This window comes from Bacteroides caecimuris, assembly GCF_001688725.2.
GTDB classification, from domain to species: domain Bacteria; phylum Bacteroidota; class Bacteroidia; order Bacteroidales; family Bacteroidaceae; genus Bacteroides; species Bacteroides caecimuris.
Map to the genome: position 1 here is coordinate 230,686 of NZ_CP015401.2, position 57,671 is coordinate 288,356.

The following is a 57,671-nucleotide window of genomic DNA, read 5'->3' on the forward strand; positions in this document are numbered from 1 at the left end:
GCCGGGCTACCGCACAGGCAGTACCCGAGAAACGCGGACAAGTGGTGCGTTGCATCTTTGAAAGTTTGGCTTTGCGTTATCGCCAGGTGTTGGAGAACTTACGTTCGCTTTCTCCTCGTCCGATTGAGACCCTACACGTGATTGGCGGCGGCAGCCGTAATGACTTGCTGAATCAGTTTACAGCCAATGCGACAGGAATCCCCGTAGTCGCCGGCCCGTCCGAAGCTACCGCTATCGGCAATGTGATGATTCAGGCGATGGCGGCAGGCGAAGCGACGGACGTTGCCGGCATGCGACAGCTGATCAACCGCTCCATCCCCTTGAAAACCTACCGGCCGCAAGATACGGAAGCCTGGGACGCGGCTTATATCCATTTCAAGAATTGCGTCCGATAATGCATCGGACAACCGACAGAATAATCATTCATTCATTTAAACTAATATAGAATATCATGAAAAAGGAAGAACTGATTCAGAAAGCGTATGAGATTGCTGCCGAACGCTATGCGGCAGTAGGTGTAGACACCGAACAAGTGTTGAAAACGATGCAGGATTTTCATCTGTCACTCCACTGCTGGCAGGCCGACGACGTTGCGGGATTCGAAGTACAGGCCGGCTCGCTGACCGGAGGTATCCAAGCTACCGGCAACTATCCGGGCAAGGCCCGCAACATCGACGAACTGCGTGCCGACATCTTGAAAGCCGCCTCTTATATCCCGGGCACTCACCGCCTCAACCTGCACGAAATCTATGGAGATTTCCAGGGCAAGGTGGTAGACCGCGACCAGGTGGAACCGGAACACTTCAAGAGCTGGATTGAATGGGGTAAAGAACACAACATGAAGCTCGACTTCAACTCTACCTCTTTCTCGCATCCGAAATCGGGCGACTTGTCTCTTTCTAACCCCGATGAAGGCATCCGTCAGTTCTGGATTGAACATACCAAACGTTGCCGTGCCGTTGCAGAAGCGATGGGCGAGGCACAGGGAGACCCGTGTATCATGAATCTTTGGGTGCACGACGGAAGCAAGGATATCACGGTGAACCGCATGAAATATCGTGCATTGCTGAAAGATTCTCTGGACCAAATCTTCGCCACCGAATATAAGAATATGAAGGATTGCATCGAATCTAAAGTGTTCGGTATCGGTCTGGAAAGCTATACAGTGGGGTCCAACGACTTCTATATCGGTTATGGCGCTTCTCGCAACAAGATGATTACGCTGGATACCGGTCATTTCCACCCCACGGAAAGTGTGGCCGACAAAGTCTCCTCACTGTTGCTTTATGTGCCCGAATTGATGTTGCACGTAAGCCGCCCCGTCCGTTGGGATTCGGACCACGTTACTATCATGGACGACCCGACCATGGAACTCTTCCAGGAAATCGTCCGCTGCGGTGCTCTGGACCGTGTACATTATGGTCTCGACTACTTCGACGCATCTATCAACCGTATCGGCGCATACGTAATCGGTAGCCGTGCCGCACAGAAATGTATGACCCGTGCTCTGCTCGAACCCATCGCCAAGTTGCGCGAATACGAAGCCAACGGACAGGGATTCCAGCGTCTGGCGCTGCTCGAAGAAGCAAAAGCGCTGCCTTGGAATGCAGTTTGGGATATGTTCTGCTTGAAGAACAACGTTCCGGTAGGTGAAGATTTCATCGCGGAAATCGAAAAGTACGAAGCCGAAGTAACTTCTAAACGATAAGGTATGGAAATCTTAATCGGCTTGTTGATTATAGCCATCGGTAGCTTTTGCCAGTCCAGCTCTTATGTACCTATCAAGAAGGTAAAAGAATGGAGCTGGGAAAGCTTCTGGTTGATACAAGGTGTGTTTGCCTGGCTGGTGTTCCCGTTCCTGGGCTCACTGCTGGGCGTACCCCAAGGGGGCAGTCTGCCCGGCTTGTGGGGAGCGGGAGGTGTCGGAATGAGCATCTTTTATGGTATATTGTGGGGAGTAGGAGGGTTGACTTTCGGACTTTCCATGCGCTATCTGGGTGTTGCGCTCGGACAGAGTATCTCATTGGGCACTTGTGCCGGTTTCGGAACCCTTCTTCCGGCGCTCTTTGCCGGTACAAACCTGTTCGCAGGCAACGGACTGATTCTTTTGCTGGGTGTTTGCATCACGTTGGCTGGTATTGCTATTATCGGGTATGCCGGCAGCCTGCGTGCACAAAACATGAGCGAAGAGGAAAAACGCGCTGCCGTAAAAGACTTTGCATTGACAAAAGGCTTGCTGGTAGCACTCCTGGCTGGTGTCATGAGTGCCTGCTTTGCTTTGGGGCTGGATGCGGGAACACCTATCAAGGAAGCCGCCTTGGCTGGGGGAGTGGAAGGACTTTATGCCGGTCTGCCGGTTATCTTCCTGGTTACGCTTGGAGGCTTCCTGACAAATGCAGCTTATTGTCTGCAACAGAATGTGGCTAACAAAACGATGGGCGACTATGCCAAAGGAAAAGTGTGGGGCAATAATCTGGTGTTCTGTGCGTTGGCAGGCGTACTATGGTATATGCAGTTCTTCGGATTGGAGATGGGCAAGAGCTTCCTCACCGAAAGCCCGGTGTTGCTGGCTTTCTCCTGGTGTATCCTGATGGCATTGAATGTAACCTTCAGTAATGTTTGGGGAATAATTCTGAAAGAATGGAAAGGGGTGTCCACCAAGACTATCACTGTGCTGATAGCTGGTCTGATTGTCCTTGTCTTCTCTTTGGTGTTCCCAAATTTGTTCTAAAAAAATCAAGAACGGATTACACGGGTTACGCAGTTTTTTTATAACTTGCGGCAAAACCCGTGTAATCCGTGCCTAATTTAAAAAAATATATATATAATGAAATCAATTTTAGAGAATCGTCCGGCACTTGCCAAGGAAGTAAACAAGGTAGCGGAAGTTGCCGGATACTTGTGGCAGAAAGGATGGGCCGAACGTAATGGTGGCAATATCACTGTCAATATCACAGAGTTTGTAGACGATGAAATCCGTCAGATGGAGCCGATCAGCGAAGTAAAGCCTATCGGTGTGACGCTTCCTTATCTGAAAGGCTGCTATTTCTACTGCAAGGGAACTAATAAACGCATGCGTGATTTGGCCCGCCGGCCGATGGAAAACGGTTCGGTAATCCGTATTCTGGATGACTGTGCCAGCTATGTGATTATTGCGGATGAAGCCGTAGCCCCGACATCGGAATTGCCTTCCCACTTGAGCGTACACAATGACCTGTTGAGAAAAAACTCTCCTTATAAAGCATCTGTACACACACACCCGATTGAGCTGATTGCCATGACACATTGTCCGAAGTTCCTGGAAAAAGATGTGGCCACCAATCTGTTGTGGAGTATGATTCCCGAAACAAAGGCATTCTGCCCGCGTGGTCTGGGTATCATTCCTTATAAGTTGCCCAGTTCGGTAGAACTGGCGGAAGCTACCATCAAGGAATTGCAGGACTATGATGTCGTGATGTGGGAGAAACATGGCGTATTTGCAGTGGATTGTGATGCTATGCAGGCATTCGACCAGATTGATGTACTCAATAAGTCGGCTCTGATTTATATTGCAGCCAAGAATATGGGCTTCGAACCGGATGGCATGAGTCAGGAACAGATGAAAGAAATGTCAGTAGCTTTCAATCTTCCTAAATAATATTTGTACGCCAGTCGTCGAATTTGGGAGTGGACACTGCCGGAATGAGTGAAGCGGAAGGTGTGAAGGCGGCTATTGAAGCAGTAAAAGCCCTTTCCCTTAGCATCGGCATCCCTCAGAAACTGCATGAAATCAATGTGAAGGAGGAGGATATTCCTGCATTGGCAGTGGCGGCTTTCAATGATGTTTGTACGGGTGGTAATCCTCGTCCTACTTCGGTAGCAGATATCGAAGCTATATATCGCAAAGCTTTCTAAAAGCTGGTTCTTGCGGAAGCTCTTTTCACCACAGATTGCACAGGTTTATACAGGTTTACACAGATTTAATTCTTAAATTATTGATTCTTCTATATCAAGATTCCGCATTAATCCGTGCAGTCTGTGGTGTTTCCTTACTATAACCGGATGTTTTTTGGTATCCTTGCGTGTGTTTTCTGAAAATAATTCCTATTTTTGTCCAACTCAATTGCATGAAAACACACTGGTATGATCGAGGATAATAGTTTAGGACTTGAATTCAAATATCTGATTGTAAATGACATGGACCGCAAATTCGGTCTGTGGGTAAATACTGTCGGCTATCAATCCATTCCTCCCGATTCGCCTTACCCGTTGAAAGAGCATCCTTCCGGCTACTTCTTTAATGCGGAAAAAGGGCGGGTGCTTCGTGAGTATCAATTGGTATATATCACCAAGGGTCGCGGTTTGTTTTCGTCCGATTCTACCTCTGAAAAGCAAGTTTGTAAAGGCAGGCTGATGGTCTTGTTTCCCGGCCAGTGGCATACATATCGTCCGTTGCGGCAGACTGGTTGGACGGAATATTATATCGGTTTCGAGGGACCTATGATAGACGCCATTGTTGATGATGCTTTTTTGTCGCAGGAACAGCAAATACTGGAGATAGGCCTTAATGAAGAGTTGGTCTCATTGTTTTCCCGTGCTCTTGCCGTAGCCGAAGCGGATAAGATTTCCGCGCAACAATATCTTTCCGGGATTGTGCTCCACATGATAGGGATGATTCTTTCCGTCTCCAAGAATAAAGTTTTTGAGATGAGTGATGTGGACCAGAAGATCGAACAGGCAAAGATTATTATGAACGAGAATGTATCCGGCAATGTGGACCCGGAAGAGTTGGCTATGCGGCTCAATATCAGCTATTCATGGTTCCGTCGTGTCTTTAAGGAGTATACAGGTTATGCTCCTGCCAAATATTTCCAGGAATTGAAACTTCGTAAAGCCAAACAACTGCTGGTGGGAACTTCCCAGTCTGTGAAAGAGATTTCTTTCTTTCTTGGTTTTCAGTCTACCGAGTATTTCTTTTCTTTCTTCAAGAAACGTACAGGGCTTACTCCGCTGGAGTATCGTTCGTCCGGGCGGGAGGAATGAATTGCCGCATAGCCCTGATGTAAACCTTGTGTGCGGTTGTCCTGACTCAAGACAAGGGACCTTTTTCTATGATTTTTATAAGAATATCATCCCCGCTATATTTCCTGTTATGATGCGATGCGGATGTAATGTCGGGTTGGTCGAATCCGGAAATGAATATAGAATTGTACGAAGAGTAGTTTTCGATTACTATATGTAAATATTAGTAAGATGATTGATGAATGGATGTGCAACTGAGTCTAAATACTGCCTTGTTAATAGAAAAGGATGATATTATGTTAATTGTCTTATTATAAAAGAATTAACCTGTTAATAACTTTGTTGATATCCTTGTTGATAATTGAAATAGGATTGTGAATAACATTAATAAAGAAGAGCTGCCATAAAAAAGAAGAACCGCATTTCTGCGATTCTTCTTATCTTAGTTGCGGAGATCCGACTCGAACGAATGACCTTTGGGTTATGAGCCCAACGAGCTACCAACTGCTCCACTCCGCGATGTTTAACGAGTGCAAAGGTACGGCTTTATTTGGAATACACAAATTATTTGGAGAATATTTTTCTAATAAATTCTCCTTTTTTTCTTATATGACTGAAAATGAGTAGTATAATATTTAGACTTTTTTTTAGTACCTCAAAATACACAAATGTTAATATTCTCTCTATTTTCTTGTATGGTCTAAAGAAAAGCGTTACTTTTGCTCAAAATATTCAGCAATGTGCAATTTGTAACCTATGACCGTATCCAAGACAAAAGCCAAGTTAGTAGATGTAGCCCGTCAGTTGTTTGCGAAGATGGGAGTAGAAAATACGACTATGAACGATATCGCTCTTGCTTCTAAAAAAGGGAGACGAACGCTTTATACTTATTTTAAAAGTAAGGATGAAATCTATCTGGCTGTTGTGGAATCGGAATTGGATATTTTGTCGGATATGATGAAGCGGGTAGCCGAGAAAAACATTTCTCCGGACGAAAAACTGCTGGAGCTGATATATACCCGATTAGACGCAGTGAAAGAGGTGGTCTATCGGAACGGGACGTTGCGTGCTAACTTTTTCCGTGATATATGGCGGGTGGAGAAGGTGCGTAAGAAATTCGACGCAAAGGAAATACAGTTCTTTAAGACTGTTCTGTTGGAAGGACAGGCAAAAGGAGTTTTTCATATTGACGATGTGGAGATGACTGCCGACTTGATACATTATTGTGTGAAAGGCATTGAAGTTCCTTATATTCGTGGACATATAGGTGCACATCTGGATGAAGATACAAGAAACAGATATGTGTCCAACATTGTGTTTGGCGCACTGCATAGAACAGAAATTTAATTAAATAACTTTTAGTATGGGATTATTAGACGGAAAAACAGCCATTGTGACCGGTGCTGCTCGCGGTATTGGTAAGGCTATCGCTCTTAAGTTTGCTGCCGAAGGCGCAAACATCGCATTTACTGACCTTGTCATTGACGAAAATGCAGACAATACAGTTAAAGAATTGGAAGCAATGGGTGTGAAAGCCAAAGGTTATGCTTCTAACGCTGCTAACTTTGAAGATACTGCAAAGGTCGTAGAAGAAATCCACAAGGACTTCGGACGTATTGATATATTGGTAAACAATGCCGGTATCACTCGTGACGGCTTGATGATGCGTATGAGCGAACAGCAATGGGATATGGTAATCAACGTGAACCTGAAGTCTGCATTTAACTTCATCCACGCTTGTACCCCCATCATGATGCGTCAAAAAGCTGGTAGCATTATCAATATGGCCTCTGTTGTAGGTGTTCACGGAAATGCTGGACAGGCTAACTATGCTGCTTCTAAAGCAGGTATGATTGCATTGGCTAAGTCTATCGCACAAGAGTTGGGCTCTCGCGGCATCCGTGCCAACGCTATCGCTCCGGGATTCATCCTGACAGACATGACAGCTGCTCTATCTGACGAAGTAAGAGCTGAATGGGCAAAGAAAATTCCTTTGCGTCGTGGTGGTACTCCTGAAGATGTGGCAAACATCGCTACCTTCCTGGCTTCTGATATGTCTTCTTATGTATCAGGTCAGGTGATTCAGGTAGATGGTGGTATGAATATGTAATCGAACAGAATGACTGTTGTATACGAAGACAACCATATCATTGTAGTCAACAAGACCGCTTCCGAGATTGTCCAGGCAGACAAGACGGGAGATACGCCGCTTTCGGAGAGTGTGAAACTGTATCTGAAAGAGAAGTATCAGAAACCCGGAAATGTCTTCATCGGTGTGACACACCGGCTGGACCGCCCCGTAAGCGGTCTTGTTATTTTTGCCAAGACGAGTAAGGCACTTACGCGTCTCAATGATATGTTCCGCACCAGTGAGGTGAAGAAGACTTATTGGGCAGTCGTGAAAAATGCGCCGAAAGAACCGGAGGGCGAACTGGTGCATTTCCTTGTGCGCAATGAAAAGCAGAACAAGAGTTATGCGTACGATAAAGAAGTGCCGAATAGCAAGAAGGCGATTTTAGACTACCGTTTAATAGGCCGTTCAGAGAATTATTTCCTGCTCGAAGTTGACTTGAAAACCGGACGCCATCATCAGATTCGCTGCCAACTGGCAAAGATGGGATGTCCTATCAAGGGAGATTTGAAGTATGGCTCTCCACGCTCCAATCCTGATGGAAGTATTTGTCTGCATGCCCGGCGAGTACGGTTTGTACATCCCGTCTCGAAAGAGTTGATAGAGCTTGAAGCTCCTCTTCCCGATGGAAACCTATGGAAAGGATTTGAACTGTTCTAGGCAGTGCAAATCCTTCTTCTTTTTGCCAAAAGAGTAAACTTGCCTGCCATTCTTCCGGTTAATTCTAGCGACAGCCGGTAAATTCCCCGATACATATTATATTTGCATCATTCGCTAATTAAATTACTATATTCAGTTATACTAAAAAAAAATACGAATGAAGGCATTTAAACTACTCGCACTTACTTCCTGCTTTTTACTTGCGACAGGAAGCGGAGTTGCACAACGGGACTATTCAAAAAGTGAAGGACTGCTTCAGTATGTCGACCCTTATATCGGCTCCGGTTATCACGGGCATGTATTTGTAGGAACGAGCGTTCCTTACGGCATGGTGCAGCTCGGCCCTAGCAATATCCATAAAGGATGGGACTGGTGCTCCGGCTATCATTATTCCGACAGCATCCTGATAGGTTTCTCGCATACTCATCTGAGCGGTACGGGATGTACCGACTTAGGTGATATTCTCATTATGCCGTTGAATGAAATCCGTACTCCTAGAGGAAATCAGGATGATATACGTGACGGCTACGCTTCCCGCTATTCGCACGATAATGAGATAGCCCGTCCGGAATATTACTCCTTACTTCTCGATCGCTATAATATCAGAGCGGAACTGGCGGCAACAGACCGGGTAGGCTTCCATCGTTATACATACCCCGAAGGCAAGCCTGCTTCTATATTGATTGACTTGCGCGAAGGGAACGGCTCGAATGCCTATGATAGCTATATCCGTAAAATAGACGACTATACAGTAGAAGGCTATCGCTACGTAAGGGGGTGGAGCCCTTCCCGGAAAGTCTATTTTGTGCTGAAGAGCGACAAGAAGATAGAGCAGTTTACAGCCTACGATGATAATACGCCGAAACCCTGGGACCAACTGAAAGTAGCATCCGTAAAAAGCGTCCTCACCTTCGGCAATGTAAAACAAGTAAAGATAAAGGTTGCTATTTCTTCCGTTAGCTGTGCCAATGCAGCAATGAACCTGCAAGAAGAACTTTCTCACTGGGACTTTGACAAAACAGTAAAGATGAGTGCCGGACGATGGAATAAAGAACTTGCAAGAATGACAGTAGAGACGGATGATGAGGCTTCCAAACGTACTTTTTATACTGCGCATTATCATACCATGATTGCTCCTACGCTTTATTGTGACGTGAATGGAGAATATAGAGGGATGAATGATATGATTTATACTGACCCGAAGAAGGTCAACTATACCACCCTTTCTTTATGGGATACCTACCGAGCCCTGCATCCTCTGATGACTATCATCCAGCCTGAAATGGTAGACAACGTGGTCAACTCCATGCTTTCCATCTACCGCCAGCAGGACAAGCTTCCTATCTGGCCTTTGATGAGCGGTGAAACTAATCAAATGCCGGGTTATAGCTCCGTCCCTGTCATTGCCGATGCTTACCTGAAAGGATTTACCGGATTTGATGCGGAAGAAGCATTGCAGGCAATGAAAGCGACTGCCACTTATGAGAAACAAAAAGGAGTCCCTTATGTGATAGAGAAAGGATATATCCCTGCCGATAAAATCCATGAAGCTACCTCGATAGCCATGGAATATGCAGTAGATGACTGGGGAATTGCCGCCATGGCACGTAAAATGGGAAAGACCGGAGATGCGGCAACTTACGCGAAACGTGCGCATTACTATAAAAACTACTTCGACTCTTCCATCCACTTCATCCGTCCGAAGTTGGAAGACGGTTCCTGGCGTACTCCTTATGACCCGGCACGTTCCATCCATACCGTCGGAGATTTTTGCGAAGGTAACGGCTGGCAATATACATTTTTCGCTCCGCAAGACCCGTATGGACTAATCGGGCTGTTCGGCGGTGATAAACCGTTTGTTGCAAAACTTGATGACTTTTTCACCAACAATGACAGCATGGGCGAAGGCGCATCCAGTGATATTACCGGACTTATCGGGCAATACGCACATGGAAATGAACCGAGCCATCACGTCGCCTACCTGTATGCATATGCCGGCGAGCAATGGAAAACGGCAGAGAAAGTCCGTTTCATCATGGATGAATTCTATACAGACCGACCGGACGGTATCATCGGCAATGAAGACTGCGGTCAGATGTCCGCCTGGTATCTTCTTTCATCCATGGGGCTTTATCAAGTGAATCCGTCGGACGGTGTATTTGTTTTCGGCAGCCCGTGTTTTAAGAAAGTCGAAATGAAGGTACGTGGTGGCAAGACATTTACAGTTGAAGCTCCCAACAATAACAAAGAGAATATTTATATCCAGAAAGTTTATTTGAACGGTAAGCCTTATAATAAGAGTTATATCATATATGATGATATTATCAACGGCAGCACTTTGAAGTTTGTAATGGGAAAGAAACCGAATAAGAATTTCGGCAAGGCTCCGGCAAACAGACCGGTTGCTTTGAATAAGATAAATGAATAAGAAGAACATAGTTTTCAATAGGTAATAGGATTCAGATAGTTGTTTGAACGTAGTTTTCAGTCCTCTTCCATAAGACTAACAGGTTTTATAGAAGAGGGCTGAATGTTATTAATGGAAACAATGGAATAGCGAATAGCGTTAAATATGTGCAAAGAGTTTGTACATAACTTGCTTGAATGTGATTGGCTGATTTCTCTTTGAGAATCCAAAAATAAATCCTGCTTTCAAACTCTATTCTTTTCAGTGAATAGGGATGAGAGCAGGATTTGTGTTTTCTATAACCGGCTGTTTGTTATTTCATTGCTTATGGCAGCGGGTCAGCCTTGGCGGGGCGTTTCGGGTCATAAACGGCTACGCCTACCTTGGAGTCTGCACAGCCATAATACAAATACCATTTGTTTTTGAAGTAAACCATTCCTTCGATAAAGACGGTGCCGTCTACATATTGCCCGCTTTTCTCGAAGCTGTCCATCGGACGGAAGAACGGTTCGTCAAGACGGGTGATGAAGCGGGTCGGTTCGTTGGCATCGAAAAGAGCTTGTCCGGCAGCATAGACGTTGGCGGTGTAGCGTTTGTCTCCTCTTCCCGCATGGTTCTTTCCGTTGTAGAGAAGGACGATCCCTTTTGGGGTGTAGATAGCCGGAGGTCCACATTCGGTCAGATGGCTGTCGAAATATCCGTCGCGGGGAGAGAATAGTTTCTTTAGGGAGCCGTCTATGTTGACAACAGGCGTCCAGTTGATTAAATCATCGGAAGTGGCGGCAAATACATGTTCTTCGCCCCAGTACATAAAGTATTGCCCGTTGATTTTCTTGATAAGCTGTTTTCCTTTTACTACTTCCGTCAGGATAGAGCCGGATTTGCATCCCAGGTTAAAGAATTTCCCGTTGTATGCTTTGGCAAAGGCAGGGCCGTGCTTTGTCCAGTCTTTCAGATTGCGGGAAGTGGCTACTGCCAGGCGGGGCACATGGCGGTTCCATTGCGTGTACATCATTACATAAAGTCCGTCTTCTGTCACGGCAACTCGCGGGTCTTCACAGCCACCCGGCCATTCCAGTTCTTTTTGCGAATCATTGTCCGGATAGAACACCGGCGACTTTTCCCGTTTGAAACGCGTGCCATCGGTAGAAGTGGCATAGCCGAGACGGGAAGTGCGGTGACCGATGCCGACACCGGACTTATCTTCTGAACGATACAATACGACAATCTCCCCATTGTAGAGTGTGGCTGCCGGATTGAAGGTGTCATTCGATTCCCAGGCAATGGAATCTTTTGCCAACGGGCAATAAAACTTAGTGTTTTCTATGGGAGATATTACAGGATTGACGTTCTTCGGACGTTCGAAACCGCCGAAAGCCCAATCGGGCAATTTGTTCTCTTTGTTATTGGCAGACTGTCCGTAGGCGGTACAGGTCATCATCGTTGTAGCAAGTAGAAATAAAAAAGTTGATTTCATAATCTATTAATTGGTTTATGAGGACAATTACTCCTCTACATATAAATTAAAAAAATAAAAAAATGCTGTCATCTGTCACATGATTAGATGCAAGTGCTTGATAATGCATGAGTTATTATGTGACAGCATGATGTGATAGCAGTGTGACGACAACTGTTGCTGTCACATTGTGTGTGCTTACGGGAAAAGAATTGTTTCCTTATTTGAAACCATAGTTTCAACGGTGAGAAACCATAGTTTCAGCAGTGGGAAACTGTAGTTTCAAAGGCTTGAAACTTTAGTTTCTATTGCTTGAAACTCTTGTTTCCGAAGCATGAATCAATTATCTCATAGGCAAGAGCAGGGTAGGAACTACCGGATACTGTTCAATAAGTCCACTTTTCCTTCGTTGACAAGTCTCAGGATTAACTCCCCGAACAGTGTATTCTGCCATGCAAACCAGGAACGGGTGAAGTTTTTCGGGTCATTTTTATGGAAGGACTCGTGCATGAAACCTGTTCCGGCATCCGTGTCCATCAACATTTTGATGCAAGTCTTGATTTCCGCATCGTTCTGGCTGGTGAACGCTTTCATCATAATGCTCATCGGCCAAATCATGTCATATCCGATATGCGGGCCACCGATACCCTCTCCGGCAGTACCTTTGAAGAAGTAAGGATTATCCTCACTCCATACGAATTTGCGGGTATTCTGATAAATCGGGTCGTTCACTTTTACGTCTCCCAGATGTATGTTGGCTGTGCCCAAGAGTGCCATGGATAAGCAAAAGGCTTTAGTAATATTCATGGTAATAGTTTTTAATTGATTAAATTTCGGCAAATAATTCGATGAGACAAGCATTGTCGAGCAGCCATTTATACTGCTCTTCGTTGTGTCCCGACCAATCCCGGCCTAATAGTCCGTTTTCGTCCCGGTAACTTTCCCAGGCATGCACGGCATTGTCTGCCATGGCATCGACATACATCGGATTCTTGTCAACTTTATACAGGGCTTTCAGTCCTCTGAATAAAATCACGTTGAACCACGCCATGTCTTTATGCACCTTGACTGCCGGGTCTTTCTTGTCGGCTTTTGTACGGAAAAATGCATCTGTTCCTGCGGCTGTCTGTTGTGCGTCGCGCAAGTACTGTTTGTCCCCTGTTTCCTCGTAAAGCAATACGCCCGCTTGAATCATCTGTCCGCTGTTGTAGGCATATTTGTCTTTGGAGATGTCTCCTTTCAGGTTGATATTGTCCCAGTAAAGGTGGTCGTCAGGGTCGCACAGATGCTTTTTCGTCCAGGCATAAGTCTCTTTCGCCTTTTCCAGATACCTGGCGTCTTTTGTCAGCCGGTACAGTTTGACACCGAGCACTGTCGACGGGGCGTTGGAACAAGTATGCTTCGCCTCTTTCTGCTGTTCGCACCAGAAGATGCCTCCCCCCCCCCATTTCATCGCTCCATCCGCTGTAAATATATTGATACAGTGCGACGGCTTTCTTCAAATAAGCAGGCTTGTGCGTCAATTGGTAGTAGTCGCAGTAATCCAGTGCAATCCAGATGTTGTCGTCATAATAACGTCCGTGCTGCCCATACTTGGCAGGATACGACTGGTAGCAGGCTGGCAGGCGGCTTTCGTCCCAATACTGCTCCATTCCCGGAAGAATCCGCTTTTCGAGTATCTTTTTGTACTTTTTATTTCCCGTAGCTTTGTATAGCGCCACACAGCCCGACATCATCCCGGAATACGGCCATAGGAAAGACGCTTTCAGCGTTCCGTTCTGTTGCGTACCGCCTGCCAGATAAGTGATTTTCTGGTCGGGATTGACGGGATACGTTTCTGTCAGTAGCCCGTCATTTGTCTGATACAGATTCAAGACATTATATAGAATCGAGTCGGCAATAGAAAGATAGCGGGCATTTCCTGGAGTCTTTCCTACTGCGGAAGTAAGGCAAAATAGCATACAGGCTGCAAAACATATATTTCTCATAGGAGTATCGGAGTTGGGAATTGAAACTTTCAGGTTATTAGTGAAAAGTGTCAGCCGAATGACGGATAGACGGCACACGGCTGACAAATATTATTTCTGTTGCCGCTCGTCAAACTCCAGTTCCACCTTCACGGGAAAATGGTCGGAAGGCGTGCGTGCCTGGTAAGCCTTGATGTCGATTTCTTCCGGACAGTCGTTCGCCTGCTTCTTCTCGCCGTTTCCTACGATGCTGCGGTATGTATCCGTCAGTACGCCGTATCTTTTCACGTGGAAAGACGGCGACACGAACACATGGTCGATACGGCTTTCCGTAAAGCTGTCCGGGTCGAAGTCATTGAACGTACCGTTGATGGCATAGCGGAAATCACACTTCTCGTAAGAGTCGCACAATACCCCTTTGCTCACGAAAGCATCATACGACTGGTGAGTCTGGTCGACATTGAAATCTCCCGTCAGGATAGCCGGAAGGTCTTTGCCTTTGCCGAGTTCCTTCATCTTGTCCTGTACGAGGAATGCGCTTTCCACGCGGGCTTTTTTACCGATATGGTCCATGTGCAGGTTGAAGAAAAGGAATTCGAAACCGGTGTCCTTGCATTTGAAATGTCCCCAACTGCAAATACGCGGCAGTACGGCATCCCAACCTTTGCTAGGCACGTCGGGCGTTTCTGACAACCAGAAATCCCCCTTTTCTATCACGTCAAACTTGTCCGTACGATAGAAAATCGCGGAATGTTCGCCTTTCTCTTTGCCGTCGTCGCGTCCTACACCGATATAATCATAACCGGGCAATGCCTCTTTCATGTCCTTCAGTTGATGGATGAAGCACTCCTGCGTGCCGAAAATGTCGAAATCATGGTATTGCACCATTTGGACAATGACCGGGTAACGTTGTCCCCAACCGTTTCCGTTGACGGAGTCGCTGCCGTTGGCGTTTCTCAGATTGTAGGAGGCAACGGTGATGGAAGTAGGCTGATAGTTACTTTGGCAACCGCAAAAGACTATCGCGACAATAGCAATAAATAAAAGGCTTTTAAGTTTCATGTTTTTATAGTTTGTTTGATAGATAATTCTCAGACTTCAAAAGTACGATATTTTATTCAAATGAAAGAGAGTAGGGAGCATCTTTTTCAGTGGTTCCCCGTTGTTTGTCGGGTACAGGGCTCATCCGGAATTGGATATTCGCACCTCGCGTCAACTGGTCGTGTGTAAGATAATTGCGTGAGTACGGCTTTCCGTTCACTTTCATTTCTTTGATGTAGCAGTAGTCGGGCTGGTTGTTATCCGACTTGATAGTGACTGTTTTCCCGTTCTCCAGATGCAGTTTGGCTGATTTGAAGAGAGGAGAGCCTACGACATACTCGTCGGTTCCCGGACAAACAGTGTAGAAGCCTAAGGCGGAGAATACATACCAGGCAGAAGTCTGACCGTTATCCTCGTCACCGCAATAACCGTCCGGTGCGGCGGTATACAGCTTGTCCATTATTTCGCGTACCCGGTACTGGGTTTTCCAAGGCTCGCCGGAATAGTTGTAAAGATAAACCATGTGCTGAATCGGCTGGTTGCCGTGTGCATATTGTCCCATGTTCATCACCTGCATCTCGCGCATTTCGTGAATCATGCCGCGGCTTTCCATTCCCAGCTTGCCCGGAATTACGAATACGGAATCCATCATGGTATTGAATTCTTTCTTGCCGCCCATCAGGTCGATAAGCCCTTGCGGGTCGTGGAATACACAGAAACTCCAGTGCCAACTGTTACCTTCGCAAAATTCGCCGCTCCAGTCTACCGCGTCGAAGTTGGGGTTGAATACACCTTTATCGTCCTTGCCCACCATCAGTTTGCGTTCCGGGTGATAGACATTCTTGTAGTTCTGTGCGCGCTTTTTATAAATCTCGATTTCGTCGGCCGGTTTACCCAGTTTCTTGCCTAATGCATAGATAGTCCAGTCGTTATAAGCGTATTCGAGGGTGCGGGCTACGTTCTGCCCGATTCCGATGTTGTTGGCTACATAGCCCAGTTGGTTGTAGGACTCATAACCGAGACGGCCGGAAGCAGTCCCGCGGAGATGCGCGTTCGTTCCGTGTTTCAACGCTTCCCAAAGAGTTTCGATGTCATATCCGCGCAAACCTTTGATATAGGCGTCCGCTACAACGGAAGCCGAGTTGTTGCCTACCATGCAGTCGCGGTGTCCCGGTGTCGCCCATTCGGGCAGGAAGCCGCTTTCCTTGTAAGCGTTCACCAGTCCTTCCTGCATCTTCCGGTTCATTGACGGATACATCAGGTTGAGGAAAGGAAACAGACAGCGGAATGTATCCCAGAATCCGGTGTCGGTAAACATATACCCCGGAAGTACTTTGCCGTTGTAAGGGCTGTAATGCATCACTTGTCCCTTCGCGTCTATTTCGTAGAAACTGCGCGGGAAGAGCATCGAACGGTACAGGCAGGAGTAGAACGTGCGCAGGTTGTCGATGTTGTCGTCTTCTATCTCTACCTTGCCCATTTCACGGTTCCATATGTTTCGTCCGCTGCTCACCAGTTGGTCGAAAGTCTTGTTGCCTAGCTCTTTCAGGTTCAGTTCCGCCTGTTCGGGGCTGATAAAAGAAGAGGCGACACGGGCGTGGACGATTTCTCCTTTTTTCGTGGCGAATCCGATGACAGCTCCCGTATGGTTCCCCTTCGCTTCCGTTTCATTAGGGAGAATCCTGTTTTCCGAAACGGTGGAAGTAAACGTAAACGGCTTGTCGAACTGCACTACAAAGTAGTTCTTGAAGTTTTCGGGCACACCGCCGCTGTTCTTTGTCGAATAGCCGATAATCTTGTTCTCTTCGGGAATCACTTTGATGTAAGAACCTTTGTCGAAGGCATCCAGGATGACATAGGAATTCTTCGTTTCGGGATACGTAAAGCGAAACATGGCTGCACGTTCGGTGGGAACGAGTTCGGTAGTCACGTCATGGTCGGCTAGATACACCTTGTAATAATAAGGCTTGGCGACTTCCGCCTTGTGAGAGAACCAACTGGCGCGCCGGTCCTGGTCGAATACCAGTCCGCCGGTAATGGGCATGATGGCAAACTGGCCGTAGTCGTTCATCCACGGGCTGGGTTGGTGCGTCTGCTTGAATCCCCGGATTTTGTCGGCATTGTACGTATATGCCCAGCCGTCTCCCATTTTACCGGTCTGCGGTGTCCAGAAATTCATTCCCCACGGCAATGCCGTAGCTGGATACGTGTTTCCGGTAGATAGTTCAAACTTGGATTGGGTACCTACCAGTGTGCTGACATAGTCTACCGGATTCTTAACGGCAGAAGATTGCAGGCTGTACAACACGGCACCTCCAAGAAATAGCAAGTGTTTAAATGAAAAATGTGCTTTCATGAACAAATGAATTTATTGATTTGATAATAATTTCTACGACGAAAATAGGGAGAAAAGAAATGCTACTATGGGAAGTCGAAATACTAAATTGTCATGTGGCGCTATAATTAACCAAACAGGCGCGCATTCTTACATATATTCTACGCTAAAAAAGTGCTGAAAAGTTTTTTTGTTTACCTTTGTCATATTGCAAATCTAAGGATTCTATGCCATGAAAAAACATTGTATTTTACTTTTATTCTACTGTATTAATCTGCTGATGAATACAGCCGGTGCCTATAATCTGAAGCAAGTTGCCGACAAGGAATATATGTCTAATAGCTCTATTACTTCTTTGTGCCAGGACGATAAAGGACTGATGTGGATCGGTACTTGTGACGGACTTAATATCTACGACGGTCAGGAGATCGAAGAGTTTAAGGCTCGTGACAAGGAGGATTACTTATCTGGCAATCAAATTGATAATATTATCTATACAGGCAACGATACCTATTGGTTTCAGACCTATTATAGCCTGATTCGCTTGGACCGTAAAACGAACTCCATTACACGCTTTAATGAGTTTCAGAAATTGTTTCTGATGAATCGGGATAAACATGGGACTTTATTTATTATTAAAGACAGCAACTGTATCTATTATTTTCATGAAAAGGAAGGTGTTTTCAAAAAAATCAATGTGACTGGTATCCCGATTTCGGATGTCATTACTTTTTTCTTCGATAATAATAATCGTATGTGGGTAATGATGAAAGGGTATAATCGGTGTTACGATCTGCAACTGGATCCTGTGACGAAGAATATCACCTTAGTATTACAAAAAAGCGCTCTGGAATACCATACCCCATTGATTTATTGCTTTTATGAGGAAGAAGCTGTTTACTATGTAGATAAGGAATACAATCTCTATACATTCTATTTTGAAACTAAAAAGAGTGAATTTATAGCTAATCTGGGAGCAGAAATACAGGCGCTTGACAAGATCTCCTCAATAGTTAAATATCATGATAGTTTTTTTGTCGGCTTAATGATGGACGGTGTTCTGGTGTTGGAAAGGCGAAAAGATAGCGGTGAATACCAAATTCAGACCTTACCTATAAATAGCGGGGCATTCAGCCTGATAAAAGACCGTTTTCAGGATGTAGTCTGGATAGGTACAGACGGTCAGGGGGTGTATCTTTATTCGAATCCTCTTTATTCTATAAAATCAGTGGTACTGAGTAACTATACCGAAAAAATAGAACGTCCCGTGCGTGCTCTGCTGCTTGATAAGGAGCGTACTTTTTGGATCGGTACGAAAGGGAATGGTATACTTAAAATTTTTGATTATGAAGTGGATAAAAATCTATCAGACTGTCGATCGGAGATACTGACAACATCGAACAGCGGTTTAGGCAGCAATGCGGTCTACTGTATCGGAGAAAGTAACCGTAACTTGTTATGGATTGGTGATGAAGAAGGACTGAACTTTTATTCATATCGCGAACGCCGTATCAAGAAACTTCCTCTTTGGATTGATAATGAGGAATTCAAATACATACATGATATTTATGAAACGGAAGACTCGGAATTATGGCTGGCCAGTGTGGGGATGGGAGTAGTCAGAGCGCGCATCGGAGGTACACCGGATTATCCGGTTCTTGAAGATGTACAACGATATGTGGTCAATGGCGGAGAGTTCGACTCCAATTACTTCTTTACTATCTGCAAAGGGGACACTCTGAACTTATTGTTCGGCAATATGGGGCATGGAGTTTTCCGTTTCAATAATACAACCAACGGATTGGAACCGCTGACCACTCATAAATATGAGAATATGAACTTGAACAAAGTAGTGCCTATTATGAAAGATGAGGCAGACAATTATTTGATTGGTACTACTTATGGAGTCATCAAGTATGCCTCGGAAAATTCTTATCAATTGTTTAATGCAAAAGACGGTTTTTTGAACAGTACCATCCATGCCATCCTAAGACATTCACCTGATAACTTCTGGTTGAGTACGAATCAAGGATTGATTAATTTTGATACTAAAAGAAATGTATTCCGCTCTTATGGTTTGGGCGACGGGCTTAAAGTCGTCGAATTTAGTGACGGAGCTTCCTATAGAGATCCGCAAACGGGTACTTTATTTTTTGGAGGAATCAACGGCTTTGTAGCTATTCAGGCAGACGGACGTCCCGAACAACTTTATATGCCTCCCATCTACTTTGACAAACTCTCTATCTTTGGAGAACAATACAACCTTGGGGAATTTATCACTAGTAAAAAGGAGAATGAAGTATTGGATCTGAAATACGACCAAAATTTCTTTGCTGTTTCATTCACCTCTGTCGATTATCTGAACGGAAATAACTGCACCTATTCTTATAAACTGAAAGGACTGAGTGACCAGTGGATTAATAATGGTAAAGAAAATTCTGTCTCTTTCACGAACATGGCTCCTGGCGAATATACATTATTGGTAAAGTACTACAATAGTGTATTCGATAAAGAAAGTGATGTCTATTCTTTGTTGATACGGATCGGTGATCCGTGGTACGCCTCTTGGTGGGCATATCTCATTTATTCTTTATGCCTGCTTCTGATAGCCGCCATGTTGATACGTTCGTTCATTCTCCGCACCAAACGGAAAAAGCAGGAATTGCTGAATGAAATAGAAAAACGCCATCAAAAGAATGTATTCGAGTCGAAGCTTCGTTTCTTTACTAACATAGCTCACGAATTCTGTACCCCGTTGACTCTTATCTACGGTCCTTGCGGACGTATTCTTTCATCAAAGGGGCTCAGTAAATTCGTAGTCGATTACGTTCAGATGATTCAGACAAATGCTGAACGCCTCAACAATCTGATTCATGAGCTGATCGAATTCCGCCGTATCGAAACCGAAAACAGGGAAGTGCGGCTGGAATCATTGGATGTATCTTCCATTGTGAAAGGAATAGCTAAAACATTTGTCGAAATGGCTAAATCCAGGAACATCACATTTTTGAGTAAGATACCCGAACAAGTGATGTGGAACTCAGACAAGGGCTTTCTGAATACAATTATTATCAATCTGATATCCAATGCTTTTAAATATACTCCCGACGGGCAGAGCATTAAGATTGAAGTGGATACGAACGGAGAAAACCTACTGCTTCTTCGTGTTGCGAATGAAGGAAGTACCATCAAAGAAAAGGATTTCCAGTATATATTCAACCGATATGCTATTTTGGATAATTTTGAGAATCAGGACGAAAAGAACTTTTCACGGAATGGGTTAGGGCTGGCTATTTCTTATAATATGGCAAAGTTGTTGAATGGAACATTGAAAGTGGAAAATACTTCTGACGGATGGGTGATGTTTACATTGACTTTGCCGGTCATGGAACTGACTACCGGAGTGTCGGAAACTAAACGACTGACGGCAGAATATATCCCCCAAATAGATACTCAACCGATATTGAAACTTCCCCAGTATGAGTTTGACAAGATGCGCCCTACGCTTTTAGTGGTCGATGATGAAATCGAAATGTTATGGTTTATTGGGGAGATCTTTTCCTGCGACTTCAATGTAGTAACATTGCAAGATCCCGAACGCCTGGAGCAAGTGATGAATGAGGTTTATCCGAATGTGATTATTTGCGATGTCATGATGCCGGGCATCGGTGGCATTGAATTGACTCGACGGATTAAGTTGATGAAAGAGACGGCGCATATTCCTATTATCATAGTTTCCGGACGGCATGAAATGGAACAACAGATGGAGGCTCTTTCTGCCGGAGCAGAGATGTATATAACAAAGCCGTTCAGTGCGGAGTATCTTCGTATTACTGTATGTCAGGTGATGGAACGGAAAGAAATATTGAAGAACTATTTCAGTTCGCCAATCAGCTCTTTTGAAAAGTCGGATGGAAAGTTGACGCATAAAGAATCGAAGAAGTTCCTTCAGTCAGTTTTAAAAATTATCAATGATAATGTAACGAACAAAGATTTAACTCCGCGTTATATCGCTGATCGATTGGCAATCAGTCCTCGGAGTCTTTACCGGAAGATGGAAGAAATAGGAGAGGATAGTCCGACGGATCTGATAAGAAAATGTCGTTTGCATGTGGCTAAAGATTTGTTGCTGACGACCCAAAAAACGATTGATGAAATTGTGTTCGATTCGGGATTCTCAAATAAAGTTACTTTCTTCAAAGTGTTTCGTGAAAAGTATGAGTGTACGCCAAAAGAGTTCCGGATGAAACATTTGAAGGAAATTCAGCAATAATTCAGGAGGAAAAATATTTTTTTAGGTGCGGAAAGTGAGAACTCACCGATGTTCGTAGAGACTCTTTTGCAGGTTGGTTTCGTTTGGAGTATTCTTTTCTCCCAAAGAAGTCCTCGTTGATATAACCTCGTTTTAGACGTCTCTTCATGGCTAAAAAGAATAAGTAAATATTCGTGTTAATATAGTAAATGTTTGTGCCAGAAAACGAAAAAATAGTAGTCAAATTTTTTGGTAGAGTTTGATGGATTTACCTTTGTTTCGTCAATGTTTTAATTAAAAAAACATGAAAAGTATTAATTTATTAATCTTTAATCTAATGAAAAGGAAATATTGTTTAACTAATTATTATGTATGCTATGAATTCATATTGCATTTATCGTTTTTGAGGCTATGTAAGGAATGCTCTCTTTGTTCTTAATTTAAATTTAATATTTTATGAAATTCAATTTATCAAACATCAAATTTGGATTATCCTTATTTATTGTGATATCTGCTTTTTGGGGGTGTGATAATAAGTTAGCTCCCATGAATCAATATCAAGTTACACCTCCCGATCTGAGCAAGCGTTCGGTTTTCGAAAGTTTCTCTCCTGATAGTGGAGGTATCGGTACACAGTTGATCATCCGTGGTAAGAATTTCGGTTCCGATCCGGAATATGTAACGGTGACGGTTAACAACAAAATAGCGCCTATTGTGCGTATGGACGATGAGATGATTTATGCTATCGTTCCCGCACGGGCAGATACCGGATATGTTCGTTTATATATAGGTAAGGGGGATAATGTGGAAGAGTATGCTTCAGATTCCAAATTCCGCTATCAGTTTAAGCGAAATGTGACCACGATGGTAGGGCAACAAGGTATGAAGGGACGTGATGACGGACCGTACGCTGCCAGCAAATTGCAACGCACGTGGTTTTTGTTGACAGATAAAGATGGCACGGTGTTTTTTATTGATGAAGGGCGTGGTACTGACAAAAATGGTGCGCTGCGTCGGGCACGTAACGGTGAAGTGGAAACTTTGGTACAATGTTCTACCGGACCTTTTCAATCGCCCACGGCATTGGCGTTCAGCCCCAATCAGGATACGTTATATATCTCCAACTATTGTTTTACGGATGAGACTAATACTCGAACAGACTTTAATATTCTTTACGTGACTCGCGAAGGGGGCTTTGTGGATGTGCGTGGGCTAAGCCGAGGTACGAAAATCGGTACTACAGGTATTGCTGTGCATCCCAAGACAGGAGAAGTTTTCTTCAGTAACAAGGGTGATGGCTATATCTGGCGTTATGTAGGACCGGGGTTTGAGGATTATGAAAAGCTTTTCCAAGTGAACAATGCAACGAGTGTCGAGACACGTATGATGTTCAATCCGGAAGGTACGATTTTGTATGTTGTAGTATGCAATCGTCATTGCATATATAAAGTACCCTATGATGCGACTACACGTACTTTCGGTATACCGTCATTGTTTGTTGGCGCATGGGATGAAAGTGGCTATATGAACGGTTCTGGTGCCACGGTACGTCTGAATCAGCCTCGCCAACCAGCGTTCGATGAAGATGGCAATATGTTTGTACCTGAAAAGAGTGCACATATCATTCGTAAGATTACACCTGCGGGAGTGGCTTCATTGTATGCTGGTATTCCGGAGCAGAGCGGTTTTGGAGATGGACTGCCGGAATTGGCGAAATTTAACAGTCCAGAATGTGTGACAGTATATCCGGATAACTCTGTGTACGTGGCAGACCGTGAAAATCACGTCATTCGTCGTGTGACAGTTGAGTAATAATCATAAAAAACAAATAATTTTCCATGAAGAATATACAACAATATATCGTATTGCTTCTAATGGCAATGTTGCTTGTGCCACAGTCTTTGCAGGCGCAGGAGGACAAAAAGCTTATTATAAAAGGTGTGGTGGAAGATGCCTTGGGACCTATCATCGGTGCATCGGTTGTAGCCAAGAACCAACCGGGCGTGGGTGCTATCACTGATCTTGATGGACGGTTTTCGCTGAAGGTAGGGGCGTATGACGTGCTGCAAATCACATTTGTGGGCTATCAGCCGGTCGAAATTCCGGTTCTGTCTATCAAAGATAAGAATAATCTTAAGGTGACAATGAAAGAAGATAACCAGACGATAGACGAGGTGGTGGTGACTGCTAGTGGTGTGCAGAAGAAGAAAACACTAACGGGTGCTATCACTAACGTAGAGCTAAAACAGTTGAATGCGCCGGGTGCCAACTTGTCTAATTCACTGGCGGGTGTTGTTCCGGGTATTATTGCCATGCAGAGTAGTGGTGAGCCGGGCGAGAATATGTCACAGTTTTGGATTCGCGGTATGAGCACGTTTGGTGCAAAATCGGGTGCCCTGATTTTAGTAGACGGCGTGGAACGTAGTTTTAATGAGATTCCGGTGGAGGATATTGAGTCATTCTCTGTTTTGAAGGATGCCTCGGCCACTGCTATTTACGGTCAACGCGGCGCCAATGGAGTGGTATTGATTACAACCAAACGCGGTGAAAAAGGAAAGGTGAAAATCAACGTGAAGGCAGGTTTCGATTGGAATACACCGGTCAAAGTGCCCGAATACGCCAGTGGTTATGACTGGGCCAGATTGGCAAATGAAGCGTTGGTAGGACGTTATGAGAATCCGCTTTACACTAATGAGGAGTTGGACATTATTCAACACGGATTGGACCCGGATCTTTACCCGAACATAGACTGGAGAGATCTGATGCTGAAAAAAGGTGCGCCGAGTTACTATGCTAATATTAGTTTCTCAGGCGGTAGTGACAATGTACGTTACTTTGTAACTGGACGATACACCGGTGAAAACGGTCGTTATCGAACTTCTTCTTCGGAAAATAAATACAATACCAACTCCACGTACGAACGTTGGAACTATCGCGCCAATGTGGATATGAACCTGACACGAACAACGGTGTTGTCGGTTGGTGTAGGGGGATGGTTAGTCAACCGTACGTCTCCTTCTAGTAGTTCGGGCGATATTTGGCAATCGTTTGCTTCTTACACTCCGGTGACTGCTCCGCGTAAATGGTCTACTGGACAGTGGCCCATTGTCAGTGGTATGACGACTCCCGAATATCAGATGACTCAAACAGGTTATCGTACCATCTGGGAAAACAAGATGGAAACGAATGTAGGTTTAGAACAAGATCTTTCTTTTATTACGAAAGGCTTGAAATTTAATGGAGTATTTGCTTTCGATACATACAATAAGAACACAATCGTACGTGAAAAAGGAGAAGAACTTTGGTCAGCAGAGTCTTTGCGCGATGGCAATGGAAACTTGGTCCTGAAGCGGGAAGCGAATGCTAAGGCCATGTCACAAGCTAAAACGGTAGAAGGTGACAAGCGTTACTACTTGCAGGCTTCATTGGATTATAGCCGATTGTTTGCCGAGAAACATCGTGTAGGGGCATTTGCCATGGTTTACCAGCAAGAAACGTCTGACGTCAACTTTGCGGAAGATGATTTGATGGCTTCCATTCCTCATCGGACACTTGCCTATTCCGGTCGTTTCACATACGCTTACAAGGATAAATATCTGACAGAATTTAACTGGGGATATACCGGATCAGAGAACTTTGAAAAGGGTAAGCAGTTCGGCTTCTTTCCAGCGGTGTCGGTGGGATGGGTACTTTCGGAAGAACCTTTCATAAAAAAAATGATGCCATGGATGGACCAGTTCAAAATTCGTGCTTCGTATGGCGAAGTAGGTAATGATGAGATTGCCGGACGCCGTTTCCCTTACATTACGTTGGTAAATACTGACGATAATGCATATTCTTTTGGTGAATTTACGAATAATTCTGCACAAGGTTATCGCATCAAGACGATGGGTACACCTTATTTAACATGGGAAGTTGCTAAGAAATACGATGTCGGAGTCGACTTTTCTTTTTTCAACAGCAAGATTACAGGTACAATAGACTGGTTTTTGGACAAGCGTGACGATATCTTCATGAAACGTAACCAAATGCCGCTGACTACTGGACTTGCCGACCAGACTCCAATGGCGAATGTGGGTAAGATGAAGTCGTATGGCTGGGATGGTAACATTGCTTATACACAACGAATAGGACAGGTGAATCTGCAACTTCGTGCTAATTTTACCTATCAGACAACCGATGTGATAGACAGAGATGAGGCTGCCAACGAATTGTGGTATAAGATGGAAAAGGGATTCCAGTTGAATCAAAGTCGTGGTCTCATAGCGTTGGGGTTGTTCAAAGATCAAGAGGACATTGACCGTAGTCCGAGCCAAGTGGCATTGTCAAACAAAACGATTCTACCGGGTGATATTAAATATAAGGATGTGAATGGTGACGGTGTAATTACAGATGACGATAAAGTACCATTAGGATACAGAGAAACACCGGGCCTTCAGTATGGTCTCGGCTTAAGTGCCAATTGGAAAAATTGGGGAATCAATATGTTATTTCAGGGTACAGGAAAGTGCGACTTCTTTGTAGGAGGGAACGGTCCGCACGCTTTCCACGATGGTAAACGTGGTAATATCCTTCAGGTAATGGTGGACGGCAATCGTTGGATCCCGAAAGAAATTTCCGGAACGGAAGCAACGGAAGACCCGAATGCAGACTGGCCTCGTCTGACATATACTAATAACAATAATAACAACCGTAAGTCTACTTATTGGTTGAAAGAGAGAAAGTATTTACGTCTGCGTAACTTGGAAATCACTTATGATCTGCCGCAGATGTGGACACGTAAGTTCCTTGTAAGTAATATGCGTATTGGATTTATCGGACAGAATTTGTTTACATGGGCACCGTTCAAATGGTGGGATCCGGAAGGGACAAATGAGTCAGGAAGTAGTTATCCAATTAATAGAACTTACTCTTGTTATATTCAATTTAGCTTCTAATGTTTAAAAAACCAATTATGAAACGATTACTTTATAGTCTGTGGCTGGCAGTGGGTGCTATTGTATGCTCTTCATGTGCCGACTATCTTGATGTGGACAGATATTTTTATGACCAGGTTTCTGTAGACTCTGCTTTTTCAAAGCGGGTCTACACGGAAGGGTGGCTGCATAGTGCATACAATACAATGCTTTATGTTGGTGAATTCTCGGAACCGTTCCGTTGGGCGAGCGACGACCTTTATCATCCGGATATGAAAGATTATCAGGAGGGGAATTATAGTGCTGACAACCAGTTGAGTGATTCTCAAGAGAGTGAATCTCGTTTGTGGAAATATTACGAAGGAATCCGCAAAGCGTCTACTTTTATTAATAATGTAGACCGCTGTCCGGAATTGACGATGGATGAGAAGGCGGATATGAAAGCACAAGTTCGTTTCTTGCGCGCTTATTCTTATTGGGGATTGATACGTGTATATGGTCCTGTTCCCTTGATTCCGTTAGAAGGACAAGATGTAAATCTGTCTTACGAAGAATTATCGTTGCCACGTGAGCGTTTTGATGTTCTAGTGGATTTTATAGACAAGGAACTGGCAGAAGCGGCACGATCGCTACCTACCAAACGGACAGTTAACAACTTGGGGCGTCCCACACGTGGTGCTGCATTAGGATTGCGTGCGCGTGTGTTGTTATATGCGGCCAGTCCGCTGTTTAACGGAAATACCGACTTGTTTAATGTAAAAGACTGCTATGGTAATCAGTTGGTGTCGCAAGAATACGACGAAAACAAGTGGGCAAGGGCAGCAGCAGCGGCAAAGGATCTTATTGAACTGTCTAAAAATGCTAATCTGTATGAGCTCTACACGGTAGCTCCGAAAGCTACGTCACTACCATCGACACGTCCTCCTTACCATGAAGAATATTCCAATAAAAAATATCCGGATGGTTGGGAGGATGTAGACCCGCTTCTTTCTTATAAATCGATCTTTGATGGCACTATCTTGGGGTCTAAGAATCAAGAGTTGATATTCACTCGTTCTAGTAAGGGGCATCTGAATATCAACAGATGGAACGAAGAATTGATGCCTAAGACGCTGAAAGGAAATAATAAATTGGCTGTGACACAGAAGATGGTGGATGCGTATGCCATGAACGATGGTCGGAGCATTACAGAAGCTGCTGTTACAGGCGACTATGTGACCGAAGGGTTTACCACGCAGGCGTACGCTGCTACCAATCCGTTTTTGCCAGCTAACGTTTCTTTGATGTACAATAACCGGGAGCCTCGTTTCTATGCTTCTGTCGGTTATAGTGGTGCTGTTTGGGAAGCATCCAGCTCTTCCGAAACGATGTACCGCAACAGTCAGATATTCTATTATCGTGGATTGAATGATGGGAAACAGGGATTTAAGGAAGATTGTCCGATTACGGGTATCACTATGAAGAAATACTACAACAATGAAGATTCAAGAACAACAGGAGGATATCAGGTGGATAAGACGGAGATGACCATACGTTATGGTGAAATTTTGTTGATTTATGCCGAAGCCCTTAACGAACTGACCGAAGTGCATCATGTAACAAGCTATACAGGGGAAGATATGGTAATTCAGCGGGATGTCGATGAAATGCGTTATGCCATCAAACGTATCCGTATGCGTGCCGGTGTACCGGATTATTCGGATGCAACATACAAAAATCCTGATGATTTCCGCATGAAGTTGAAAAAAGAACGCCAAGTGGAATTGTTTGGTGAGAATTGCATGCGTTATTTCGATTTACGTCGTTGGAAAGATGCTATGATAGAAGAAAATCAATTGCTACAAGGTTGTAATATCAATGTGAGTGATGATGAAACACACATTGCTGACTTCTACAAACCGACCATCATTACAACGGTGCACAAGGTGTTTGAACAACGTATGTATTTGTGGCCTTTTCCAACATACGAACTCAAACGGAATGTAAATATGACACAGAATCCGGGATGGTAAAGGAATTAATTATTAAGAAACTGCATTATGACACAATTTAGATATAAAAAATACAGACTGATAGGCGTTGTACTCGTACTACTGTCGTTTGGACTTGGAGCCTGCGACAGACTGGAGGACGAGCTGTTTGAAAAGAATTCGTACATTGTTCGTAACGGATGGCAGGATTATGAACTAACAGTGACAGAAGATAACATGGCAGTGCTTCCTATATATTTTGGAGTAAACGGTACTTCTGCTAATGATAAGGATATTACGGTAACGATGGAAGTCGATCAGGATACGCTGGATCGATATAATTGGGAAAAGTATAAAAATCAGACGAGTCTTTATTATAAAATACTTTCGCCAGAAACGTATGTGTTCGACAATTCCTCTTGGACTATCCCGAGAGGAGAACTGAATGCGAGTGCGTATATCACGATTGACCTGACGAAAATTTCGCAGGTGGGTAGTTTGTACGACGACTATGTGTTGCCGTTACGTATTTCTTCTTCTATCGGCGAACCGATGGGAAAGAGCAAATATACGAAGGTGTTAGCACATATCGGTTTCAAAAACAATTACTCAGGTATCTATAGTGGTAAAGGGGTAGTGACCCAACAAGGAACAAGTTACACCACCGAGACTACCAGTACGCACCTATATGCCATCAATAATGATGTCTGCTATATGTTTGTAGGTGAAAAGACGCGATTGAATACGGCTGATTATCTGGATTATGTGGTGGAAATTCATCGTGACATGTTTGGTAATATAACGCTTGTTTCGAAGAATCCGGACTTGCAGTTTAACCCTTATAGTGCCAAGTTAACACGTAAGTATACCCACAACTATACGGACCAGCGCTACTACACAGAGGTGACTACCATCGAAATGTCGTATGCATACGTAGACAATACGCAAGGTGAACCGTTGAAGATGACGTTCGACGGTACCTTCTCCATGTCGAGAGATGTATTGCGTGTGGAATACCCGGATGTGGATGTAGAAGAGTAACCCAATAACCCTAAATGTAATAGTATATGAAAATTGTAAAGTATTTCTTTTTCGCTTCACTGCTGGCATTAGGTGCGTGTGGTGATGACGATAATAATAAAGATAACGGAACGCTTGCCGATGTGGTTGAATTGAAAGTGGACCTTACGGATATCAGTATCGCGCAGGGTGATGAACGGATAGTGAATATCCTTTCCGGAAATGGTGAATATGTGGTGGTTTCCGCCAATGATAAGGTGGTGACGGCAGAAGTGGAAGGTAATACCGTGAAGCTAAAAGCTCTAGAAAGAGATAATCATGCACAAAGTGTGGTATACCTGACGGACAAATACGAACAGCGTGTCAAAATTATGGTGACTACGGCTGCGACATTTGATTTGAAACTCAGCCAAACTCTGTTCACGCTTTATTCGCAAGTGGAGGGTGCTGATGAGGCGGAAGTTCGTATTTATACTGGTAATGGTGGATATACGGTGGGCTTTCATCAGGAAGAAGGTGAGATCGCCGTTCCCGATTGCATACAACTTTATACCGACGCCCTGGAAGAAACGGAAAAGTTCAGAATCAAAGGTATTGCACAAGGAAGTGCGGAGCTTGAGGTGAAAGACCGACAAGGTAAAACAGCCTACGTGACCGTCAATGTGATTGCTCCGAAACCGATATTGACAGATGCCGATGAAGATGGAGTCACTATTAACGGAGCACAGGGTAAAAAAAAGGTACGTATCATCGGTGGTAACGGTGAGTATAAAATTCTAGATAGCGGTGATGCGAAAATTATGCGACTGGAAATCTATGGGAATGAAGTGACTGTAATCGGGCGCAGAGTAGGAACCACATCGTTCACAATAACAGATGCAAAAAATCAGGTATCGAAACAAATCACAGTGGACATCCTTCCAGGCGAGCCACAGTATATGAACTTGGGGCGCGACTATGGAGTTTGGACACATTTCGGAGAAATGGTCGGTGAAGGGGCGGCAGCTATCAAAGAGAAGACCAATAACTTTAAACTGACCCAGATGACTTGGGAAACTGTGACACGCATAGATGAGACGAATTGGTTGCAGACCTTTATGGGAAAAGAGGGATACTTTATTCTTCGCGGTGGTGACTGGGAAGGAAATAAAGGACGTCAGATGGAACTGGTTGGCATTAGTGATAAATTAAAACTAAGAACTGGACATGGCGCTTTCGAACTTGGAAAATGGATGCATATCGCTCTTGTGGTTGATTGTTCGAAAGGAAAAGACGATTATAACGAGAAATATAAGCTTTACGTTAACGGTAAACAAGTGAAGTGGGACGATCAGCATCGGACTGACATAGATTATCAGGAAATAGACCTTTGTGCAGGGAATGATGGTGGTAAAATCTCAATCGGAAGAGCGTCGGATGACAGACGTTTCCTTTGCGGTGCTTTGCGTGAAGCACGTATTTGGAATGTTTGCCGTACAGTCGAACAGTTGAAAGCCAATGCAACAGAGCTTCAAGAGGAACATCCGGATGGATTACTGGCACGCTGGATATTTTCACCGGGAGCTTCAACTACTTATGTGGAAGATGCCACTAATGCCGATTATGATTTGGTGATGCATATCTGTAAATACAACAATTGGACTGAAACGGATTTCCCATTGGAGAGATTTGGCGATGCTGCTGAGATTGTGATACCTTTTAACTAATTATTTTAAATGAAAGGAAATATGAAAGCGATATATAAGTTATTTATTTTCAATTTATTCACGTTGCTGGCACTGAGTGCCTGCAACGATGAAGACTCTGTAGATGATGTTATTGTAGCAGGCGATAACATCTCTCCGGTCAGTTCGTTCTCGGTAGAGACTACTGATGCCGACAATGAATTGTTAGTGAAATGGGTATGTCCGCTCAATCGCGACTTAGATATGGTGGAGATCTCTTATAGAGATGTGTCGGAAGAGGTGACTCGCTCTGTGTACTCTCCTGGTTGTATTACAATTCCCGCAGAGAGTGGTGCCTCATGTGAATATTTGATTACAGTTCCTTATTTTTCACTCTATGAAGTATCGGCTGTGGCTATCAGTAAAAGCGGAAAGCGTTCTGTAGTGGAAAATAGACGTCTGACTCCTTATCGCGAGAAAGAAGAAGAGGTGGAATTGGAATTACCTGCAATGCTGAGCCGTACTCATTCTTACATGACTACTATTATTGATCTTTATTTCGGTAAGAGTTCGCGTAGTTGCTGGAGGAGCAACTATCCGTACAACGGTGGCGCTTACTGGGATGGCGATGCTTTAGTGTGGGGACAAGGTGCCGGATTATCAGCCTTTGTTGCCATGCGTGAAGCTGCTATGGAAAGTGAAGTAGAGAACATTTATGCGGCAATGGACGAGATGATGTTTAAAGGAATTCAGAATTTCTATAAAAAAGACCATAATATATGGGCATATTCTTGTTATCCTGCGGCAGGCAACGAACGTTACTATGACGATAACGTATGGATTGGATTGGACATGGCGGATTGGTATGGTCTGACTAAAGAAATGCGTTACCTGACGCAGGCTGAAGCTGTATGGCGTTATCTGATAGACCATGGGTGGGATGAGACTTGTGGCGGTGGCGTTCATTGGAGAGAACTGAACTCACATACTACCAGCAAACATTCTTGCTCTACCGCTCCTACGGCTGTGTTGGGGTGTAAGTTATATCTGTTGACTGGCGAACAGGAATATCTTGATTGGGCAATTAAATGTTATGACTATATGCTGAACGTATTGCAAGACAAGTCCGATCATTTGTTTTACGATAATGTACGTCCCGGAAAAGATGATCCCAATCAGCCGGGTGATATCGAAAAAAACAAGTATTCATACAATAGCGGACAGCCTTTGCAGGCGGCTTGTCTTCTGTATAAAATTACTGGTGAACAAAAGTATTTGGATGAAGCATACGCCATTGCCGAAAGTTGTCACAAGAAATGGTTTATCCCTTACCGTTCAAAAGAGTTGGACTTGACCTTTAATATCTTCGCTCCAAAACAAGATATGTGGTTCAATACAATTATGTGCCGTGGATTTTTTGAACTCTATTCGATTGACAATAACCGTAAATATGTCGATGATATAGAGAAAAGTATGATTCATGCATGGGAAAGCAGTTGTCATCAGAGTAATAACTTGCTGAATGATGATGATTTGCGTGGGGGAACTACTAAAACAAGCTGGGAAATTCGGATGCAGGGAGCGCTTGTCGAATTATATGCCCGTTTAGCTGTGCTGGAGCGTGAAAATAGATAGTTATTGAGTTATTTTATAAAAAAAGCCATCCCCGGAATAGACGAAAGTAGGGATGGCTTTTTTTTTGTAGTGTGCTTACTATTCTTCGGCAGACTATGTTTTGCATGTTGTTGGCAAGGTTATTCCTTGACAGGCACAGCCGGTTTGTCTTTGGATGCAGTGTCTGTGACAACTGTATCATTGACATTGGCGGCTAATGCAATCAGTGATGCCTTTGCAGGCTCGTCTTCTTTAGTTACAGTATCTTTTACTACTGTATCATTGACAACTGTCGCATTGATTCCTGTCGGGGCTGTCACAGCTTCCGCAGAACTCTGCGCCTTTACAAGGAATGAACCACCACAAACAAACATAAACATTGCTACTACTAATACTAATTTTTTCATAATCGTTTGCTTTAATGATAATTAAACATATATTTTCAATTCTCTCTCTTGTGTTAAGGAATTGGTTATTGCTTTTTCGCTAATGTCTAATTAAAGATCAAAGCGCGTGCCAAAATAGAAGAGTATATGGTAAGTAGCTGATAAATAAAGATATGTGGAAATAGAACCAATCAGAATGTTGGGGAAGTGTGTATGGAGTGTGTGGAATTTGTGGCGGGGAATGTGGAATTATTCCACACTCCCCGCTACAAATTTTTGTTTGGTCGTCTATTTTGTTTCATTTGGGCAGGGACAAGGTCTGCTTTTCTTAGCTAGCTACCCAGTGTAGGTTATTATATTGGTTTACAAATGTACGCAAATAAAACTTTTTCGAATATATAATTTCTCTCATTTAATATATGTGTTTCATTCAAAAGGGTACGGAAATGAGGTAAACTCATACAATTATAATTAAGAGCCTGTTTAAATTTTCCTGAGATTATGTTAGATAGGCTTTACCGACCTATTTTTATTCGTCACATAGTCTCCGTCATGCTCCTCACAACAACAGAAAATATACTCGAAAGCAACTCTCAAAACTGTGTCGGGCAAAACTCGGAGCAGGCTCTTAATAACCCACTTTTCATTCATTAATAGAAAAGTTCTCTTTCATTAATTGTAAACTTCTTATTATCAGTATGTAAACTTATTTTTCGTTAACCGTAAACTATAAACGAAAGCTTCGTTTATAAAAACAAAGGCTTTGATTATAAAAACGAAGCTTGCAATTATATAATCAAAGCTTGCGTTTATAGTTTGTATCGAATAAAAAGAAAGTTTCCTTCCTGTCCGAAGGAACTTTAGACTTAATGGGCGGGAAGTTTTCTATTAATAGCCAAGAGCGCAACTGTTAATACCCCTTCCGCCAACTACAGACGGACGCGACAAGAAGAGCCGGGGTAAGTTGAAATATCAGCTATAAAATTATGACTGAAGAGAATTTAAACAGGCTCTAAAAAAAACGCAAATATTCTCAACTGTACTTATCCCTATGAGAAAAAATACTCACTGCTATGAGAAAAAATACTCATAGGTATGAGAAAAAATTCTCATAGCGGTGAGAATATACCCTTGTCAGAATAGGCTGAAACAGTGCATTACTGTGCAGAAATAAAGTTTTCAACAGAAGTGCCGGAGAGAATTCAGTTAATCCAATGGTGTTACGGAGAGTATACTTGTAGATTTACGGAGTTATAACTCTATATTATACAGTTTCAACTTATTATATAATGTCTTCCGGTCAATATTCAGTAATTGCGCCGCTTTGCTTTTATTATTCCCGGTTTGGCGCAGTGCTTCCAAAATATGCTCTTTTTCGGTTTCTTCGTTGCGTAGTGCAATACTGGTGCTGCTCGATGCAGGAGTTTCCAAAAGCTCGGTTCCCAACTCCAGCAAGGTGATGAAACTGCTTTGTGCCAATAAAGTTGCTCTTTTGACAATGTTCTTCATTTGGCGTAAATTTCCCGGCCAATGATAATTCAATAAAGCTTGTGATGCCTTCGCGTCAAAGCCAATCAAGTGTTTATCCAGTTCTTTGTTTGCCTGATCGAGGAAGAAATTGGCAAAGAGCAGAATATCTTCTTTCCGTTCTTTCAGATCGGGCATCCGCAGGGTAAATTCATTGATGCGATGGTAAAGATCTTCACGGAAAGAGCCTTTCTCAATCCCCTGTTCCAGGTTCTCATTGGTGGCGGATACCAAACGAATATCTACCGATATCTCCTGTGTAGAGCCTACCGGACGTATTTTTCTCTCTTGCAGAGCACGGAGCAGTTGTATCTGCACTTCGTAACTAAGATTCCCGATTTCATCGAGGAAGATAGTACCTCCGTTGGCAGCAACGAAAGCACCGGTTTTATCAGTCAACGCACCTGTAAACGATCCTTTTACATGACCGAAAAACTCGGAAGCCGCCAGTTCTTTCGGGATAGAGCCACAATCTACGGCAATAAACGGCTTATCGCTTCGTTTGCTAAGTTGGTGAATACGGTGTGCCACATACTCTTTTCCAGTTCCGCTGGAGCCGTTGATAAGGACGGACATATTGGTCGGAGCTACCAGGCCTACATAATTGTAGAGTTGCTTGGCCGCGTCACTTTCTCCTTCCAGATAAGCACGGTTGTTTTCTGTTGAATCTTTCGATGAGGTAGAAGAACCTTTTTTAGAAGACGATTTAGCTGTGTGATGAGTAGCGGGAGTGTCTCCGGATTGTAAACATTCAGAGATTTTCTTCAGTAACTCTTCCGGATTCACCGGCTTGGCGATATAATCACGTGCTCCCAGTTTCATTGCTTGTACGGCGGACTGTATATCCGCATAGCCGGTCATGATAATCAAAGGAATGTCCATGCCTTGTTCGTTCATCCATTTCAGCAGGTCCATGCCTTCATGGTCGGGTAGCCGCAGGTCTGATAAAACCAGATCGACGCTTTGGCTTTCGATATGTTTCCGGGCACGTGCAATATTACTCACTGATGATACTTCAAAGCCCTTTTTTCCTAACCAGGTTTTTAGCATCATTCCAAAAGTGATATCATCTTCAACGATCAATATGGAGCTCATCATATCAGGTTTTGATTCTTTTAAGTCACAAAGGTAAGAGGTTTTGGGCGAAAGTGGTATATTTGCAAACTTAAATTAAATAAAAGTGTTATGAAAAAGATTCTATTGATCATATTAACCATATCGTTTTGCGGACTTACTGCCTGCAAAACCGGAACAAAAAAAGGAGGAGACATGGATAAAGAAACGTTGGTAAAGATTGAAACAACTTTAGGAGAAATTGAGGTGAAACTGTACAATGAGACACCGAAACATCGTGATAATTTTATCAAACTGGTGAAGGACGGAGTTTATGAAGGTACACTGTTTCACCGTGTTATCAAAGATTTTATGATTCAGGCGGGTGATCCGGACTCAAAAAATGCGCCGAAAGGAAAAATGCTGGGTACCGGAGACGTAGGTTATACCGTTCCCGCTGAATTTGTATATCCTAAATATTTCCATAAGAAAGGTGCCCTGTCCGCTGCCCGCCAGGGGGATAACGTGAACCCGAAGAAAGAATCTTCCGGTTGCCAGTTCTATATCGTGACAGGTAAAGTGTTTAACGACTCTACTTTGCTGGGAATGGAAAGCCAGATGAATGAGAATAAGATAAATGTTATTTTCAATACACTGGCACAGAAACACATGAAGGAAATCTATAAGATGCGGAAAGCAAACGATGAAAACGGTCTTTATGATTTACAGGAAAAACTGTTTGCACAGGCACAGGAGATGGCTGCCAAAGAACCGGAATTCCATTTCACTCCGGAACAGATTGAAGCCTACACCACGGTAGGTGGTACTCCGCATTTGGATGGCGAATATACCGTGTTTGGCGAAGTGGTGAAAGGTATGGACATTGTGGATAAAATCCAGCAGGTGAAAACAGACCGCAGCGACCGTCCCGAAGAAGATGTAAAGATAACAAAGGTGACAATACTTGACTGAATCGTATGAAAATCAACAGGCATATTCTTGATAATGGGTTACGTCTGGTACATTCGCAGGACGAGAGTACGCAGATGGTTGCCCTTAATATATTATATAATGTGGGAGCTCGCGACGAAGATCCCGAGCATACCGGCTTTGCCCATCTGTTCGAACACCTGATGTTCGGAGGGTCGGTGAATATTCCCGATTATGACATGCCGCTTCAATTGGCGGGTGGAGAGAATAATGCCTGGACGAATAATGATATCACCAATTACTACCTCACTGTACCTCGTCAGAACGTAGAAACCGGCTTTTGGCTGGAATCCGACCGGATGTTGAGTCTTGACTTTAGCGAACGGAGCCTGGAGGTACAGCGGGGAGTGGTCATGGAAGAGTTCAAGCAACGCTGTCTGAACCAACCTTATGGAGATGTCGGACATCTTTTGCGCCCTCTGGCTTATCAGACGCATCCTTATCAATGGCCTACGATCGGAAAAGAGTTGTCGCATATTGCCAATGCTACGCTGGAAGAAGTAAAAGCATTCTTTTTCCGTTTTTATGCCCCGAATAATGCGATTCTGTCCGTAACCGGAAATATCACTTTCGAAGAAACAGTATCGCTGACAGAAAAATGGTTTGGTCCTATTCCCCGTCGGGAAGTACCCCAGCGGAACCTGCCTCAGGAACCGGAACAGACGGAAGAACGCCGGTTGACGGTAGAACGGAATGTTCCCCTCGATGCCTTGTTCATGGCTTTTCATATGTGCGATCATCGGCATCCGGATTATTATGCATTTGATATTTTGTCGGATGTGTTGAGCAATGGACGTTCCAGTCGATTGAACCAGCGTTTGGTACAACAGAAACAGTTATTTTCGAGCATAGATGCCTATATTTCAGGTAGTGTAGATGCGGGGTTATTCCATATTAGTGGAAAGCCTTCGGCTGGTGTCACTCTGGAACAGGCGGAAGCGGCAGTAAGGGAAGAACTGGAACGGTTGCAGCAAGAACTGGTTGACGAACAGGAACTGGAAAAAGTGAAGAACAAATTTGAGTCCACCCAGATATTCGGCAACATCAATTATTTGAATGTAGCAACCAACTTGGCATGGTTCGAACTGCTTGGCCGGGCGGAAGACATGGAAAAAGAAGTAGAACGTTATCGTTCTGTCACGGCAGAACAATTGCGGACAGTAGCCCAATCCGCTTTCCGGAAGGAGAACGGGGTTGTGCTCTATTATAAAAGTAGGGTGTAGCGCCCGGCAAGGTTTACTTGCGGCATACAAGTATTTATAAGACAAGGACAATGAAAAGACTATTTGATATATATAAGACTCATTACAAAGCGCTAATTTTTCTCGGATTACCTATTGTTATTGGACAGATAGGCGTTATTATACTCGGATTTGCCGATACATTAATGATTGGGCATCATAGCACGGTAGAGCTGGGCGCAGCATCTTTCGTGAATAATGTGTTTACTCTTGCCATCATTTTCAGTACCGGATTCTCGTACGGACTGACACCTGTTGTGGGTGGTCTGTACGGTACTCATCAATATGCGCCTGCCGGACAAGCCCTGCGAAACAGCCTGCTGGCAAACCTGATGGTTGCGCTTCTGTTGACTGTCTGTATGACTGTTCTTTATCTGAATATAGAGCATCTCGGACAACCGGACGAATTGATTCCCCTGATTAAACCTTACTATCTGGTGCTGCTTGCTTCCCTGGTGTTTGTCATGATTTTTAATGGATTCAAACAATTTACAGACGGAATCACAGATACCAAAACCGCTATGTGGATACTGCTCAGTGGAAATGTATTGAACATCATCGGCAACTATATCCTGATTTACGGAAAGCTCGGCTTTCCCGAACTGGGCTTGTTGGGAGCTGGTGTCAGCACGCTGTTTTCACGTATCGTGATGGTGGTTGTATTTATAATCATCTTTGCGCGTAGTTCGCGTTTTGTCCGCTACAAAGTCGGTTTTCTCCGGCTGGGGTGGTCGCGTGCCATTTTCGGCCGTTTGAACGGACTCGGATGGCCGGTTGCTTTCCAGATGGGAATGGAAACAGCCTCTTTCAGCCTGAGTGCCATCATGATTGGTTGGTTGGGGACGATTGCTTTGGCTTCCCACCAGGTCATGTTGGCAATTTCCCAATTCACCTTTATGATGTATTATGGGATGGGAGCTGCCGTAGCTGTCCGTGTCAGCAATTTCAAAGGACAGAATGACATAGTCAATGTGCGTCGTTCCGCCTATGCCGGTTTTCATTTGATGATGACATTGGGCGTTGTGCTTTCCTTTATTGTCTTTCTTTGCCGCAATCACTTGGGAAATTGGTTTACCGACAGCCCGGAAGTAGCTGCTATGGTTACTTCTCTTATATTCCCTTTCCTCATCTATCAGTTTGGCGACGGATTGCAGATTACTTTTGCCAACGCTCTGCGTGGAATCTCGGATGTGAAACTGATGATGGTTATCGCCTTTATAGCATACTTTATCATCTCCCTGCCTGTAGGTTACTTCTGCGGTTTCGTGATGGGGTGGGGAGCAGTAGGTGTTTGGATGGCGTTCCCTTTCGGACTGACAAGTGCAGGATTAATGCTTTGGTGCCGTTTCCGCTATATGACGAAACTCTCCGTTCCCCGAATTAATACTTAATGATTTAATACTTAAAATCGCATGGCTTCCTATCGTTTCACAAAACTGAAAGTAACCATCGGTTACACGTTATTACTTGCGATTCTTCTTTTTTCTCTGGTGTTTGTGCATCATGAGATGGAGACATTGTCGGCTGCCGACGACCAGCAGAATCTGCGGACAGACAGCCTGCTGACTCTGATTCACGAGAAAGACCAGAATACCATCCAGATGCTCCGCGTATTGAGTGAAGCGAATGACAGCCTGCTTTCCGCTTCGGAGATTGAAGAGATTATTTCCGAGCAAGACTCTGTTATAATTCAGCAACGGGTGCAGCATCGGGTTATCACTAAACGTGACTCTCTGCTGACTACTCCCAATAAGAAAGGTTTTTTCAAGAGACTGGCGGAAGTGTTTGCTCCTTCCAAGGATAGTGCCGTACTCGTTAATACATCTTTGGAAGTCGCTACGGATACCATTTTGGAACCGGTTGCTTCTAAAGATTCCCTGCAGCAAAAGATTCGCATGGCTACCGAAGAAAAACGATTGCAACGACGAAGAACAATCCGGCGCACCAGTACTAAATACCAACGCATGAATTCGCAGTTGACGGCAAGAATGGATAGCCTGATAAAACAATACGAAGAAGAAATGACTTTGCGTGCCCGTCAGGATGCTGAGATGCAACAAGAGGTAAGAATGCGCTCCGCACGCACCATTGCCGGAATCGCTATCGGTGCGGTTTTGTTGTCTGCCTTTTTCTTGGTATTGATAGTACGTGACATCTCTCGCAGCAACCGCTACCGTCGGCAGTTGGAAGAAGCGAACAAACGGGCGGAAGACCTGCTCGTAGCCCGTGAAAAACTGATGCTCGCCATAACCCACGACTTCAAAGCGCCGCTCGGATCCATCATGGGTTATACCGAACTACTGTCCCGTCTGACGGAGGACGAACGGCAACGCTTCTACCTGGATAACATGAAGAGTTCCTCGGAACATCTCTTGAAACTAGTCAGCGACTTGCTCGACTTCCATCGCCTTGACCTTAATAAAGCGGAAGTGAATCGTGTCACTTTCAATCCTTCGCAGTTGTTCGAGGAAATCTATGTCAGCTTTGAACCGTTGACGGTCGCCAAGGGATTGGCATTGCAGTGCCACGTCGCTCCGGAATTGAACGGACGTTACGTCAGTGACCCTCTGAGGCTTCGGCAGATTGTGAACAACCTTCTGTCTAATGCCGTGAAGTTTACTCAACAAGGCGAGATAACGCTGACAGCCCGATATGATTCTTCAAAGCTGACGATAGCGATTGCAGATAGCGGAAAAGGTATGGCAGCCGAAGACCGCGAACGCATTTTCCAAGAATTTACCCGTTTGTCCGGTGCCCAGGGAGAGGAAGGGTTCGGCTTGGGATTATCCATCGTGAAGAAACTGGTTGTTCTGCTTGAAGGAACGATTGATGTGCAGAGCAAACTGGGAGAGGGAAGTTGCTTTACAGTAGTTCTGCCCTTGTATCCGGTAGGCGAATCCATTCCGGAAAGTCAATCATCTCCGGAAAACGAAACTGCGGATATTGACGAAGCTGCAACTGCCGTTCCTCTGATGAAAGTGATCCGTGTCCTCTTGATTGATGATGATAAGATCCAACTCAGCCTGACGGCAGCCATGCTGAAACAGCACGGTGTTGACGCAGTATGTTGCGAGCAGCTCGAAGAGCTTATCGAACAACTCCGCACTTCTGTTTTTGATGTATTGCTGACAGACATACAAATGCCCGCTATCAACGGCTTCGATTTGGTAAAACTCCTGCGTGCTTCCAACATTCCGCAGGCAAAGACCATTCCTGTGATTGCCGTGACCGCCCGCAGCGAAATGGATAAGGATGCCTTGTGCGAGCACGGCTTTGCCGGATGCCTGCATAAACCGTTTACAGTGAAAGAATTGTTGATGACAGTCAACGAGGGGCAACTTTCGGCTGATGAGGTTCACATCATAGAAGATATGGTAAACACCGGAATAAACTTTTCCGCACTCACCGCCTACTCCGGGGATGACCCGGAAGCGGCATATTCTATCATTCAGACCTTTGTTGAGGAGACAAAAAAGAATGTCGAACGGATGCGACAAGCCTTCGTTGACAAAGATACGGACGGGATAGCTGCCATGGCGCATAAACTGCTCCCTCTCCTCACGTTGATAGGCGCATCGGACGCAATAGCTCCTTTAAAGTTTTTGGAATCCTGCCGTGGAGAGTCTTTCTCTACTGAAATAAGCGATACGGCATCGGCTGCACTATCAACTGTTTGTATTATAATCAGCGAAGCGGAAAATTACTTAACATCGATGAAAAGTGTCGATTAGGCGGAAATATCCTACTCCTTGACCGGTCATCGTATCTTTCTTGCCTTTATCCAAACCTTTTCTAAAAATAAATTGTTTACTTTGTGTCACTTAATTTATACTGGCACATTTTTACATGAAACGAAAATGGATACGACGGGTAAGCTGGATTCTGCTTACTCCTATAATACTCTTTGTAATACTAATGGTGTTGCTTTACGTCCCTCCTGTACAGAATCTTATACGTCGGGAGGTTACTGCGTATGCTTCTAAAGCAACCGGCATGCAGATTCAGGTGGAACGAATCGACCTTCGTTTCCCGCTCAATCTGTTGGTTCGTGGCGTGGAGGTGATTCAGCAGCCGGACACACTCTTGTCTCTGGAAAGCCTGAATGTACGTGTGCAGGCGTGGCCGCTGCTCAAAGGGAAAGTGGAGGTGGACGAAGTGACATTGAGCCGCGTTGCTTTCAATTCTGCCAATTTGATAGACGGCATGGAGATAAAAGGTGTATTGGGACGTTTCTTCCTGCAAAGTCACGGTGTCGATTTGTCTAACGAAACAGCCGTTATTAATGCGACGGAACTATCGGACACTCATGTGCAGATGCTGATGAACGACACCACGACTACTCCCAAGGATACCACCGCTTCGGCTCCTGTAAACTGGAAAGTAGACCTTCATCAGCTGAAACTGAAAAACGTATCGTTCAGTATGCAGCTTCCCGCTGATTCGATGCGGATGGCTGCGCATATCGGTGAAGCGACTATTGACGATGCCCAAGCCGACTTGAAGAACCAGTTCTATGGACTGAAACAATTTTTGTTGTCGGGCACTTCCGCCAGCTACGATACTGGTGCGGCTAAACCCGTCGAAGGTTTCGACGCTTCGCATATTGCCGTCCGTGATGTCAGCATCGGGCTGGATTCCTTATTATATAAAGGTAGGGATATGAAGGCTGTCATCCGTGAATTCACTATGAACGAACGTTCGGGATTGAGCGTTACTTCACTGACGGGACGGGCATTCTCCAATGATTCAATCATCAGTGTACCCGGCTTGAAACTGCAAACTCCTCATTCTGAAATAGATTTATCCGCTCATACTTATTGGGAACTTGTCAACATCCCGACTACGGGGCGTTTGTCTGCCAACCTGAATGCGTATATCGGCAAAGAGGACGTGATGTTATTCACTGGCGGACTGCCGGACAGCTTCAAGGAAGCCTATCCTTTTCGTCCGCTTGTCATCCGTGCCGGTACGGACGGTAACTTGAAAGAAATGCAGATTTCCCGCTTTACGGCAGACTTGCCGGGCGCATTCTCCTTAGAGGGCGGAGGTATCCTCGAAAACCTCGCCGATAGCATTACCCGCTCGGGAACCATTGGCCTGAAGATGAAAACGCAGAACCTGAATTTCCTTACCGGCTTGTCCGGTGAAGTGCCTAACGGTACGCTTGTCATCCCCGACAGTATGAATCTCGTTGCGCAGGTAGACATCAAAGGCCCTGAATACAAAGCAAACCTGCATCTGAAAGAAGGGCAGGGGGCTATGAATGTGAACGCGGCATTAAATACTGCCACCGAGGTTTACAAGGCAGACTTGAAAATAGACAACCTGCAACTCCATCATTTCCTTCCGAAAGACTCCATTTATGAGCTTTCCCTTTCTGCTGCCGCTGACGGGTGCGGACTGGATGTGATGTCTTATCGTTCATATGCCAAACTGGATTTGGCTTTAGACCGATTGCATTATGCTCAATACCATCTCTCCAACGTCCATCTGACGGGAGCTTTGAAAGGTGCGTTAGTGACAGCCAACTTGACGAGTGATAATGAACTGTTGAAAATGACGACGGATGCCGAATATAATCTGGCACACAGCTATCCCGACGGAAAAGTGACGGTTGATGTCATCCGGCTCGACTTGCACGAACTGGGACTGATGCCCGAACCGATGAAACGCCCGCTTGCTTTCAATCTTTCTGCGGAAGCCCGTCAGAACCGGGTGTTTACGCATTTTATTTCCGGTGACATGAAACTCAACCTGAGTGCACGTTCCGGTGTCAATCCTCTGATTAGCCAGTCTACCCGCTTCGTGGACGTCCTGATGAAGCAGATTGACGAGAAGGAACTGAATCACGCCGAACTGCGTAAAGCATTACCGACAGCTGTCCTGTCTTTCTCCGCAGGAAAAGAGAATCCGTTAGCCTATTTCCTGGCTACCAAGAACATATCCTATCATGAAGCTTCCATGAAATTCGGCACGGCTCCCGATTGGGGAATCAATGGCAAGGCGGCGGTTCATGCGCTGAAAGTAGACACGTTGCAACTGGATACTGTTTTCTTCACAGTGAAACAGGACACTACGCTTATGAAGTTGCGTGCTGGAGTGATAAACGGTCCGAAGAATCCGCAATTCTCTTTCTCCACTACCTTGACGGGAGAAATTCGCGACCGCGATGCGGAATTGCTGGTGGATTATAAGAATGGTAAAGGTGAGACTGGAGTATTATTGGGCGTAAACGCCCGCCCTCTGTTCGAAGGACAGGGAAAGGGCAACGGAATAGCTTTCACGCTGATTCCGGAAAAACCGATTGTCGCCTTTCAGCAGTTCCATTTCAACGAGAATCACAACTGGATTTATCTGCATAAGAATATGCGCGTATATGCCAATGTGGATATGTGGGACGAGGAAGGCATGGGCTTTAGGGTTCATTCCATGCAGGGCGATACGGTGTCTTTACAGAATATAGATGTCGAAATACGCAGAATCCGCTTGCAAGAGATTACGAGCGTGTTGCCTTATTTCCCCGAAGTAACCGGATTGTTCTCTTTGGAAGCCCACTATATACAAACTGAAAAAGACTTGCAGCTCTCTGCCGAAGCGTCTATTGACGAACTGACTTACGAACGCCAGCGTATCGGTGACATTGCTTTGGGGGCTACCTGGCTGCCGGGCGAACAGGGAAAACAATATCTCAACGCTTATCTGAACCACGACCAGGTGGAGGTGCTGGTGGCGGATGGAAAACTGCTTCCTACCCGGACGGGCAAAGACAGCCTGGAAGTGAATACGACACTGGAACATTTCCCGCTTCGGGTGGCGAATGCGTTCATTCCCGACCAGATGGTCACTCTGTCCGGCGACATGGACGGAAACCTGAATATCACGGGCAGCACAGAGCAGCCTTTGATAAACGGCGAACTGGTATTGGATAGTGTTGCTGTTTTTTCCAGTCAATATGGCGCACGTTTTGTGTTCGATAACCGCCCTGTGCAGATAAAGAACAACCGGCTGTTATTTGATAAATTCGCCATTTATACTACATCGAAGAATCCGTTTACCATTGACGGTTATGTCGATTTCCGTGATATGAGTCGTCCGATGGCGAATTTGAATATGCTGGCACAGAATTATACATTGCTGGATGCCAAACGCACCCGTGAAAGTCTGGTCTACGGTAAAGTATTTGCCGACTTCCGGGCAACGGTGAAGGGACCTTTGGACGGACTGAATATGCGTGGGAATGTAAGTCTCTTGGGCAATACCGATGTCTCCTATGTCTTGACAGATTCACCTTTGACAGTGCAGGACCGCTTGGGAAGTCTGGTTACCTTTACCTCATTCAGCGATACCACGACTGTCGTCCGGCAGGAAGTGCCGACCGTCTCGTTAGGAGGACTGGATATGGTAATGATGGTGCATATCGACCCGTCCGTCCGCGTGAAAGTCGACTTGGATGCAAGCAATGACAACCGCATCGAACTGGAAGGTGGGGGTGACCTCTCCATGAAATATACTCCGCAAGGTGATTTGACCCTGACGGGACGCTATACTTTGAGTGGCGGCTTGATGAAATATGCCTTACCGGTGATTGTCGCGAAAGAATTTGCCATTGACAATGGCAGCTATGTGGAATGGACGGGAAATCCGATGGATCCGATGCTGAACTTCAAGGCGACCGACCGCACCCGTGCGTCCGTCTCCGAAGGGGAGAATGGCGGAAGCCGCATGGTTAATTTCGATGTCTCTGTCGTTGTCAAGAACCGTTTGGATAATCTTTCGTTTGCGTTCGATGTCTCAGCTCCCGAAGATGCGACTGTGCAAAATGAGTTGACTGCCATGGGGGCGGAAGAGCGTGGTAAGCAAGCCCTGTATATTATGGTGATGAAAACCTATCTCGGCACCGGCCCGATTGGCGGCGGTGGTGGCGGACTTGGCAAGTTGAACATGGGTTCTGCCTTGACTTCCGTATTGAGCAGCCAGATAAACTCATTGATGGGCAACCTGAAAAATGCGAGTCTATCCGTGGGTGTCGAAGACCACGATGACTCGGAGACAGGAAGCAAACGTACGGATTACAGTTTCCGTTATTCGCAACGTCTGTTCAACAACCGCTTCCAGATTGTAATCGGCGGTAAGGTGTCCCAGGGTGAGAATGCGACGAATGATGCCGAATCCTTTATCGACAACATTTCTTTGGAATATCGCCTGGACAGAACCGGAACCCGCTATATCCGCCTGTTCTATGACAAGAACTACGAGAGTGTGCTTGAAGGCGAGATTACGGAAACTGGAGTCGGTATCGTGCTTCGCAAGAAGTTGGACAAACTAAGTGAACTGTTTATCTTTAAGAAAAAGAAGTGAAGAAACAAGAATAAAGAAATAAGAAGCAAGGATGAAAGCTATACATATAAAAATATTGGCTGTTTGCCTGATAAGTGTAGTAGTATCGGCATGTTCGGTGACGAAACATCTCCCCGAAGGGGAAGTGCTTTATACCGGAAGCAAGACTGTCATATTGAATAAATCGACAACGCCCGTAGGAGTAACGGCTCTGACGGAAATAAATGCAGCCCTTGATAAAACACCCAGTACGAAGATGCTTGGCGGTATGTTGCCTATTCCCTTTAAAATGTGGATGTACAATAACTTCGTGAAATACAAGAAGGGATTCGGCAAATGGATGTTCAATCGTTTTGCCGCAAACCCGCCCGTGTTTATTTCTACGGTCAATCCGGAAGTGCGTGTGAAGGTGACTACCAACTTACTGCGTGATTATGGCTATTTCAATGGCAAGGTAGCCTATGAAACGATTGTTGACAAGCAAGACAGTCTGAAGGCAGGCATTGTCTATACGGTGGATATGAAAAATCCTTATTTTATTGATACGGTGTATTATCAGCGTTTCACTCCCCAGACTCTGCGGATTATGGAGCGAGGGCGTCGGATGTCTTATATCAGTCCGGGCGAACAGTTCAATGTAGTAGACTTGGACGAAGAACGTACCCGCATCAGCACTTTATTACGTAATCGTGGATATTTTTATTTCCGTCCTGACTATATGACTTATCAGGCGGATACTACTTTGATACCCGGTGGGCATATCAGCCTTCGCCTGATTCCCGTCCCTGGATTGCCTGCCGCGGCACAACGTCCTTATTACTTAGGCGATGCCTCTGTCTATTTGTTTGGAAAGAACGGAGAAGCCCCGGATGACAGCATGATGTACAAGAACCTGAATATTCACTATTACAAGAAATTGCAGGTTCGCCCTAATATGCTTTATCGTTGGCTCAATTATCAGCAGTTTGTACGCAACGCGCAAATGCGTGCTTCCAACCGTACCCGGCTTTACAGCCAGTATCGCCAGGAACAGGTACAGGAAAAACTCAGTCAGTTAGGGATATTCAGCTATATGGATATACAATACGCCCCCAAAGATACGACAGCTGTCTGTGATACGTTGGACATTACAATGCAGGCGACTTTTGCCAAACCTTTGGATGCGGAACTGGAACTGAACGTAGTAACTAAAAGTAATGACCAAACCGGTCCCGGCGCCTCATTCGGTGTCACCCGGAATAATGTGTTCGGTGGCGGTGAAAGCTGGAATGTAAAACTGAAAGGTTCTTACGAATGGCAGACCGGCGGTGGAGAGAAAAGTTCGTTGATGAACAGTTGGGAAATGGGTATATCCACTTCTTTGACTTTTCCGAGAGTCGTTTTCCCGCGTTTCAGTAAAAGGGAATTTGACTTTCCCGCCACGACTACTTTCCGTCTGTATATCGACCAACTGAACCGGGCTAGATACTACAAACTGTTATCCTTCGGCGGAAACGCGACCTACGATTTCCAACCGACACGTACCAGCCGTCACAGTATCACGCCTTTCAAACTGACATTCAACGTACTCCAGCACCAGTCGGAAGAGTTTAAAAAGATTGCCGCTGACAATCCTGCGTTATATGTCAGTCTTGACAATCAGTTCATTCCGGCCATGGAGTACACCTATACGTATGATAACGCGTCTGTGCGTAGAGTGAAGAATCCTATCTGGTGGCAATCTACCGTAACTTCTGCCGGAAACGTGACCGCTACCATCTACCGGGCTTGCGGCCGGCCGTACAACGAGGAAGGAAAGAAACTTCTGGGTGCCCCCTTCTCCCAGTTTATGAAATTCAATACGGAATTTCGCCATCTGTGGAATATAGACAAGAATAATAAGCTTGCCTCTCGTGTAGCCTTGGGTGCTCTTTTCGCATACGGAAACGCTACGATTGCCCCATACAGCGAACAATTCTATGTCGGTGGTGCCAACAGTATCCGTGCTTTTACAGTGCGTAGTATCGGTCCCGGTGGCTATCATCCGAAAGACAGCAAATATTCTTATCTTGACCAGACAGGTACATTCCGCTTCGAGGCAAACGTCGAGTATCGTTTCCGCATCTTCAAGAGTATCTGGGGAGCTACCTTCCTCGATGCCGGCAACGTCTGGCTGATGCGCAAGGATGAGGCACGTCCCGACTCGCAGCTCCGTCTGAAAACTTTCCCGAAACAGATTGCTTTAGGAACAGGTGTCGGCTTCCGCTACGATATGGATATCCTCGTCTTCCGTCTTGACTTCGGTATTCCTTTGCATCTGCCGTATGACACGGAACGAAGTGGCTATTACAATGTTACCGGAGCCTTCTTTAAGAATCTGGGAATACATTTTGCTATCGGGTATCCGTTCTGATTATAAATTCAGTAACTTCAAAGATACGATGAGAATAAGTCTTATTTCATCATTTGTTTTTTGAGAAAAATGTTGGCGTAGTAATGTAATGAACTGCGCCTTTCTTTTTTTTACGGCACTTTCGGAAATGTTAAGGAGATTGGCTATTTCAGCATTCTTCATACCTTGTTCGAAACTCAGTTCAAACAGCTCCTGGAATTTCTTTGGTAATTGTCCTATTGCATTCCAAAGTATGTCTAATGTTTCTTGTTCGATCAGGCTGTTGAGGAAGTTTTCATCCTCTTCGTCTTTTGTATAGGCAGACAGGTAGTTTTCTTTTGCTGCTTGGCGGCGTAGGAGTGATATGGTTGCGTTATAAATGCAGGAATATAGGAAAGATTTGAAGGCAAACGTGGAGGCTAATGAATCTTTGTGGAGGTATGTTTGGTAAATTGCATCTTGTACGCAGTCTTCTGCCAGAAATGCATAGTCTTTTCCTAAATGCCTTCCAGCATATATTAAAAGTTGAGGATACATTTTTCGGTAAAACGTATCGATTTTGCCTGCTTTAAAATCTTTAAATATCTGCTCCATCTATTTGCTTGCACATAATCTACAGATACAAAAGTAATCATAAAATAATCTTTTTCTAACTTTTCTTTAGTTTTTTCTTCTTTTTGGTGTCCTTTTTTTAATCGTTTGCGTTATAGCTGAAAACAATGTAAATATGGAAGAAAAATATATAAAGCGTATTGCTGTGTTGATTGGCAGAGAATTAACCGGTAAAATAACAGAATATGAACGTGGAATGTTGGCCGAATGGCGTAGGCAGAGTGATAAGAATGAACAACTTTATCAAAGGCTGACTGATAAGGAACGTTTAGCTCAAGAATACAGACAGATGAAATCGGTTGGGATAGAACGTCCGTTGGCAGACATGAAAGGGCGGATAGCTCGTTTGACTGTTCGTTCGGAACGTGCAAAACTTATTTTCCGGTTATGGGCGGGAGTTGCCGCAATTGTTTTATTGATACTTGTTTGGAAAGGGAATGGGTGGATATATCATTCGGCTTTTATGGAGGAAAAGGGATTACAGGCTGATGAGATTCGTCCTGGTCAGACACAGGCTACCCTGATTTTGAGTACCGGTGAAAATATTACACTGGATTCAGACACACTTATCACCGGTCAAAAGAAGATGTGCTCTGCTGTTCGGGCACAATCTGTTTCTTCCCCGACTGTTTCGGGGACGGAGAAAGTGAAAGCAAAAGCAAAAGCAAACATCCTGATTACTCCAAGAGGAGGGGAGTTTAAGATTGTTTTGGAAGACGGGACAGAAGTATGGCTCAATGCTGAGTCCAAACTTACATATCCCGAAACCTTCGGGAATGCGGAACGAAGAGTGGCTGTTCGGGGAGAAGCTTATTTTAAAGTACATAAAGATCTGGAGAAACCTTTCTACATAGAAACGGACGGGCAATTGATACGGGTCTATGGAACAGAATTTAATGTTCGCTCTTACGAAGAGGATGAGACGGTTTGTACTACTCTTGTCGAAGGAAGTATCTCTATTCGACCAGTCGGAACAGGGCAGGGGGAGTTGGTGCTTGCTCCTAATCACCAGTCGTTATTCAATAAAAAGGATGCGACAGCCTGTCTGCGTACAGTCAATCCGGAAGTGTTCGTTAGTTGGAAAAACGGTATGTTTGTGTTCGAAGAGCAGAATCTGGAACAAATCATGTGTACATTGAGCCGATGGTATAATTTTACTTATACATTTAAGGATGAAAGCCTGAAAGAGACGGTGTTTATGGGAAGTATCCCACGTTATGCAGAATTTGATGATGTGATTCATATTCTTGAAAAAAGCGGCGGAATAAAACTAGAGATGAAAGGACAAAACATAATTCTGTCAAAGAGATAACTACTATTATATACGTTTCATTAAAAATAGACATTATGTTAGCATGTAAAAAGCGTTTTGTTTGCCGGACTATATTGGTCTTGCTTATCGCTTTTCCCCTGAAAGGATTGGCACAGAGTCTGGATGTCAGTTACGACAAACAGCCTATTGAGAGAGTTATTGCCGACTTAAAGAAAAAGACGGATTACGACTTTGTTTATCAGAAGCAAGTATTGGAAAATGTGCCGTATGTTTCGGGTTCATATACCGGAATGACTATTAGTCAGATTCTCGACAAACTGTTGTATGGGACAGGACTTGAATATAGTATTGTGAAAAGCACGATTATTATCCGAAAGTCCGAACCTGTCTCCCGGAATCATAAGAGAATTGCCGGCAAGGTGGTGGGAGAAGAGGGAGAAACATTACCTGGCGTGCACGTGCATCTCAAGCACACGAATGTAGGCACCACAACCAATGTGGATGGTGAGTTTAGTATAATGGTTAGTGGGACGGAACCGATTCTTCAGTTCAGCTATGTAGGTATGGAAAAACGGGAGATACGTGTAACTGATCGGACAGGGGATTTCCTTCATGTGAAACTGACCGGCAATACGTCGGTTATAGATGAAGTGGTGGTGACCGGATATCAAGCCATGAACCGGCGTGAATTGGCAAGTGCCATTGCCACGGTTAAAGCGGAAGACGTTATTGCTCCCGAAGCTATGAGTATCGACCAGATGCTACAAGGAAAAATTCCCGGAATGACGGTGATGACACAGTCGGGTGAGCCGAGTAGTACACCGACCATCCGAATTCGCGGTAATTCGACCATCAATGGTAATAAGGCTCCAGTTTGGGTGGTAGACGGGGTGATTATGTCTGATGTAGTGCCATTTACGGCTTCTGATCTAAATAGCCCTGATGCTGCTTATCTGATAGGCAATAGTATCTCCGGATTGAGTCCGCAGGATATTGAAAGTATTAGTGTTTTGAAAGATGCGTCGGCTACTGCCATTTATGGGGTGAAGGCGGCAAATGGGGTGATTGTGGTCACTACCAAGCGGGGAACTGTATCTGCTCCGGTGGTGACGTATGATGCGGCTGTTAATGTAAACACCCGCCCTCGTTATAGTCAGTTTGATCTGATGAATTCTCAGGAGAGAGTGCAGCTTTCGCAGGATATTTATGAGGCGCGTCTGGAGTATCCGCGTGTTCCTATTCAGGAGAGTTATGAAGGCGCGTTGCAGCAGTTGATTAATAAAAAAATCAGCCAGAGTGAATTCACATCACTTGTCGGGAAATATGAAACAATGAACAGCGATTGGTTCAAGGCACTGTTTCGCCCTGTTGTAACACAGAATCACAATGTGTCCGTGACCGGTGGAACGGAAAAAGTACGTTATTATACTTCATTGAGCTATAACAATAGTCCTGGTATTGCGAAGAAATCAGAAAGCGAGCGTTTTACGGGGCTGAGCAAGTTGTATTTTAAAATCAACCGTATTTTTGATGTAGACCTCAAAATGGAAATCAGCAATCAGAATAATGAGGGATACTCTTCAATTAATCCGTTTTCTTATGCTTTTAATACGTCGCGTGCCATCCCTATTTACGGTGATAACGGTGAACTGTATTTTTATGCAAAAGGTGGAGTTGCTCCTGATTATATTACATACAATGTGTTAAATGAACTGGATCAGACTGGGCGGAAAAATAATACCCGTCGTCTGGGCGGAGTAATGAATTTCAATGCACGTCTGTTTAAGGGGCTTACTTATACTGGGACGGTTTCTTATTATTGGAATGATAACCGTACCACCTCCTGGGCTACTGACCACTCTTATGAGGTCGGTAGCATACGTCAGTATGATTATGGAAAATATCAGAAAGGGGATACGGAGTATGAACGTTCCAGCCTGCCGTTTGGTGGAAAATTACAGGAAGATTTCATGCAAGGTCGCTCTTATACAATCCGGAATACGCTGAATTATGTCAATACGTTTGCTGAGCAACATAGTGTCAACTTGTTTGGTGGTATTGAGATCCGTTCGGAGAAGTATAGTGGAAACAATGTACTGTCTTATGGCTGGGACCCCAACTACGGGCAGTCTGTTTCTCCTGTATTTACTTCTTCATATATATCTTTGGCAACGAACGGGCTGTTTAGCCCTGTGATTACGGAACGAGTAACGCAGATTGCTTCGTATATAGGTTCTGCCAGCTATTGCTATGACGAACGTTATATCTTGAATGCAAACATACGTTCGGACGGTGCTAATAAATTTGGAAGCAATCCTAAGTATCGTTGGTTACCGACATGGTCGCTTGCCGGGAAATGGATTGTGTCCAACGAACGTTTCATGGAAGCTGCCCGCTTTATTGATCATCTTTCTCTTCGTGCTTCCTATGGTTTGCAAGGAAATATCCATGATGATGCGACTCCATACCTGATTGTCTCTATGAATAAGGAAAACCCTGTATCCGGACTCCGTCCCGGTACTATCGAACGGCTTCCGAATCCTGATTTGCGCTGGGAGAAAACGCATTCCTATAATATAGGACTTGATCTTTCATTCTTCAAAAACAGGCTTAATCTGACGCTAGATTATTATCGGAAGAAAACTACCGATCTGATTACAGATATGCAGGTGTCTCCTACCACCGGGCGGAGTTATATGTTTATGAATGCGGGCGAAGCCATTAATAAAGGAATTGAAGGTGTCATTAGTGCCGATCTGATACGTAATAAGACTTTCAGTTGGAATGTTTCTTATAACTTCAGCCATAATACAAATGAAGTGCGTTATGCCTTCGATGCTAATCTGACAGGTAAAGAGGTATACCAACAAATGTTGGCAGGTAATGTCGCTACTATTGGACAGCCGCTTGGGACAATCTATTCGTTCAAGTTTGCCGGGCTTTCGGGTGAGAACGGTTATCCGTTGTTTTATACCACTGACGGGCGAAAGGTACATGACGGTGATTACGAAGCAATGGAATTGGTGCCTTCCGGCAGTATCTATCCTGACTTGTCCGGTGGATTTGACACTCGTCTCACTTATAAGAATAATCTTAGCCTTTCCATCGGTTTCAGTTACCAACTGGGAGCTGTCAAACGTCTGCCGTCTATTTATAACAAAGCGGAAAAAGCATTCGACCCTTCCGCCAATCTGCCCAAAGTCCTGGCAAACCGTTGGAAGCAACCTGGTGATGAACAGTTTACTAATATTCCTGCATTATATGATAAAAAAATTGCAGATGGATTCCCGGATGAACTGAGAGGTTTCTATGATAATAATCGAAATTCGGATGTGATGATGCCTGAAATGTATGATATGAGCGACTTGCGTATAGCAAAGAATGATTTTTTGCGTTTGCGCAATGTGACGCTTAGCTATCGCTTGCCCGGCAGTGTACTGAATAAACTAAATGTAAAAGAGATGACCATACGTTTGCAGGGAAGCAACCTGAAGACTTGGGCTCCCAAAGCGTGGGACGGACTCGACCCCACGACAGCGTATGCTAATATGCCTTTGATGCCAAGTTACAGTGTGGGGGTCAGCATTACATTTTAAATTAACAACAAAATAAAAGTGAGTATATTATGAAAATAAAATTATATCCTGTAATAGGGAGCTTGGCTTTGGCAGTTGTGACAATCGCTTGTTCCGATTATTTGAACGAGAGTTCCGGTGATTTGCTGATTCCGGAAAAGGTGGAAGAATTTCAGTCCGTTCTCTACGGTGAAGGATATCCTGACTCATATACGGATGATGTGGAATGGATGGATCTGATGACGGATGATGTAGAAATATCTCCGTGTGCAGCTGCTGAAAGTATGCAGGTTGAGGGGGACGCTACTTCTTTGATTGCTACTGGACGGGGAGCATTCTGCTGGGCGTATGATATCGAATATTACTTGGTAAATTATGGCAGTCCTTATGAAAACCGTTATAAAAATATAATGGCGTGCAATACAGTTATAGAGGTCGGCGAAGATATGCTAGGTGACAAGGCAAGCGTGCATTCATGTCTGGCTCAAGCGTATACGTTGCGTGCTTTTAATTACTTTTGTCTGGTTAATTGGTACGGGCTTCCTTACAATGAATTGACGGCTGATACAGATATGGGAGTGGCTGTCAGACTGGAAAGTAAAGTGAGTCGTGACCAGCCGCGACGTTCGACGGTAGCACAAGTATATAAGCAGATAAATGAAGACTTGGATACAGCTTTAAAGCTGTTTGAAACGGCTCAACCAACCAAAAGCATATTTGTTGTATCCAAGAAAGCAGCTTTGTTGCTAAAAACTCGTGTGGCGTTATACACCCGGCAGTGGGATGAGGTCATTCGCTATGGCGAACTTCTGAAGGAGGAAGGTATCAAGCTGTATGATATAAGTGCGTTAACAGCCGACGATATGAGCAATCGGATTTCCAAATTCGTATTCCTGACCAGTAAGAATCCGGAGGTGTTGTTCACATTCGGAAATGCGGCAATGGGGTATCATTCTTTCATGGATTTAATTAAAGGAGCTATATTCGTACCTTCTCAAACAGAGGAAAACGACTTGATTCGCATTTATGAAGAGGGAGATAATCGTATGTATGCTTTTTTTATGCAGGATTACATTGATTATGATGCGGATTGGGATATGTATTGGGCGTATGATGATTATCGGAAGATTCCATTCAAACATTATGATATCAATGCCAACAGACAGTGCTATACTCAGGCATTCCGCAGTGCCGAAATTTGGCTGAACATGGCTGAGGCGTATGTACATCGAAATACAGGCAATGATAAGGAGGCTGCTGTTACTTTATTGAATGAGCTGAGAAAATGCCGTTTCACTGCCGGACAATATCAAGAACTGAGTGCTTCCGATTTTACCGATGCAGAAGCTCTTCTTCAATTTGTTCGAGACGAACGCCGGCGTGAATTTTGCTTCGAAGAAACTCACCGTTGGAATGATTTACGGCGCTATGGTATGCCGCGCATTGAACATAAACTTTATGTGACAAGTACCTCTGCACCGGAAACTTTCGTGCTTGAACAGGGAGACAAGAACTATACACTTGCCTTGCCTAAGAGTGAAACATCTTATAGTACCGAAATTGAGGTTTACGACCGCAGAGTAATTAATGCACAATAATAACCATATATGATGAAAATGGATATGAAAAAAATAATGATATACCTTTTGTCCGGTCTGTTGTTACTGACCGGTTGTTCGGAAGAAGAACTTACGTCCCAATTGGATACGACTCCCGAATACGAGAAAATACTGGCTGTTGATGAAAACGCTTCGCAAGCAGACAAGACTATTTATGAATGGTATAAGAAATACAATACGGCATTCCTTTATAAGTTTGATGATAAAGACGTGCACTGGCTATGGAGCGGTACTTTCGTATGCTACTACGAGCCTTGGGATGTGGAGAGTGAGGAAGATATGGCTATGTTGGAAGAACAACTGGCAGTGATAGAGACTAATTTACTTTCCAAATATAGTGAAGAGACGCTTCGGCAATCGCTCCCTTACAAAGTATTTTTGATGAAGGAGTTGCGATCGAGAGATTCTTCGTTGTCGTCCGCATGGACAACAGCGCTTTCTAATGGGCAGGATGCGATGTTGGTGGGGTATATGCAAAAGAGCGGTTCTCCTTTTGCCAACAGTAAGTTCGATTCCGAATTAGGCAATATCTTTAGTACGTTTTTCTTTAATAGTTTGAACAAGCGTCCCGATAAGTTCTTTGAAAGCCGGATACCTGTAAAATACAGTCTTCTTACCTGTCCGGAAGACCCGGCGATAGAGGAAGAGCAGAAGATAAAACCGGATTTTGATAATCCGGATCATGTAGCCAACGTATGCGGCTATATTGTCGGATACCTTTCAGCACGTACGCGTCTGCCTAATGAGATACAGGATTATGCCGACTATCTGACTTTCCTGACGAAAAATCCAGGAAGTGAAATACGGAAAATTACAGGTTTTTATTGGCGGATTGCCTGGCGGGCTACTCTCTTTATAGAATACTGTATGGAGGCCAATGGGGAAGACTTGATAGCTGTGCAGAATGCGGCATTTCCGGATGATAAGGTAACGATGGATGATTTTAAGTATTAATACATATATTTTTCAACGATGAAGAAACTTATTTTTTTGTGTATGCTGTTGATGGGACATCTCACATTATCGACAGCACAGGAAAATGCGGGTGGTGGAATCCTTTTTCATGAAAACGAACCGTGGAAAGAGATAATAGCCCTTGCACAGAAAGAGAATAAATTGATATTCATGGATTGTTATACCAGTTGGTGTGGACCTTGCAAAGCATTGTCGAAGAACGTATTCACTCAGAAGAAAGTGGGGGATTTCTTCAATCCGCAGTTTATCAATGTGAAATATGATATGGAGAAAGGAGACGGGAAAGTGCTTCAAGAGAGATACAAATCGTATATTGTCGGCTATCCTACTTTGTTATTGATTGATAAGAACGGTAAGGTATTGCAGCAAATGGCTGGATATCAGGATGCGGATAAATTGATACAAGGGATACGGAAAGCTGCTAAAGGACGCGATTTGTTTACTCTTGCTGCCGAGTATCAGGCGGGAAACCGGGAACTGACTTTTATGAAAGAATATATCGAAAGTCTGAATGCTGCTTTCTTGCGAGACAGTGTGAATAATATAACCCGTCGGCAACTGACTGTAATAGACCCGAAAGAACTGGATAAAGATGAAGTGTGGGACGTATATGGCACTTACGTGAAGGATGTCCGTTCCGCTGCTTTCGAATATCTGGTGAATAATGCATACCGTTACTATCGGAAGCTGAACCGGGATTATTATAAAATCAATACTCAGCTTCAGTTCTGTTGTGAGAAGGAGCTCCGCTCGCTCTTCAAACTGAATTTCGATGAACAGGGGAAGCCACAAGCTCTGTCGGTCGACACTACTACTGCCCGGAAAGTGATAGCTTATATGCAGAAAGCGGATTTAAACCATCGCGATAGTTATTTGGCTAAACTGTATATTCATCAATTGCTTTTGAAAGGAGAGTATCAAGAGGCATGGGAAAGCATTATGTTGTGTCATCGAATAGGAGTCAGGAGTTTTACGTCAGCAGCGGTACATGATTACATCCGTTTCCTGATTCACTATCCTGTTGGTAAGGTTGCCTTGAAGAATTATTTGAACGTGCTGGAACAGTTCCGCGCTACTGGTGAAAAAGGGGCTTTCAGCTATCATATGTATCGGACGATGGCCGAAATATACCAACAACTCGGTAATGCTAAAAAAGCCAAAGAATTGCAGCAGGCTTATCAGGCTATAGACGGACAACGAATGAAAGAGATCAAAAATTCTATTTAAAATAATAATATGGTTATGAAGATTTTTTTTACTTTATTGCTAATATGTGCT

34 protein-coding genes, 1 tRNA gene and 3 pseudogenes (2 of these 38 only partly in view) are annotated in these 57,671 nt (G+C 44.3%); 29 read left to right on the forward strand and 9 right to left on the reverse strand.

The window, feature by feature from the left end:
• From rhaB to A4V03_RS00870, 6 genes and pseudogenes are all read left to right on the forward strand, one after another.
• Positions 1-395, forward strand: the 3' portion of a protein-coding gene (gene rhaB, locus A4V03_RS00845; protein WP_065537591.1) for a rhamnulokinase. Its footprint begins 1,063 nt before the window's first position; 395 of the gene's 1,458 nt are visible here — the last part of the coding sequence; its start codon lies off the left edge, out of view; it ends in the stop codon at positions 393-395.
• 56 nt (positions 396-451) lie between these two features.
• Complete coding sequence (locus A4V03_RS00850) at positions 452-1,708, forward strand: L-rhamnose isomerase (protein ID WP_065537592.1); 1,257 nt, start codon at positions 452-454, stop codon at positions 1,706-1,708.
• Between the two features lie 3 nt (positions 1,709-1,711).
• On the forward strand, positions 1,712-2,731 hold the full coding sequence (gene rhaT / locus A4V03_RS00855) for an L-rhamnose/proton symporter RhaT (protein WP_065537593.1): 1,020 nt from the start codon (positions 1,712-1,714) through the stop codon (positions 2,729-2,731).
• Positions 2,732-2,827: 96 nt separating this feature from the next.
• On the forward strand, positions 2,828-3,637 hold the full coding sequence (gene rhaD / locus A4V03_RS00860) for a rhamnulose-1-phosphate aldolase (RefSeq protein WP_065537594.1): 810 nt from the start codon (positions 2,828-2,830) through the stop codon (positions 3,635-3,637).
• A 26-nt stretch (positions 3,638-3,663) separates the two neighbouring features.
• Positions 3,664-3,894, forward strand: a pseudogene (locus A4V03_RS00865) (lactaldehyde reductase); the annotation flags it as partial.
• A 228-nt stretch (positions 3,895-4,122) separates the two neighbouring features.
• Complete coding sequence (locus tag A4V03_RS00870; RefSeq protein WP_065537596.1) at positions 4,123-5,022, forward strand: AraC family transcriptional regulator; 900 nt, start codon at positions 4,123-4,125, stop codon at positions 5,020-5,022.
• Between the two features lie 425 nt (positions 5,023-5,447).
• On the opposite strand, the gene A4V03_RS00875 is transcribed toward A4V03_RS00870, so the two are convergent.
• A tRNA-Met gene (locus tag A4V03_RS00875) sits at positions 5,448-5,520 on the reverse strand.
• A gap of 237 nt (positions 5,521-5,757) precedes the next feature.
• Here A4V03_RS00875 and A4V03_RS00880 point away from each other — a divergent pair.
• The 4 genes from A4V03_RS00880 (at position 5,758) to A4V03_RS00895 (ending at position 10,220) form a co-directional block, all read left to right on the forward strand.
• On the forward strand, positions 5,758-6,348 hold the full coding sequence (locus A4V03_RS00880; protein ID WP_024987943.1) for a TetR/AcrR family transcriptional regulator: 591 nt from the start codon (positions 5,758-5,760) through the stop codon (positions 6,346-6,348).
• Between the two features lie 16 nt (positions 6,349-6,364).
• Positions 6,365-7,111, forward strand: a complete 747-nt coding sequence (gene fabG, locus A4V03_RS00885) for a 3-oxoacyl-[acyl-carrier-protein] reductase (RefSeq protein WP_009040273.1) — start codon at positions 6,365-6,367, stop codon at positions 7,109-7,111.
• Positions 7,112-7,120: 9 nt separating this feature from the next.
• The gene (locus A4V03_RS00890; protein WP_024987944.1) at positions 7,121-7,792 is read left to right on the forward strand and encodes an RluA family pseudouridine synthase; all 672 of its coding nucleotides are present in this window, start codon (positions 7,121-7,123) and stop codon (positions 7,790-7,792) included.
• 157 nt (positions 7,793-7,949) lie between these two features.
• Complete coding sequence (locus A4V03_RS00895; protein ID WP_024987945.1) at positions 7,950-10,220, forward strand: GH92 family glycosyl hydrolase; 2,271 nt, start codon at positions 7,950-7,952, stop codon at positions 10,218-10,220.
• A 304-nt stretch (positions 10,221-10,524) separates the two neighbouring features.
• Here A4V03_RS00895 and A4V03_RS00900 read toward each other — a convergent pair whose 3' ends face one another.
• From A4V03_RS00900 to A4V03_RS00920, 5 genes and pseudogenes are all read right to left on the reverse strand, one after another.
• Positions 10,525-11,676 carry a glycoside hydrolase family 130 protein gene (locus A4V03_RS00900; protein ID WP_065537597.1) on the reverse strand — a complete coding sequence of 384 codons (1,152 nt, stop codon included), beginning with the start codon at positions 11,674-11,676 and terminating at the stop codon, positions 10,525-10,527.
• A 351-nt stretch (positions 11,677-12,027) separates the two neighbouring features.
• A pseudogene (locus tag A4V03_RS00905) lies at positions 12,028-12,405 on the reverse strand (glycoside hydrolase family 125 protein); the annotation flags it as partial.
• A gap of 76 nt (positions 12,406-12,481) precedes the next feature.
• Positions 12,482-13,643, reverse strand: a pseudogene (locus A4V03_RS00910) (glycoside hydrolase family 76 protein).
• A 90-nt stretch (positions 13,644-13,733) separates the two neighbouring features.
• The gene (locus tag A4V03_RS00915) at positions 13,734-14,684 is read right to left on the reverse strand and encodes an endonuclease/exonuclease/phosphatase family protein (protein ID WP_024987611.1); all 951 of its coding nucleotides are present in this window, start codon (positions 14,682-14,684) and stop codon (positions 13,734-13,736) included.
• 52 nt (positions 14,685-14,736) lie between these two features.
• Entirely contained in the window at positions 14,737-17,019 is a 2,283-nt protein-coding gene (locus A4V03_RS00920) for a GH92 family glycosyl hydrolase (protein WP_065537598.1), read from the reverse strand.
• Between the two features lie 211 nt (positions 17,020-17,230).
• On the opposite strand from A4V03_RS00920, the gene A4V03_RS00930 reads away from it, so the two are divergent.
• The 7 genes from A4V03_RS00930 to A4V03_RS00960 all read left to right on the forward strand — a co-directional run bounded on the left by A4V03_RS00930 (position 17,231) and on the right by A4V03_RS00960 (position 32,455).
• Positions 17,231-21,271 (forward strand): hybrid sensor histidine kinase/response regulator transcription factor, encoded by a 4,041-nt coding sequence (locus A4V03_RS00930; protein WP_065537599.1) that lies wholly within the window; start codon positions 17,231-17,233, stop codon positions 21,269-21,271.
• Between the two features lie 435 nt (positions 21,272-21,706).
• The gene (locus A4V03_RS00935; protein ID WP_065537600.1) at positions 21,707-23,062 is read left to right on the forward strand and encodes an IPT/TIG domain-containing protein; all 1,356 of its coding nucleotides are present in this window, start codon (positions 21,707-21,709) and stop codon (positions 23,060-23,062) included.
• Positions 23,063-23,088: 26 nt separating this feature from the next.
• Positions 23,089-26,187 (forward strand): SusC/RagA family TonB-linked outer membrane protein, encoded by a 3,099-nt coding sequence (locus tag A4V03_RS00940; protein WP_065537601.1) that lies wholly within the window; start codon positions 23,089-23,091, stop codon positions 26,185-26,187.
• Between the two features lie 17 nt (positions 26,188-26,204).
• Positions 26,205-28,178: a RagB/SusD family nutrient uptake outer membrane protein gene (locus A4V03_RS00945; protein ID WP_065540227.1), complete on the forward strand. Its 1,974-nt coding sequence runs from the start codon at positions 26,205-26,207 to the stop codon at positions 28,176-28,178.
• 27 nt (positions 28,179-28,205) lie between these two features.
• Positions 28,206-29,177, forward strand: coding sequence for a BT_3987 domain-containing protein (locus A4V03_RS00950; protein WP_065537602.1), 972 nt, complete (start codon positions 28,206-28,208; stop codon positions 29,175-29,177).
• Positions 29,178-29,203: 26 nt separating this feature from the next.
• Positions 29,204-30,862 carry a LamG-like jellyroll fold domain-containing protein gene (locus A4V03_RS00955; RefSeq protein ID WP_065537603.1) on the forward strand — a complete coding sequence of 553 codons (1,659 nt, stop codon included), beginning with the start codon at positions 29,204-29,206 and terminating at the stop codon, positions 30,860-30,862.
• Between the two features lie 21 nt (positions 30,863-30,883).
• On the forward strand, positions 30,884-32,455 hold the full coding sequence (locus A4V03_RS00960) for a glycoside hydrolase family 76 protein (RefSeq protein WP_065540228.1): 1,572 nt from the start codon (positions 30,884-30,886) through the stop codon (positions 32,453-32,455).
• Between the two features lie 119 nt (positions 32,456-32,574).
• On the opposite strand, the gene A4V03_RS00965 is transcribed toward A4V03_RS00960, so the two are convergent.
• Positions 32,575-32,841 (reverse strand): hypothetical protein, encoded by a 267-nt coding sequence (locus A4V03_RS00965; protein ID WP_008024580.1) that lies wholly within the window; start codon positions 32,839-32,841, stop codon positions 32,575-32,577.
• A 1,230-nt stretch (positions 32,842-34,071) separates the two neighbouring features.
• Positions 34,072-35,445 carry a sigma-54-dependent transcriptional regulator gene (locus tag A4V03_RS00970; protein WP_065537604.1) on the reverse strand — a complete coding sequence of 458 codons (1,374 nt, stop codon included), beginning with the start codon at positions 35,443-35,445 and terminating at the stop codon, positions 34,072-34,074.
• Between the two features lie 87 nt (positions 35,446-35,532).
• Here A4V03_RS00970 and A4V03_RS00975 point away from each other — a divergent pair, with 87 nt between their 5' ends.
• From A4V03_RS00975 to tamL, 6 genes are all read left to right on the forward strand, one after another.
• Positions 35,533-36,372 carry a peptidylprolyl isomerase gene (locus A4V03_RS00975; RefSeq protein WP_065537605.1) on the forward strand — a complete coding sequence of 280 codons (840 nt, stop codon included), beginning with the start codon at positions 35,533-35,535 and terminating at the stop codon, positions 36,370-36,372.
• Positions 36,373-36,377: 5 nt separating this feature from the next.
• A complete protein-coding gene (locus tag A4V03_RS00980) occupies positions 36,378-37,613 on the forward strand; it encodes a M16 family metallopeptidase (RefSeq protein ID WP_065537606.1) in 1,236 nt (411 codons plus the stop codon).
• Between the two features lie 50 nt (positions 37,614-37,663).
• On the forward strand, positions 37,664-39,022 hold the full coding sequence (locus tag A4V03_RS00985; RefSeq protein ID WP_065537607.1) for an MATE family efflux transporter: 1,359 nt from the start codon (positions 37,664-37,666) through the stop codon (positions 39,020-39,022).
• 21 nt (positions 39,023-39,043) lie between these two features.
• Positions 39,044-41,362 carry an ATP-binding response regulator gene (locus A4V03_RS00990; RefSeq protein ID WP_065537608.1) on the forward strand — a complete coding sequence of 773 codons (2,319 nt, stop codon included), beginning with the start codon at positions 39,044-39,046 and terminating at the stop codon, positions 41,360-41,362.
• A gap of 115 nt (positions 41,363-41,477) precedes the next feature.
• The gene (locus A4V03_RS00995; RefSeq protein ID WP_065537609.1) at positions 41,478-45,989 is read left to right on the forward strand and encodes a translocation/assembly module TamB domain-containing protein; all 4,512 of its coding nucleotides are present in this window, start codon (positions 41,478-41,480) and stop codon (positions 45,987-45,989) included.
• A gap of 31 nt (positions 45,990-46,020) precedes the next feature.
• Entirely contained in the window at positions 46,021-48,360 is a 2,340-nt protein-coding gene (tamL, locus tag A4V03_RS01000; RefSeq protein ID WP_065537610.1) for a translocation and assembly module lipoprotein TamL, read from the forward strand.
• Here the strand turns inward: tamL and A4V03_RS01005 are convergent, their stop codons facing one another.
• Positions 48,361-48,933, reverse strand: coding sequence for an RNA polymerase sigma factor (locus A4V03_RS01005; RefSeq protein ID WP_065537611.1), 573 nt, complete (start codon positions 48,931-48,933; stop codon positions 48,361-48,363). It abuts the gene before it with no gap.
• A 133-nt stretch (positions 48,934-49,066) separates the two neighbouring features.
• On the opposite strand from A4V03_RS01005, the gene A4V03_RS01010 reads away from it, so the two are divergent.
• The 6 genes in view from A4V03_RS01010 to A4V03_RS01035 are tightly spaced (at most 35 nt apart) and all read left to right on the forward strand, a layout consistent with a single transcriptional unit that may run on beyond the window.
• Positions 49,067-50,263 carry a FecR family protein gene (locus A4V03_RS01010; protein ID WP_065537612.1) on the forward strand — a complete coding sequence of 399 codons (1,197 nt, stop codon included), beginning with the start codon at positions 49,067-49,069 and terminating at the stop codon, positions 50,261-50,263.
• A gap of 35 nt (positions 50,264-50,298) precedes the next feature.
• Complete coding sequence (locus tag A4V03_RS01015; protein ID WP_084081089.1) at positions 50,299-53,820, forward strand: SusC/RagA family TonB-linked outer membrane protein; 3,522 nt, start codon at positions 50,299-50,301, stop codon at positions 53,818-53,820.
• Positions 53,821-53,849: 29 nt separating this feature from the next.
• Positions 53,850-55,397, forward strand: a complete 1,548-nt coding sequence (locus A4V03_RS01020; protein WP_065537614.1) for a RagB/SusD family nutrient uptake outer membrane protein — start codon at positions 53,850-53,852, stop codon at positions 55,395-55,397.
• A gap of 24 nt (positions 55,398-55,421) precedes the next feature.
• The gene (locus A4V03_RS01025) at positions 55,422-56,372 is read left to right on the forward strand and encodes a hypothetical protein (protein WP_141243576.1); all 951 of its coding nucleotides are present in this window, start codon (positions 55,422-55,424) and stop codon (positions 56,370-56,372) included.
• Between the two features lie 18 nt (positions 56,373-56,390).
• Complete coding sequence (locus A4V03_RS01030) at positions 56,391-57,620, forward strand: thioredoxin family protein (RefSeq protein ID WP_065537616.1); 1,230 nt, start codon at positions 56,391-56,393, stop codon at positions 57,618-57,620.
• Between the two features lie 15 nt (positions 57,621-57,635).
• A protein-coding gene (locus A4V03_RS01035; RefSeq protein ID WP_158213964.1) for a TlpA disulfide reductase family protein crosses the window boundary here: on the forward strand, positions 57,636-57,671 show its beginning. 1,056 nt of this gene lie beyond the right edge of the window; 36 of the gene's 1,092 nt are visible here — the first part of the coding sequence; the start codon lies at positions 57,636-57,638; its stop codon lies off the right edge, out of view.

Excerpts from the sequence above, each read along its gene's own strand:
- A4V03_RS00850 (WP_065537592.1), top strand. The coding sequence starts at position 452 with ATGAAAAAGGAAGAACTGATTCAGAAAGCGTATGAGATTGCTGCCGAA.
- rhaT (WP_065537593.1), top strand. The coding sequence starts at position 1,712 with ATGGAAATCTTAATCGGCTTGTTGATTATAGCCATCGGTAGCTTTTGC.
- rhaD (WP_065537594.1), top strand. The coding sequence starts at position 2,828 with ATGAAATCAATTTTAGAGAATCGTCCGGCACTTGCCAAGGAAGTAAAC.
- A4V03_RS00870 (WP_065537596.1), top strand. The coding sequence starts at position 4,123 with ATGATCGAGGATAATAGTTTAGGACTTGAATTCAAATATCTGATTGTA.
- A4V03_RS00880 (WP_024987943.1), top strand. The coding sequence starts at position 5,758 with ATGACCGTATCCAAGACAAAAGCCAAGTTAGTAGATGTAGCCCGTCAG.
- fabG (WP_009040273.1), top strand. The coding sequence starts at position 6,365 with ATGGGATTATTAGACGGAAAAACAGCCATTGTGACCGGTGCTGCTCGC.
- A4V03_RS00890 (WP_024987944.1), top strand. The coding sequence starts at position 7,121 with ATGACTGTTGTATACGAAGACAACCATATCATTGTAGTCAACAAGACC.
- A4V03_RS00895 (WP_024987945.1), top strand. The coding sequence starts at position 7,950 with ATGAAGGCATTTAAACTACTCGCACTTACTTCCTGCTTTTTACTTGCG.
- A4V03_RS00900 (WP_065537597.1), bottom strand. The coding sequence starts at position 11,676 with ATGAAATCAACTTTTTTATTTCTACTTGCTACAACGATGATGACCTGT.
- A4V03_RS00915 (WP_024987611.1), bottom strand. The coding sequence starts at position 14,684 with ATGAAACTTAAAAGCCTTTTATTTATTGCTATTGTCGCGATAGTCTTT.
- A4V03_RS00920 (WP_065537598.1), bottom strand. The coding sequence starts at position 17,019 with ATGAAAGCACATTTTTCATTTAAACACTTGCTATTTCTTGGAGGTGCC.
- A4V03_RS00930 (WP_065537599.1), top strand. The coding sequence starts at position 17,231 with ATGAAAAAACATTGTATTTTACTTTTATTCTACTGTATTAATCTGCTG.
- A4V03_RS00935 (WP_065537600.1), top strand. The coding sequence starts at position 21,707 with ATGAAATTCAATTTATCAAACATCAAATTTGGATTATCCTTATTTATT.
- A4V03_RS00940 (WP_065537601.1), top strand. The coding sequence starts at position 23,089 with ATGAAGAATATACAACAATATATCGTATTGCTTCTAATGGCAATGTTG.
- A4V03_RS00945 (WP_065540227.1), top strand. The coding sequence starts at position 26,205 with ATGAAACGATTACTTTATAGTCTGTGGCTGGCAGTGGGTGCTATTGTA.
- A4V03_RS00950 (WP_065537602.1), top strand. The coding sequence starts at position 28,206 with ATGACACAATTTAGATATAAAAAATACAGACTGATAGGCGTTGTACTC.
- A4V03_RS00955 (WP_065537603.1), top strand. The coding sequence starts at position 29,204 with ATGAAAATTGTAAAGTATTTCTTTTTCGCTTCACTGCTGGCATTAGGT.
- A4V03_RS00960 (WP_065540228.1), top strand. The coding sequence starts at position 30,884 with ATGAAAGCGATATATAAGTTATTTATTTTCAATTTATTCACGTTGCTG.
- A4V03_RS00965 (WP_008024580.1), bottom strand. The coding sequence starts at position 32,841 with ATGAAAAAATTAGTATTAGTAGTAGCAATGTTTATGTTTGTTTGTGGT.
- A4V03_RS00970 (WP_065537604.1), bottom strand. The coding sequence starts at position 35,445 with ATGATGAGCTCCATATTGATCGTTGAAGATGATATCACTTTTGGAATG.
- A4V03_RS00975 (WP_065537605.1), top strand. The coding sequence starts at position 35,533 with ATGAAAAAGATTCTATTGATCATATTAACCATATCGTTTTGCGGACTT.
- A4V03_RS00980 (WP_065537606.1), top strand. The coding sequence starts at position 36,378 with ATGAAAATCAACAGGCATATTCTTGATAATGGGTTACGTCTGGTACAT.
- A4V03_RS00985 (WP_065537607.1), top strand. The coding sequence starts at position 37,664 with ATGAAAAGACTATTTGATATATATAAGACTCATTACAAAGCGCTAATT.
- A4V03_RS00990 (WP_065537608.1), top strand. The coding sequence starts at position 39,044 with ATGGCTTCCTATCGTTTCACAAAACTGAAAGTAACCATCGGTTACACG.
- A4V03_RS00995 (WP_065537609.1), top strand. The coding sequence starts at position 41,478 with ATGAAACGAAAATGGATACGACGGGTAAGCTGGATTCTGCTTACTCCT.
- tamL (WP_065537610.1), top strand. The coding sequence starts at position 46,021 with ATGAAAGCTATACATATAAAAATATTGGCTGTTTGCCTGATAAGTGTA.
- A4V03_RS01005 (WP_065537611.1), bottom strand. The coding sequence starts at position 48,933 with ATGGAGCAGATATTTAAAGATTTTAAAGCAGGCAAAATCGATACGTTT.
- A4V03_RS01010 (WP_065537612.1), top strand. The coding sequence starts at position 49,067 with ATGGAAGAAAAATATATAAAGCGTATTGCTGTGTTGATTGGCAGAGAA.
- A4V03_RS01015 (WP_084081089.1), top strand. The coding sequence starts at position 50,299 with ATGTTAGCATGTAAAAAGCGTTTTGTTTGCCGGACTATATTGGTCTTG.
- A4V03_RS01020 (WP_065537614.1), top strand. The coding sequence starts at position 53,850 with ATGAAAATAAAATTATATCCTGTAATAGGGAGCTTGGCTTTGGCAGTT.
- A4V03_RS01025 (WP_141243576.1), top strand. The coding sequence starts at position 55,422 with ATGAAAAAAATAATGATATACCTTTTGTCCGGTCTGTTGTTACTGACC.
- A4V03_RS01030 (WP_065537616.1), top strand. The coding sequence starts at position 56,391 with ATGAAGAAACTTATTTTTTTGTGTATGCTGTTGATGGGACATCTCACA.